The following is a 57,671-nucleotide window of genomic DNA, read 5'->3' as shown; positions in this document are numbered from 1 at the left end:
ATGATGCCGTTTACCTATAGCATAGCGAATGGCATCATCTTTGGCTTTCTAAGCTATATCGTATTAAAAATGATTTCTGGCAAAGCTACAGAAGTGAAGCCCCTGATGTATGCCATTGGTGTGCTTTTCCTTGCCAAATTCATGCTGTTGAGCTGAAGCTTAGGAATCTGGCGGCGAGAGATGTTTCTCCGCCGCTATGGATGGATACTAAGATTTCAAGATGTGGGCAAAGCTACATGCTGGCATCGTTACTCGCTCCACTAATGGAATACCGAGGGTTAAAATTCTCGATCAGCAGGTTGATAAACTCATATAGATTTGCCGGAGAATCGAGAAAGTATTTTGAGTAGGCGTTCTCAGATCCAATGTGAATCGACTCATTGAACTTAGTGTGCACACGGTGCATATCCTCGTCCGTGGTGTCATCTCCTATGGTGAGAAGTGCATCATCATCTCGATTCCAGCTGAACTTATCCAACACAGTCTCTACTGCATAGCCCTTGTGAGCAAGACTTTGTCGAATCTCAACGGCTTTTTTGCCGTGATAGACAGACCAAGAGGTTTTGTTTAGCATTTGCTCCAAGCTTTCTCCAAGGATGCGCGCTTGGTTTGCAGCAAATTCTGGCTCGGACTCTCGGTAGTGCCATACGATGCAGGTCTCTTTCTTTTCGATGTGACTTTTGGGTACGGCGTGCTGGTAGGTTTCAAGCAATTCCATTATCTCTACTTGCAGAGAGTTAGCATCTTCTGCCGAAACTGTGATCACCTGCTCCCAGTCCTTATCATCTGAGTAGCGGATAAATGAACCGTGTTCCGCAGCGATATGAGTTCCGTATTTTAATAGATACTGCTCGCAGAAGCTTGTTGGGCGCCCCGTGACAATAGTCGAGATAATATTGCTTTGGGGAGCGAGAGCGGCCATCAACTCATCGAGAGCTTTATCAGGGACGGCCAGCTCTGGCTTATCCTGAATTGGAGCCAGAGTCCCGTCGTAGTCCAAGAACAAGAAAATGCGCTCTCTGTTCTTTATTTTCTCCACCAGCTTGAATTGTTCGCTTTTCGTTAAATGCTTAGAGTTGACTCGGGTATCCATTTCGTGTTGACTCCACATTGCCATAAAGTTCTGGGCCCAATTAATATTGTCGTGTTCCTTCATTCGTTTTCTAAGTGCTTGCATCCTCTCGCGCCGTTCCTTGGGTGGCATTTCCAGAGCATGATTGAGAGTGTGAGCGACGGTTTCAATATCGTAAGGGTTCACTTGCAACGCCTCGCCCATCTCACTCGCAGCACCTGCAAACTCGCTGAGCACCAAGCAACCGTCCCCATCAGTCCGGGCAGCGACATACTCCTTGGCAACCAAGTTGAGACCATCGCGAAGGGGAGTGACCACCATCACATCAGCTTGCTGATAAAGTTCGATCACCTCTTCTTGAGGAATCGATCGGAAAATATACTCTACCGGAATATAGTCCGAGCGAGAAAACTCCCCATTAATCTTCCCGACCAACCGTTCGACCTGGCTGCGAATCTTATTATAGGAGCCGATGTTCTGCCGGCTCGGGACACAGATCTGAATCAAGCGGGCTTTACCTACAAAATGTGGGTAAAGCTCCAAGAAGCGGGCAAAGGATTTTAAACGCTCAGGCAGTCCTTTGGTGTAGTCCAAGCGATCGATACCCAAGAACGTGATCCGGTCGCTATCGCGAAGCCTTTCCAAAATTCGTGTGCCGAGGCTTTTGGTCTTTGCAAAGGCCTTAAAGTCTACGCCTAAGGGGTGGGCTGCGACCTTGATGGGCCGATCCTGGAACATGATCTCATTGATCTTGGTCTTGGCGCCTGCAACCCGTTTTGCAGACTGGATGAAGTGCCGTGCGTAGTCATAGGTGTGGAAGCCGATGTAGTCAGCACCCAGCAAGCCGTTAATCAGCTCCGAACGGCGTGGAATAGCCCTAAAAATCTCACTTGATGGAAACGGAATATGGTGGAAGTATGAAATTTTTAGATCATTCTGATGTTCCCGCAGGATTTGGGGTAGTAGCATCAACTGATAATCGTGCACCCAGATTCGATCCCCCGGTGAAAGTAAGTCAATGATGGCCTTGGCAAAGGCGTGATTAGCTTCTACATAGGACTTCCAATGGCCATCCGATATACTCATACTAGCAAGAAAGTTGTGAAACAGGGGCCACAAAGTGCCGTTGGCGTAACCATTATAGTATTTGTCATATACCTTTGGTCTGATGTGCACTGGAACTAAGTTGTGCTCCTTCAGATAGCTTTCAAGCTCTGGATCTTGGCCTTGGAGTTGCCCCAAGAAACCGATCCAAAGAGAATCGGATTGTTCGTGGATTTCTCTTAGCCCAGTGACTAGGCCACCGCTGCTAGCCTTGAGTCGCTGGCCTGCAGGAGCTTCGTCGTTATAGTTTACTGGCAGTCGATTGGATACGATAAAAAGTTTTCCTTGTTCACTCATGACTTGCCTCGCTTTCTAAGAATAATGAACCTTGATGGGGAAACAAAGTAAATACGGCATTGATAAAACCAACATGAGAATAGGTTTGAGGGAAGTTCCCCCAAAGAGCCCCAGTCTTGGGGTCGACATCCTCACTATAGAGCCCTAGATGATTTTTATAGGTGAGCAGCTTTTCAAGTAGTTCCATAGCCTCTTCTCGCCGATCCAGGTGAGCGAGCGCTTCAACAAGCCAAAACGAACAAATAAGAAAGGCATTGTGAGTCTCGCCAAAATCATCGGACGCTATGTAGCGATGTAAAAGGCCACTGGGGTGAGATAGATGTTCCTTGATCGAGTCCACAAGCTTATGAGCCCTGGGATCATTCTTACGAAGATAGCCCATATTCACCATCATCAGGAGCGAGGCGTCTAAGTCTCTCGATCCAACCGCTTGGGTAAAGGTCTCAAGCTCGTTGTTCCAAGCCATGGTATCGATATACTCTGAAATCTTGCGGCGTAGACTGGAACACCGGAGTGCCTTATCTGTTTTGCCGGCGTTGGCAAATATCTTCTCGCCGATTTGAAGACCGGCCCAGTTAAGAAGTAGAGTAAAAGTATGAACCTGAGCTTTGCCTCGAAACTCCCATAGCCCAGCATCAGGTGCTGTGAGGTAACGTTCGATCTGGTCGATCAGATTGTCTACGATACCAAGAGGAACCATGTCTTTTTCTTTACAAAAGCGATGATCAAGGTAGATAGGGCTCAGAGCCAGGAGAATCTCTCCATAAACATCGTATTGCAGATGCTCATAGGCCTGATTCCCGATGCGCACTGGTTTGTTGCCCTGGAAGCCTTCTAGATGATCCAGGATGACTTCGACCAGGGATGAGTTGCCATCAATGCCGTAAACGGGTTGAATGAAAAAATCTCGTTGCCGTGAATCTTCGACAAGATTGTGCAGGTACAAAAGGAATTTTTCAAGCTCTTCAAAGTGAGTGAGTCGTTGCAGGGCGGAAAGTGAAAACATAGCATCACGAATCCAGCAGTAACGATAGTCCCAATTTCGTTCGGTGCCAGAGGCTTCGGGAATGCTAGTGGTTGTAGCCGCTATAATTGCGCCAGTGTCTTCGAATTGGTGAAGCTTAAGAACGAGGGCAGAGCGGATAACCTCCTCCTGGAATCGATTGGGTAAGTGACTATGTTTGATCCACCGTTCCCAGTACTCGCAAGTTTTCTCGTAAAAATGAATCGAAACTTCTTTAAGGTCCGCTTCCAATGGCTGACCCTGGGTAAGGGCGAAGTAAAATGATCGGTCAACCACAAAGCTTTTATGGGATGCGATATAGGTGAGGGGAGCATTGCTAGTTAGCCGCAGTGGAGAGTCGTAGCCCTGAAACTCAATGTGGTTTGACTCTAGGATCTGCTTGCTACTTTTTTCGCCGTAGTTGATTTTAGCATCGATCTGAACACGGCAGCGAGGCTTCCCAGATATGGGGCGAACGATGCGAAACAAAGCCTTGGGTTTGAAGTAGCGATTGTATTGTTGGAATCGGGGTGCAAAATCAATCACCTCGAAGCTGCCATGTTCACTTGAGAAAACAGTTCGCAAAACATTGGTGTTGCCAACGTAGCTCTGCACACCTCGGGTGTTATCCTCCATCGAAATTTGAAAGCATCCCCCTCGGTTTTTATCAATCAAGCCACCGAATACAAAGCTTGAGTCAAATCGAGGCCAACATAACCACTCCACATTTCCCAAGGGGCTGATAAGAGCACTGTATTGGCAGTTGCCAATAATACCTAGTTCCATGGTATCTCCATTCCGCATCTATTCAAATTTCCATTCAGCTACTATACATGGCCACCCCGTAGGCTCAAGGCCCCGCAGCGACTGATCCGACAAAGATGCAAAGGTATGGTCCTGAAAACTTTAGAACTGTGATTTATTCCTACGTATAAGTAGCGTATATACTTTAACTCTCCACGATGTCTGTAGTATTATTACTAGGCTTTTTTCTGGCACGTCGTTTTTTAGGCAAGGCCATTGAGCTATGGAGAGTTCCCTAGAAACTGCCACGGACTGAGGCTCTGGCACCTAGGTTAGAAGAGTCTGAAAGTGTGAGCTGGTTTAGCTCATTAGTTATGGCGGTGCCGTATTGATTGTGATTAATTGGCGTGATACCACTTCCTTTGGAAAGATCGTAGCTATGAAATAGGTATTCAAGGGTCTATCCCTTGGTTGCTAAGTTCTTCTCGTGTCGATCAAGTTCCCGACGTAAACAAAACAAATAGTATCATAATATCAATATCTTATCATGCATCAAAAGAGGGTACCCTTTTTGCATTTATAGAACTGACATCTGAAGGTTCTAAACATTTCAACAGGAGCGAGCAGCAAATGCAAAACTATAGGAACGTGGGAACATTAATTCTAATCTTAGGACTTCATCTATCTTGTTCAAGCCACGTATTCAATCATGCTGTACCAACCACTACGGATGTGAATGGTCGGCAGTCGAGTCAATCAAACTCCGAGATTAAAAGTTCAGATTCTTCTTCCCAATATGATGACAGCTCCAGTTCTAATGATTTGGATGAATCAGATTCAGAAACTGAAGAAACACCTAGCGACATGGGTGAAGAGTTAGCCTTTGGGCCTTGTGAAAATCCCGATTATATTTTGTGCATTGACTTCGAAGATGTTGAGCCAGGTAGCGCTCCCCAAGACACAGAACTTGGGCTAAATGTCGAAGTTGTTGACTCAGCTGGTAAGCAAAGTGCAAAATCACTTCACTTTTATACCAACAACAAAGGTCTTACCTATCAAAGCAGCTATCTAAAAGCTGCCAACATCCCGGGAAAGCATTGGGGCCGATTGTATTATAAAATAGAGAACGTAGCCAACCCATCCAACTACACTCATATAACGTTCGTAGCAGCTACCAACCCCAATGGCTATGAGGTGCGCTTGGCAGATACGGTGAGAGATCCCAGTGGCAAGATTCAATACCTCTATAACTTTCCAGATGATCAAGGTGGAAAATCTTCGGCTTATAACTGGACATTTGACGACAAATGGATCTGCGTCGAGTGGCAAGTGGACTCCGATAAACAGATCTATGAATTCTATCGAATGGGTGAAAAAGTTGGAGATATTTCTGGAAGCGTTGCGGGAGACCACGGTGGAATTCCAGAAAATTATGAAGCTCTGCTGATCGGTGGACAAGTGTATCAGCAAGGGCCAGATGTATCTGGCTGGATCGATGACGTTGTTATCAGCACCTCGCGGATTAATTGTAGCGAGCCGGAGGTGAATTGATATTTTCAGGCCTTAGTGAAACGGGTTCCTTTGTATCTTCAAAGGAACGTCTCCCATAAGTTTATTAATGGCAAATGGTCAGTAAGTGGCGAGAATCAATCACCACAGACCACTTTTAGCCAATCCTCTGTGGAAAATCTTGTGTAAAATTTAATTTCGTGCTAACGAAAGCCCCACTTCGAAGAGATATTATTATCGAAGGAAAAGTCTCTTGGCCTTGGGGTCTTTGAGACTCCCTATCAAGATTTATTCATTTATGAGGATAGTCATGAAACGTCTTGTGTTTATGTCATTTCTAGCGGCAAGTATTTTATCTACAACTGTCTCTGTACAAACCCTCGCTAACGCGAGTCCGAGTGAGGCTCCTACTGTACTTGGTTTGCCAGTAGAGTATCTGGTTGTATTTGAAATGAAGCGTTCCTTTGTGCGACCTAAGCATGATGAACGGCCCAATCTTAATTTTGAGCCTCGTCCCTTTGAAGGTGATCTTGCGAACACCCAGATTCTGAATGACCATCTCGCGTATATGGCTCAGCTCAAAGCTGAAGGTACCCTCCTTACCGGTGGGCCACTACTTGAAAATGTTGAAGATTTGGCGAAGTTGGATGGTGCCATGTTCATCTATTCCGCTCCCTCCAAGCAAGACGTGCTCGACATCATCAACCTCGATCCTTTCCTAAGCGAAGGTATGATGCGCATCAAATTTGTGCGTCCGATGATCGACCTCACCAAAGCGCCTGTACCTGCTCCTTAGTCGGAAGGCCAAAAGTTGCTTCTAATCACAATGCTCCAAGACACTGGTCTATGGAGTATGTCCTTCAATTGAAAAAGAACACGTTTCATCGGGAAGGGAACGAACGAGGTTCTTTGCCTTCGTCCGCCCGGTGATTTTAGCTAAGTTAAGTAAGGCTTATGCAATGCTTCAATGGCTCTTAAGATCAAAGCGATCCAATGTCATTACTTTCGACCAAGCATTCACAAAGTCTGCAACGAACTTTCGTTTAGCATTAGGAGTTGAGTAGGTAAATGCGAAGACCCGCAGCTCAGCATTATTACCAAACATAAGATCATAGTTCGTCGCCTTCCATAGCTGCTCTCCCGAGCCGCGCTTAACCCCCTTGTAAATACCCTGCTCAGAGCTTTCGACCCACTTGATATCGTTGTCGAGAAGGTTGATAAAGTAGTCATTGGTGAGAGCACCACGATACTTGGTGAGCTCACCGTATTCGACACCTTTATAGTTGGCACCAAGGACTCTGAGTCCGCCCGTTAGAACTACCATTTCCTTCCGCGTCAAATCCAAAAGGTCGGCACGGTCAACGAATGATTTTTCCGCAGCCATGTAGCTTTCCTGACTGTAGTAGTTGCGGAAACCATCGGCTGTCACTTTAAGCAAGTTAAAAGATTGCACGTCTGTTTGTTCTTGGCTAGCATCGGTACGTCCCGGAGTAAATGGCACGATGATCCGATAGCCAGCCATTTGCGCTGCATCCTCCACAGCAGAGTTGCCAGCAATGACAATCAGATCGGCTAGCGATACCTGTTTGGTTTTTTGACCCGCATTAAACTGACCTTGGATGCGCTTTAGAAGTTTTATATTTCTTTCGAGCAGGCGAGGTTCGTTGACTTCCCAGGTATTTTGAGGGGCTAAACGAATGCGGGCACCATTGATTCCACCACGCATGTCCGTCGATCGGTAGGATGCTGCAGCGGCCCATGCGGTTTTAATACGATCGGATACGGAAAGGTCTACTTTCCGGATCATCTCTTTAAGTTTTTGGACATCAGCATCATCAATCATTTCATAGTCAGCTGAAGGTAGCGGATCTTGCCAAATGAAGTCTTCATTTGAAAAGTCATTGCCTAAATATCGCGATTTTGGGCCCAAGTCGCGATGGATGAGCTTGAACCAAGCCCGCGCAAAGGCATCGCCGAATTCCTGCGGATCTTTTAGAAAGCGTTTTGAAATAGCCTTATACCTAGGGTCATACTTCAAGGCCAAGTCTGTGGTGAGCATGATAATAGAAACCTTCTCTGCGGGGTCATGAGCATTGGGAGCTAGGTCAGACTCTTCGATGTTCTCAGGGTACCATTGGTACTTTCAACCAGGACCCTTAGTAAGCTTCCAGTCATACTTAAATAGGTTGGTCAGGTACTCATGTGTCCATTCGATCGGCTTAGGAGTCCAAGGGCCTTCAATACCACTGGTGTTGGTCTTAGGACCTTTGGCGGCTGGACAATTGGCTTTGGGGTCTGGACACTCTTTGGGCCGCGGAGCACCATGAGTTTTACCAAAGGTATGTCCACCAGCTATGAGGGCTACTGTCTCCTCGTCATTCATCCCCATGCGGCCAAACGTGGTACGAATTCGTTCCGCAGATAAAAGCGGATCTGGTTTGCCATCAGGGCCTTCTGGGTTTACATAGATCAAGCCCATAACTGATGCGGCAAGAGGCAGCATGAGGTTACCGTTTTCATCAAATCGTTCGCTTTTCAAGAATTCATCTTCAGGTCCCCAATAAACCATATCGGGAGCCCAGTCGTCGATTCGGCCACCGGCCACTCCTAAAGTTTCGAATCCCATATCTCGCATGGCGATGTCGCCTGCTAAGACCATGGCATCTGCCCAAGATAGATTGGGGTAGTATTTATCAACAACTGGTTGGATCAAGAGCCTAGCCTTATCGAGGTTAGCATTGTCAGGCCATTGAGCTAGGGGATAGAATCTCATTTGACCGCCATCCGATCCGCCACGGCCATCGATTGCCCGATAGGTTCCAGCACTGTGCCAAGACAGTCGAATAAATAAAGGGCCATAGTGCCCATAGTCTGCAGGCCAAAACTCTTTTGAATCCGTTAGAACAGCCTTCATATCTGCTTTGACCTGTTCAAAATCGAGCTTAGCAAAGGCCTGAGCGTAGTTAAAATTCGAGCCTAAGGGGTTTTCCGAGCTTTCATTTTTTCGCAGAGGGCCCATATCAACTACCGGAAGATTGCTCTCTCCTTCGACAATGAGTCGAGGGATCATCTGGTCGATAGAGCTATCGGCACTTTCAGCTTGGGGCATCATTGAACTGGTTGCAGGAGGGGCATTATGCGTTTTACCCGATTCACTCTTAGCCATTCCTGGGTAAGAAAAACTTGGGGCCGACATGGCGATGGCTGATGTGATTATCAGACGAGTCATCTTCATCATGAATATCCTTTTTCGATTAGATCAATATGTGGGTCTAAAAATTCGTATCGTAAAAACATACTCTGGCAAAATTGGTTGTTACCGACCTCCTTGGTACAAGTTCACGAAGCAAATTGGTTTGATGGATGACATTAACCGCAATCATAGTTCTAAATATGGGTTTTCAGATGCTTCGTGATGATGCGGGGGAAGTTACAAAAAAATCCGATGAAGAGTGATTTAAGGATTCCAGAAAAGGCGAAAAGTGATACAAGACCTGCTGAAAATTTTCGCTCTATATTTAGAAAGGGGGATTCTATGAGTCATGATTTACAGGACGATACTTCAAGCTTTGAGGGGCGTGCTTATTTGAATGAGTATTTTACCGAGGTGAACGATGAGTATCGAGGACTATACCGTTTCTGGATCGACTCTATAAAAAAGATGGCAGGTGCAAAAGAAGCTCTTGAGCTAGGAGTCGGTCCTACATTGTATACTGCTTTGCCTTTAACTGCAGTTTGTGAGTCAATTGACCTTGCTGACTATGTTCTAGACTGCTTTAAGGAAACCAATGCCTGGCTTAATGGAGATACACAGTCATTTAACTGGAATATCTATACGAAGCTGGTTCTGGAGCTGGAAGGGTCAGCGAACAGTGCCATTGACATCAAGAATCGAGAGAACCTGGTGCGGTTAAAGATTCGCGACACGTTTCATTGCAATATTAAGGAAAAAAATCCAATTGCTCCTCGTAGTAAGACTTACGATATTGTTACAGCTCATTACTGCACAGAAGCTGCGAGTGACTCTGTGAGTACTTGGGAGGGTGTTATCCGTAATATTTGGACTCTTGTTCGACCAGGAGGATGGCTCTTATTAAGTGTTAGCGCAGGATTAAAGCGATTCCGTCAATATGCAGACCAAGAGCCGTGTACTTCATCACCGCAGATCGATAAGCGCTCCGTTTTAAAATGTATAGAGACGCTTCCTGGTGCTGGAAAAGCTGATTGGGAGTATTTACCAGCGCCTCATGACAGACCCTACGAAGGTACGGTTTTGCTCGCCGTTCAAAGAAGCTCCCTATGACCTGGATGACCTGGGCGCTACTTTCCACCTTGCTTTATGGCCTTTGGGCTTTCTTAGGAAAATTAAGTTCGTCAAGCCTGAGCGACAAGCAGGTCTTTATACTGCAGTTTCTGGGTTCACTGCCCGTGATTGCCTACGTTGTGGTTTCCGGTGGGAATCGCATCCCTTGGGATTCGAAAGATAGCTATTTAGCCCTACTTTTCGGTAGCTGTGGTATGCTTGCTACCTTTTTCTTCGTCAAGGCGCTACAAAAGGGCTCCGCTTCAACAGTGACTTTAATGACTGCTCTATATCCAGCAGTGACAGTTGTTCTAGCAGCAATTTTTTTAAAGGAAAGCCTCAATGGACGTCAGATTTCAGGTATCGTGCTGGGGATTCTAGGGATCTATCTTTTGGTTTCAAGCTCTTAGGGAAGTGAGGTCTTTTCATACGCGTTAACGTGAGTCAAAAGCAATGAAGCGATTCATGTAAGTTGTACTTCGGTCAAGGAAACTTATCTTGCCTATGTTTGGCGAACGTTCTTAAATTCTTGTTAGAACTCAAAAATACTGTCAGATCACGGTTAGTACTTTGTCATATTGATCCATTGCGGTTTCACAGTGACTAAGTACTAGCAGGCACTTCCCTAAGGAGAACTTACGATGCATGCAGTCGGACGAACCCCACTTGAATGGTTTTATCACTGGGAGCAGGAGCGGCCCAACCATGTTTTTCTACGTCAACCCTGCGACGGAGATATGATTGAGTACACATGGTCTCGGGTGGGTGAAGAGCTTCGGTCGATGGTCAGTTACTTTCGAGAGCAGGGTTTTGAGGAAGGGGATCGAATCGGAATCATAGCTAGAAATAGTGCGCGTTGGGTCATGGCGGATTTGGCGATTATGATGCTAGGTGGCGTGAGTGTCCCCCTTTATCCAAGTCAAAGCTCTGAATCTGTTCGCTATATTTTAGATCATGCCGACGTGAAATTGCTGTTTGTGGGGAACTTGGATCAAGCCGGGAAGACTCTGGCTGATCTACCGCTGTCTCTTAAAACTGTTGATATGAGCTACGGGGTGAATCATGATTTTTCGTCGTTGACTTGGGAGGAGATCATTGGTCAACACGAACCTCTCAGTGATAGCCCACAGCGCAATCCCCAAAACCTCACCACTATTGTCTATACATCGGGAACGACAGGGCGCGCCAAAGGGGTGATGCATTCAGCTGAAGCGATGGCCTTTGTAGCAAGAAACTTCTATGATTGTTTCCAATTGAAACATGATGATCGGTTTTTCTCGTATCTTCCCCTAGCACATGTGGCAGAGCGATCCCTGCTAGAGCTTACGAGCATCTATGGTGGAATATGCGTGACGTTCATGGAGCATATGGATCACTTCCTTAGGGATCTGAAATCATCTGAGGCGACTGCGTTCTTCACCGTACCCCGGCTCTGGAGTAAGTTCCAATCGGCTATCTTAGAAAAAGTTCCACAGAAGAAACTCGATCGCCTTCTTGCATTACCGCTGGTGTCATATCTTGTGAAGAGGAAGCTAAAATCCCAGCTAGGGTTTGCAAGCGTTCGATCCTTTGGATCTGGAGCCGCTCCTATCTCTGTTGATCTGCTCAAGTGGTATCAGAAGGTTGGTATTGATATTAAGGAGGGGTATGGCCACTCAGAAAACCTTGCCTACGCTACCACTCATCAGACAGAGCCGGTAGTCTGTGGTTCGGTGGGGCAGGCGCTGCCAGGCTGTGATATTAAGATCGATCAAGATGGAGAGATCCTAATTAAAAGCCCAGCAACCATGCTCGGCTACTATCTTGACCCAGAATCGACCATGAGGGCTATGGAAAATGGCTTTTTTAAGACAGGTGATCTAGGAAAGCTCGATGATCAAGGGCACCTGACAATTCGTGGTCGCTGTAAAGATATCTTCAAAACTGAGAAAGGTAAGTACATCGCGCCATCACAGATCGAAGGGCATCTTGACCACAATCGTTATATTGAGCAAATATGTGTGACTGGCCATGGCTTACCACAACCAGTAGCGCTCGTGGTCCCATCTCCGGAAAGCTCTCAGCTCAATCGTGCCGATCTTACCAAGTACCTTGAGGATGCTATGGAGCTAGCCAACCGTAATCTGCAAAACTATGAAAAGGTCAAGAACTTCATTGTCGTGAAGGAGGCCTGGACAGTTGAATCGGGTTTGATGACGCCGACTCTCAAAATGAAGCGTCATATGATCGAAGAAAAGTATCGCGCGATCGTTGAGACTAGCCGTGAGCATAGAGATAGTGTCTTGTGGGAAGAACGGGGATAGTCACGACAGTCTTTTCAAGTAAAATGTTCAAGAATCGGTGGCGATGGCTACTGTAGCAAGGTTTAGGGTATTGAAAAAGGTGATGTAGTCTTTGATAGCCATTGGTTTTGGCCAGAAGCCATTCGCCCCTAAACCTTTTGCTCGGTCAATATCGTCTTGAAAGCTTGAGGTGGTCAGCATCACAACATTTGGTAGGTGTATTGAGCTTGCTTCTTGTCTCAGTAGCTGAAGTACTTCGAAGCCATCGAGTTCTGGCATATTGATGTCTAGCAATAAGATGCTTGGCATGCTTTCCTTGCTAGTGCTGGCATGGCCAGCCCAGTCCAAGAATTCCTCGCCAGATTTAAAAAATATGATGTCTCTACTACAATTTGACTTTCTATAGCAGGCACCGAGTATCTGTCTTTGCTGTGGGTCATCATCAACCACGACTACTGGCCCTGTCGAGCTAGCGAACTCTTTGCCAATAATCTCGGGAAAATTCTCAAGGTTGATCATTAGGTCAGTCATGGGAGTCATATAGTCCTATATAGTTAGTCTATGAGACTAGCAATCTTATCGAGTCTTGTAGTATCTTATTTAGCTACTATTGAGTCATTGTTAGCACTGCTAAGTAAACGCTTTTCACTAGCTAAGGGATTTTACAATGAAGTTGCGCAACAAGTTAATGATGCTTGCTATTCTCCCCATTGGGCTAGTAATTTTTAGTATCGCTCTCCTTGGACAAAGACTTTACCAAAGTCACTTAGCGATCGAACGATATGTAGAGATACAAACTAACAAGCAGGAAATTATAACTAGTATCTTGCGCTACTGGGGATATGGCCACGGAATCCACCACTTCAAGAATTACGTTCTTCGCGGTGATGATTGGTATCGTAGTCAGGCATTGTTAGACTTGGCTAAGGTCGAAGACCTTATCGATCAATACATGGCTTACGAGGAACTAAGTCTGGAAGAAAAGCAGGCTATGATCGTACTCCGTTCTACTGTAAGTGCTTATAAAGAAAATATTTCATTAGCACAAAAGGCTCTCGAAGAGAGTCGCTCAATTCGAAAAATAGACCTTTTGGTAAAGATTGATGATGGTCCTGCTATTGAGAGCTTTAAGATGTTTAATGACTATTTTCGCAAGACCAAACAAGATGCCTTACAAAACTATCTTGATGCTAAAAACGATTTTCTTTCGACTTCTATCATCACCATCGTACTGATTCTAGGGGTTACTTTCTATACCAGTCGCTGGTTTTCGCGGTCTATGATCAAGTCTTTCAATGAGCTGGTTCAAATATGTCGGCAGATCAAATCAGGGCGATTCCGCGCTAAAGATTTGGAGGCACCTACAGCTGAAACCACTACAGATGAGATTAAGTATTTGAGGCACAACTTTATTGCAATGGGGCGAGCCCTCGAAGAGTCGTTTTCTAGGCTAAAGAAATCAAATCAAGACTTAAGCAATTTCGCCTATATTGCCTCTCACGATTTGAAAGAACCGATCAAAAAAATAGCTAATTCATCAGACTTACTCTATTTAGAGCTTGAGCGTAATTTGGATTCGGAGTCAAAACAATACTTCGATGTGATTCAAAGTTCCACGAAACACATGCTTTCTCTTTTGGATAACGTTCTCGATTACTCTGAACTCAGATCCCAAAAATTTGAACCAGAGAACGTCGATCTAAACGAAGCCATCAGTCTCTGCCAATCCGATTTAGAACTTGCTATACAATCCACTGGTGCCCACATAGAATTAGAAAATCTACCAAGGGTAAAGGGAAATCCAGTTCTGCTTCGGACGATGTTTAGAAACTTGCTTTCGAATGCCTTGCAGTTTAGACGTAAGGGCTCCATTCCCAAAATCACGATTTCTGCCAAACCGACCAAGCAAGGACGCTGGGTGATTAGTGTCGAAGACAATGGCATTGGCTTCAGCATGAAGTATCGGGATAAGATTCTTAAACCATTCGGAAGGGCGCACTCTCGTGAGCAAGCACCAGGCAATGGTATCGGTTTAGCCTCAAGTCAAAGAATCGCAGAGCTTCATCACAGTCAACTTCAGGTCTATAGTATGGAAGGAGTCGGCTCGACATTTTCTGTAGAGCTTGAGGAGGCCTCATGATGTCATAAGTTCTCTCAAAGCTCTGCCTAGAAACGGATTAAAATGAAGTTCTAGCGAGAGTCAAATTTGACTAAAAATAAAGATTTTCATCCCTAGCTGGATTCGCTAGGATCGCTCCTGCACCACAAGGTTGCCAAGACGACATAAATCTTTAAGGAGCGAGCATTGCACGCCTACAGCATTCCTGGCTTTGATATTAAAAATCACAGATTTAAAGTTCCACTCAATCATGATGATAAAGCAAATACTGACTTGATCGAGGTCTTTGTGCGGGAGTTGACCTCCATAAAAAATCGTGGCAAAGACTTGCCAGCGATTGTCTACTTCCAAGGAGGACCGGGATTCGAAGCGTATCGCCCTAAGTCTGCCAGCTTTGTCGATATTCTGGCTGAGGACTACCGAGTTTTACTACTCGATCAGCGCGGAACCGGGCTCAGCACCCCCTTCGATCTTTTCCTCTATAAGGGTGACCAGGCTCATGAGCTAGCTCAATATCTAAGTAACTTCCGAGCTGATCAAATCATCCGCGATGCTGAGCATATCCGCCGCGAGATGGGAATCTCTAAATGGAGTGTTTTAGGGCAGTCCTACGGCGGATTCTGCATCCTCTCTTATCTTTCGTATTTTCCAGACAGTATTAAAGAGGCCTTTATTACAGGTGGTATTCCTCCGGCTTTGAGGACCCCAAAAGAGGTCTACCAGGCGACGCATAAACGAGCTCTATTTCGAAATCAACAGTACTTCCAGCGATTTCCTCAGGATCAACTCCTTTGCCAAAAGATCGTAAAGGTCCTTGCGGATCGTGAGGTGTACCTCCCTGATGGCAGTCGCTTGTCTCCTGAAAGGTTTCAGCAGTTGGGTTTTGCGCTGATCGGTGCTAGCTGGGAGTCACTGCACTACATTTTAGAGATGGCCTTTCCAGACGAGCGATTTGAGACTCCAAGCCTTAAATTCTTGCACAGAGTTCAAGCGCAAACAAATATCTTTGAAGAAAATCCAATTTACGCGATCCTGCATGAGTCAATCTATTGTCAGGGGCAAGGGAGTCGATGGGCTGCTTGGCAGGTGAGACAGGAATTTCCTGAGTTCGATGCTATCAACCATAAAGATTTTAATTTCACCGGGGAAGTGATCTATCCCTTCATGTTCGATCAGTACCAGAAACTTGCTCCATTCAAAGAAGTTGCCGATATTTTAGCGGCTAAAGACGACTGGCCACCACTTTACGATGTGGAAACGCTCAAACAATGCCAAGTGCCGTCCGCGGCAGCGGTTTATGAATACGATATAGCGGTGGAACGTGAATTCTCTTTGGAGATTGCTAATCTGATCCCCGGAATGAAGGTTTGGTGCACAAATGAATACGAGCACGATGGGCTTCGAGTCGATACAAAACGGATTCTCAAGCGGCTTCGGGATATGTGCCAAGGTCTTATATAAAAGTATTTCAAGTTGAATTCTCGGCTAGGCGACATGTAGCGAGCGAGGAGACAGTACGTGTTGGGTACGGTGACGAGCGAGTGACAAAGTCAACAACGCCGAGGCTTCAAATCGACTAGGCATTAGTTGCAGTAAAAAGCTGTGGAGACTGTGATCGTTCGACAGAACCGGACGGTCACATCTAGTATGCAGGAGCTAGGTGTCATCTATGGCATCAGAAAATCTTGCGAAATAGATACAGCAATAGGCTAAGAGCAACGCTTACGATAATAGATGTTGTAATGGGAATATAGAGCTTGAAGTTACCTGACTGATGGCTGATATCCCCAGGAAGCTGACCAAGCCCCCAGTTCTTGCCAAAGTGCATGACAAGTCCGACAAGAATCAGGATACATCCCGCTGTGATCATGAGTTTAGCCATAGGTTTCCTCTTCAATCTTCAATATAAACCATATTTTCTAAGGTTTGTAGCCTGCCTACCCGGAGAAATCAATAGAAGAGACATGGGTGTTATTAATAGGGAGATACCCATGGTCACGGTGCCTTATCCTGGCTATAATAAGGAAAGTCAATTCTCTAGAGCAACGCTATGGTTAGTTTCAATCGAGTTTGCATTGCAGTTATAATTCTTCACCTGGTTGGCTTCTCGCCTGTTCTTAGTGCCAGTAATAAAAAGAAATTGACTCTTACCGTATTCGACATGTCAAGCAGTCGAATGGGATTTGAGAGGCTAGAGAAGGCCTACAGAAATTTGGGCATTGAACTTAGCAAAGTTGATCTTCCTGCTGATAGATCCATTCGGTCTGTCAATGCCGGTACATACGATGGCGAAGCCGTGAGAGTGAAAGTGAAGGCAAGTGACTACCCGAATCTCATCCAAGTGCCCACACCTATCTTAGAAGGTGGGTTCTATGTCTATAAAAGAAAGGGTTTTCCTTTTGATCCTAAAAAAGAAAAAACTGTAACAGTTGGTGTGCAGCGAGGAGTCTTGGCGGTTAAGTACTTACCTCCTAACTACAAGATTGGCTATCAAGTTTCCCTTTTGGAGCAGCTATTTAAGATGTTGGATATTAAGCGAGTAAACCTGATCTATGCCGACGAGGTATCTGCTGATGTCGAGATAAAAAAGCTTGGGATGGATGAAAAGGTGGAACGGATTGATCCTCCCATTGCTAGGGTCTATGGCTATCACTACTTGAATAAACGACATCATGAGCTGGTGCCATTGATTGACGAACAAATCAAGATCCTCAATCGGACCGAGAATCACCCCTACGCGCCGAAGGCTCCTCGGGGGTAGTCTTTCTATCGGAGTAGGCTCGGGATATTAGCTATGCGAAATCCTGAGGTAAATGAGATTTGGGATAGTCGCGCATCAGAGGGACGCTAAGGTTCTCTTCAGGGTTAGTTGTGCGCTCGTTGCTGAGCGCACGATCGCTAAGTATCTGGCTTACTAAATACAGTGGTCGGCCTCGAACCTCATCATAGACCCGGGAAAGGTATTCTCCTAGGACTCCGATGAGAAACATATGCAAGCCCCCAAGGAAGCACATCAATACTGCAAGTGTAGCCCAGCCGCTGATATAGGTTTCAAGGCTGAGAGTCTTGGCGATGATAATCCAGGTCCCGTACAAAAATGAGATAAAGGCCACAGCCAGACCTACAGAGACGCATAGCTTTAATGGAATGCTAGAGAAACTGACGATGGCGTCAAAGGCAAGGTTGAGCATCTTTAAAAACGGATACTTTGTCTCTCCTGCAAATCGAGCCTCTCGATCGTAGTACACCTCAGCCTGCCGATATCCGAGCCAAGAAAAGAGGCCGCGAATATAGCGATTCTTTTCCCTAAGCTTGCGGAAAGATAAAAGAACCTTACGGTCTACCAAGCGAAAGTCAGCAGAGTTTACGGGGGCTTCAATGGACGCCAGCTTCCGTAGAATATGGTAGAAGGCGATAGCACTATACTTCTTGAAGATTGTATCTACGTCGCGGCTCCGACGGACGGCATAGACAAGCTCGTTGCCCTCCTGCCATTTTTTTACTAGGTCAAAAATAACTTCAGGAGGGTCCTGAAGGTCGGCGTCCATGGTGACAATCGCCTCACCTCGTGCGTAATCTAGACCTGCCGTGAGGGCCATCTGGTGACCAAAGTTTCGCGAGAGGCTGAGGGCATGGAATCGCGGATCACGTTCGTGAATGGCCCTCATCATGGGAAAACTACGATCACGAGACCCATCGTCTACCAATATCACCTCAGCGGGGCCGTCTAATTGATCAATCACCTTACTGACGCGTTCGTAGAGTTTATTAAGACTTTCTTCCTCGTTGTATACGGGGATTACAAGAGAGTATCGAATCGCGGTCGGCATGAGGGCGCCCCTTCTGGTGTATTCTGTCACAAACGGACAGATTATACAGGGGGCTGGCGTCCGTCAACAGCAAGCATGGGTTGAGCTTGAACGATCGATCAGTCCTTCTTAATGATAGTCAGTTGTGCTGGATCGACAACAATCACGGATTTGCTGGTATCCGCCTCACCGACTACACGCAGGGTATACACATCACTGGCTTGAACCCCTTGTAAGAAGTATGTCATAGTGCCTGAGCTGTGATAGTGCTGATGGAGACGCATGTAATGATTTTTAACCTCGGCACCTGTCACAGCGGTTGCTCCCTTATACAGCATGACCTTTGGGTTGACCCGCTTCGAGCCACTGGTGGTTTTCTGTACCGACTGCAAGGCATCATTGTAAATAAGCAAGTAGTCGCCACCTTGAGCGAATGTGATCTGCTGCTCGTTAGTGGCGTTGTCGTGACTAAAGTATGTGGCATCCTTGAAACCGTTGGTTGTATCCCAATCGATTTGAGCGAGGCTAGACGGGTTCCACTCGGTGCTACCGCCCAAGGTCGTGGCATAGGCTTGGAAAGCCCTCGTGCTGAGGTCAAGTTTCTCGATGAAAATGGAGGCCGATTCACCACCAGGTATCGTGACTGAGTTGGTGACACCTGTGTAGGTGGAGTCGCGGAAAGTACGGACTGTAAGCTCTCGATTCGTCGTTGTTGTTTGCACGATGCCTGTCCATTGCACCGAAGTGCGATTGTTTCCGGAGTTTCCTGCGTCCGTGGCCGCCCGCATATAGCTATGAGTGGCCCGGCCCTGAATTTCGGTTGCTTCTCCTAAAACCTCGACCACCACAGTGGGTGAAGCACGCTGCCCCGTGGATGTCATGGGGAGGTTGACGGTAACAAAATAGTAGCCAGCCCCATCCAAGGTAATCCGGCTGCCGAGGTTGGCATGGGTGTATCCTGCTGTATTGAAGCTGCTAAAGTCATTCACGTTCCACTTCAGTTCATGCCCAAAGCGCTGACCATCGCTATCGATGTCGTTGCTATTGTTATTGAGTTCACCGCTGCCGTCGGTGTTTGTGGTGGCATACGCCCCAAAAACAGTTCGCGAGGCAGGATCAATGTGTTCCGCGTAGAGGCTGGCAACGTTACTAAACTCAACAAAGCTTGATTCCGCTGAAGCATTCGAGGTATTACCACCCTTGTAAGCGATGGCGTAAATTTCGTCGTCCACGCTTAGGGCAGGGGTAATGATCGTCATGTGTGCTGAGGACTCCGCATGGCCATCGCTATCACGGATATAAGTAGCTTCAGCCAAGGCTCCGGTCACTTGATACGCGCCAGCGTCTCCTGGAGCTCCATTGATGTAGATTGTGAACCGGCTTGCGACCCGAACCCCATCGTTTTTAGAATCTTTCGACACCGGTACCGTAAGTGCCAGCAGATAGTGCCCAGCCTTCTTAACCGTGATGAAACTGTTGTTGGCAGTGAATGAGAATGTGGTGGCATCAAAGCGGCCATCGTACCACCGTAGAGCGACATCAGCATCGGGGTTCACACGTGATGGATCTGCTACGTCATCCGTATCGCGAGACTTAAACCAACCAACGTTGTTGGCAATGGAATAGTGAGTGTAGCTGACCGAATTTGCCGAACATGATGTGGTGTTGCCAACATCGTCTACTGCTACAACATAAAAGGTGTTGGCGCTATCAGCCGCAGCTGCCACAGATATACTGAAATTTCCTGTGGTGTTTGCGGCCGCACTTAGGGTTCCGACCTGGCCAGTACAATCGTTATTCGTATAGACGTAGACGTCAACCCCTGTTTCTGTGACACCATCGACTGTCGGGCTGGCAACGTTTGCGGGACTCACCGGTGTTGTTCCTGATAGAGTCAATGGTGAGGGTGCTGTGGAATCCTCTGTGAAACTTACTGATGTTGCCGAGCAAGCAGAATAGTTATTGATTGCATTCACAGTCTTTCCATGGATGGTATAGGAACCATTCTCAGGGACTGTGACCTGAATACTGAAGTTGCCGGCGCCATCAACGCTGCCGCTGCCTACTTGGGTCGAGCAGGTATTATCGCTGTAGAGAACCACCGTGAGGTTGGCTGTTCCCGTTCCGGTTACCGTTGGTGTGTTAGAAGATGATCTGGCGCTGGAGATGCCACTGATTGTCGGTTGATCTGGAGTCCCCTGATTGATTGTTCCAGAAAACACAGCTTTAGAACTCGCGCCGTAAGGATCTGTGGCAACGATCTCAAACTCGTAGGTATTGCCGATTTCAGCATGGAGTGGTTTCCAGTTGCCGAAAACACCTGCGGTGGAAGAGAAGGATGGGTTGCCGCCACCTTCGTTCACGAGTGCAGTACATGCTCCCAGGCCCGTTCCCACAGTGCCGTTGATAGACTTATCGTAGCGACAAGTATAGGTTAGTGCATCGTAGTCCTCATCAAAGTCCGAGTTGGTGTTGGCATCTTGAGCGTCTAGGGTTGTGATAGCCTCGCCGCTGTAGAAGGTTGATGCCGTCAGTGCCCCCAGCAGAGGCGATTTATTCGCTAGGGTAGTGGTGTTTGAGTCAGCAGTGTTGGAGTCTTGATTCCCAAAGACATCGGTAGCCTTAACTCGGAACGTATAAGCTGTTGAAGGACTCAATTCGTCCACTTCTACTGATGTGACGCTGCCTCCAGAATTGACAATGGTACGGTTGTAAACGAGGCTGCTACCGCTCACTTGGAACACAATAAACGATGCAGCAGTTGCTGACGCGTCCCAATTGAGCGTGACGCGATTGTGATAAATATCAGAAATTGACTGCAAGCCATCAAAGGTGAGTGGGCTTACACCGGTTCCCGATAATCCAAGAACACTTTGCAGAGCCTCGCCTCCCACAGTGGAGGCGTAAGAAACTGTAAGCGATGCTGGTAAAAGCCCTGGACCTTGGGGCGAAAATGAGATGGTGATGGTGCAGGAGGCACCAGCTTCGAATGCTGTTGGTGATCTGGGACAGTTATCGCTCACTTTGCTGTAGTGAGTGCCTAAGCTACCAAAACTTGAGATATAAATGGGCATGCTTGTGGAGTTTGTCGCTGTGATGGTCGTCGTTTCGGAACCCGTGTAGGCCTGAACGAAGCTAAAGTCGTAAGAAACGGGATCAAAAACAATGGCCGAGTTACCGACTACACTGGACGCGCCCGACGTTGGGTCGAGAACGGTCCAGGTTTGCTCGGTGATATCGATTCCATCGGAAACCTTGGCTGTGATGGTGTCATTTATTGGGGCAGAGCAATCCATTTCGAGGAGTGCTCGACTTCTTTCCTCATCCGTGTCAACCAAGACTGAACTATCTAAAGGAATTTCGTTTCGTTCCCATTCGACGCTTACCGGGTCCGCGTCTAGGTCAGTGAACGCCACGTTGAACAAGAGGGTGTCGGAGCTACAATCGAACGTGTAAGTATTGGTTTCAGGGCTCTGGTTGCTAAGCGAAGGGGGGTTATTGCGAATGATTCGAAATGTATGTTCGTCTGTGGCGGAACCGTTGGATGCCTCTATGGAGAAGCTGTGCTCGCCAGCACTGACTAGGGTACCGGAGAGGTTGTAAAAGGGGCTCGATCCTGCGCCTAAGGTCTCTCCATCCAATCGGTAGCTATAGATAACATCTTCGTCGCCTCCCCCTACAAGATTAACTCCGAAAGTCGTAGTGCCATTGGCAGCGAGTCGGATGACGGAGTCTTGTGGGTAGTAAGATTGGATCGAGACGTCACCGCTGGTGATTCCGAAGTAAGCCTCCTCTTCGAGCGTAGCGAAGCCTTCACCATCCCCACAGCCAGAAAGGGCTGTTAGGGTCAGAAAACCTAAGATGGCAAGACTCGGGTGCTTCATGTTAAATCCTAAGCTTTTATTCCACGCTTTTTCACCATCGACAATTCTACTGATTTCGTGACCAAAGATTTCTTCAGAGGCGAATTCTACCTGCGAGTATCGGTAACTAACTATAATAATTATATATTGCTGAGTAACTATTTTTTCTTTCAAGAGGAAAAACGGCTATTTATTGAAAGCTTGTGGTAGCGAGATGTAAAGATTCAACGAATTCGAACGATGAATCATCCTAGACGTAAAAAATCATTGAGTGCTATTTTGCGAACTTTGCTAGGATACATGATTGCGATCTTGCTCTCGGCCTGTACGGTGACCGGATCGTTGAACGTAACCTCGCAGCCTGTCGCTAGCACGGTGACTGTTAAAGACCCGAGGGGCAATATTAAAGAAACAGGACAGGCACCGCTCAATGTTAGTCTTAGTCAGCAAGTGTTCTCCCAAGACGACTTTCTCATCGTTGAGGTGGATTTGGATGGCTACGAAGAGCAACGGTTTGTCATTCCCAAGACATTTTTTGCCTCTGACCACGCGATCAATGTGACTCTAGCTAAGGAAGCTAAGTTAAACAACGAGCTTTCAGGTAAGACTATTGATCAATGTGAAAAGATCTCGAAAAAAAGTCTTACTGACCTTAGTAAAGGAGTCGCGATCGCGCAGGCAAACCTTTTGAAGGGTGATCTTCAGGTGGCCAGTGTCCAGATCAGCAATCTCATTTCAACCTTTCCATTCGTCAGTGTTTTATATGACTTACAAGGTAATATCTTTTATTTACAAAGGCAGTTTAGTCAAGCGTTGGCCTCTTATGAAAAGTCACTGGCTCTGGACCAGGAGAACGTAGAAACAGCAATTATGGTCAAGAAACTAAGGCAGATAACTGGCCAAGCCACTGAAGAGGTAGGACCATGACTTATATATTAGGGTCCATGCTAGCCTTTGCCTTTCTTCGTTTAAGCCTGTTCTTCTTAGATCAGAACTTTGCGATGTATTTCGACGATGTAGCTCTGACGATGGTACTTGGTGGAACTCTTGCTGTCGGTATTATCTCAGCCCCTTGGCAGTGCTGGGGCTACTTTGTCACCAGCCTTAAGGGAGTCCTCTTTGGGTTACAGCGAGCGGAACGACGCTTTATTGAAGAGGCATTGGTATTTGTTCGCAATCCCCAAGCCTACCGGAAAGACAAGCCGAAGACCATTGCTGATGAGATATATCTCGATGGAAAAGAGTTGCTGGAACTACAATTCACCCCTGAAGATATTCAAACCATTCTAGGAGAACGATTACACCAGCTTGTAAATAAGCGGGATATGGTCTCAGCATTCTTTTTAAACCTCGCCAAGTATCCACCAGCCTTTGGACTTGTGGGAACAGTCCTTGGCTTGGTGAACTTGATGCGTGCTATCACCGAAGGTCTTGATCCCGCTCAAACTGGCGTAAAGATGGCCCTTGCACTGGTAGCGACACTCTACGGCTTGTTGTTTGCAAACTTCATCATATCACCCTTTGCAGAAGCGCTTGAGAAACAGGTTGATAAAGAGAGGTTCCAGGGAGAAATTGCCATGCAAGCCGTGCTCTTGTGCGCAGAAGGTGTGGATCTCCTCAAGTCACAAGAGATGCTTAACTCCTTCCTACCGAAGCGTAAGCGTGTGAATATTCTCGACGATGCGATATCGGAGGAGATGAGCGCATGAAACCGATCGTTCGTGGCAAACAAAAAGAGCGCAAAGTTAGTGAGGGCACATGGTTTATTAGCTATGGTGACATGATCACGCTACTACTGGGCTTCTTCGTACTATTTTTTAGTATTGAACCACCTAAAAAGGGAAATACCTTACTCGCTGAATCTCTGCTAGCGACAATGGAAGAGCTTGATAAGGAGCTTCCAACCCAGGCGACGAAAGATGTTGGGGATACTGTTTTAAGCTCTGCGGAGGCGGAGGAAGAGTCTCTTCTTGCCGCAGCTGTGATGAAGGCGGAGGGGCAGGACTTGGTTTCTTCTGAAGGTGAGCAAGCCATGGAACAACGAGGAGGTGCGCAGGAGATTCCCCAGCACGAGGCTGATCCTATTAAGGATGAACCTTCTCTAGGTGAGCATCTGATGGAGATCCTCAATAAAGTTATTCCTATTAAACACGAGGGGCAGGGGCAGTTTGCTGCCAAGAAGCCGCCTCAACAGAAGCGTGTCAGTAACGAATCTCTGCAATCTCTTCAGGGTCAGTCACTTAAGGAAAAAGGAACTCCTACTGGCTCTGAACCCGTCGCCACTGATGATAGTGGTCATAGAAAAAATATTATCAAGCTCCAGGCTTTGCAAGCAGAAGCCTTCAAGATGGATGATCGGATTTTTATTATGTTCCCGACCATCTCATTTTTTGGTAGTGCCAGTACCAAGCTTACCAAAGAGGGGTTTGAGGCTATCGAGAAATTTGCTGGAGTATATCTCCCCTTTGCAGGCAAGACTCGGTTGAACATCGTAGGTTTTGCGGATCAGCGGCCAGTGATGGCAGCCAAGTATCACTTTCGCGACAATTTGGAACTTTCTGTTCTGCGCGCAGTGAGCGCTCAGCGAGTCCTAGCAAAAGTTGGGATACCTACCCAGCGAGTTAGACTCATGGGACACGGTATAAACGAAAAGCTGCTAAAGGGGGAAGACCCTCAGTCACGAGAGGAGCGATTAGCACTTGCTAGAAAAATCATGTTTATTATCGAACCGGTGCAAAACCTATGATGGCATTTAGGCGAAATATCCTTCTTTTTGCTTTGACTCTGCTTTGGCAAGGTCAAACGACCAAGCATCCTAAAGTTGCAGAAGTCGAAGCTCATTTGAGCCAGAAAACTATCGACTTCGTAAAAAATCGTTTTCCTGGTGTACCGGTGCTTGTCAACCTAACTGTGACACCTCTACGAAGGAGTCAATCGGAACTTAATTCCGTGTTGGGCCAGAACGAACTGCCGTACTATAGCATGACTGGGGTGCAGATTAAGGATGAATGGGATGATCCCAATAAAGGGGTCCACGATCTTCTTCCTCGAATTCAGAGAGTTGCTATTCGGATTACCATGCCTCAATATGTATCTGACGAGGAGTTGTTCGAACTCAGGGAGTCTCTATTTTCGAATCTTAATATTATACCTGGCAGAGATACCATAGAGTTCAACCGAAAGAACTGGCAGAAGCGCTCTATCATTTCCTGGGAACTGGTTGCCTTGATCCTAAGTTCATTGCTGATCTTGTCGATCGGTGGGATGATCGTAGCCCGTATTATTGGTGGTAAAATCGAATCAGGGCTTAGCAAATCGAGTGGCAAGCAAGAAGCGCCGCCACCTCCGGTACCGCAGCCTCAGTTGAATAATCAGCAGGCGCCTGCAGCTAACAAGAGTGGCTCTGGGCAGATGTCGTCGGGGATGCAATTCAATGATACGATGAAGATTGCAGAGAAGTTGGAAGAAACCTTAAGACGCATTGAGAAAGACGATGCATTCCCAACCCTGGATGATATGATCGATTTTGAGGACCTAGCACAGAAAGATCCGAAGTTTCTAGGAACTATAATCCAAGAAATGTCAAAGGACTTACAAGAGAAAATTTTTCAAAGAGGGACCAGTCCCAAGTGGCTTGAAACCTTTTTTGAACAAGCTCCTCTTGATATTGAACACTATAACTTTGCCCTGAAACTAACCTATCGTAAGCGTAGCCCAGAACATATTCTTTGGGACGAGCTTTTGATTGCCCTGTGGCGTTTAGGAGATGGCTTAAAAGAGATTGTGAAGGGGATGGAGCAGCGGGATGCCTTAGGAATTCTCGCGTGGATGCCAACTACAGTTTCGGTACCTACAGCCCGGGAAAGTTTTCCTGGTGGTTGGGGGATCTTATTGAAGCATGACTTTAAGCCACCGCCCATGAAGCCTGAGCAGATTCAGCCCATATTGGATCGATGTTTGGAACTAAAACCATACTTCGATCTAGGGATGCTGGATCAGTATCAGCATGAGCGAGGGCTGCTTAAGTTCTTGCGGGTCTGTACCCTAGATGAAGAAAGAGATATCTATAAAGCTTCCAAGCCAGATGCTAGCATTCATGTTTTGAGGCCTCCATTCTATCCAATCTTCGATGCTGAAGACGAAGATCTTGAGAAACTGGCCAATGCTGTTTCGGCTCAAAACTGGGGTGTAGCTTTATTTAACATCAATCGCAGTCTGCGCTCTGGTATTACAAAACACCTCAGTAAAGCCAAGAACTATATCTTGATCGAAACTTTGAAAACTTGTGATCATGACGGTATTGCGATCGAGGAAGTCTGGCAGATGAGAGAGCGTGTTGCGGTCACGTTTAAACAGCTCATCATTGACAACAAAGTCATTGAAACAGGGTCTGATGGCAAACCCCAGGAAGGCGACGTGGATGGACCGAAGGTGGCTTAAAGTTGCGGTACTAGCCGTCTCCCTATTCAGTGCGCCTCTGCGAGCTGAAATAGGGGCTACTCTGGGCTACTTTAATATTAAAAGCACTACGTCTGCTGGAGATACAAACCTCGCAAATCTGGGGCATTTTCGTCTTGTCTACGAGATTCCCTTTATGAACCGCTTTTCAGTCAAGCCTTCCTATTCCTTATATTTACTTGGGATAGACTCGTCTGATATTGGCTATGGTTTTGATCTTGAGTTTAACTATTATCCATTTACTTTCAATCGTCCCATGAAGCTTGGGCAAAATAGCCTGAATTTTATGAGTGCTGAAAAGCTAAGGCCTTTTGTAGGCTTATCGTTTCACCAGAGGCAGTATCAATCGATCCAATCTAATTATGCAGGCATTGGTATTACGTTTGGAGCCCAGTATCAGTATTCTAGGGAGTTTCGATTCGTATCCGGGCTAACTGTTATTTCCATGAAGGGACCCTTGGATTCAGCCTTAAGTGAGCAGCAACTCTATTTCGGAACTATTATCGAACTTTGAATCTTTCTTATAGTATGAATGTAAGACCCTACCTTAAGTTATTGTGAGCCTTAGAGCCTATCAAGGAAATCATTGAAATTTATACGGTGAAATCAGTAGTTAAGAAGTTTAGATGAACATCACTCCTTGAGTTTCCGATATCTTTACAAGCACACACATAAACGCATGCTATAGGAAAATCATGTTTTTAAAAATCATCCGTGCCGGATTTCTCATCGGATACCTTGGGATTTTCATTCAGGCCTGTGATTCTAAGGGCTTCCAAAGCCGTCCTGAAGAACAGCAGGAGCTTGACACTGAAGGTTCCATAAAGATAAGCGAGCCAATCGATGAAGGCGATACTGTCTCTATTCCTGCAAATATCTCAGGAACCTATCTTTCTGCGACCGTCACCTCAGATGAAACCGGGTCAACGCTGGCCATCGACCTCCTAGAGGGCGGGACAAAGGATCTTGTTGAGCTAGCGCCAGGAGACACGGTGCAATGGCAATGGAACTCACAGGCAGACATTGTCTCCACCGAAGGGCAAGGAAGCGCGCAGTTCTTTGTGAAATTTGTTAGCACCAATGGTCGCTTGCCAGAGATCTTAAATACCATCGTATCTTATCAGCTCGACCAGCCGAGCCAGAACCGTGTGGAATCTGAATCGATAACAGTATCGAGTCTTTTAGAAATGGGGCGCTTTGATAGTGGCTTGTTGCTGATCACCCCATTTAATCTCAGAGTAGAGGTTGAAACCAGGCACAATCTTACTCCGGGAAATAAGTTTGTCCTCGTTCGGGGTGAAGGCACTGAGCCGCCGGAAGAGCCCCGCCTTGGTACTATTTTGAATCGGGTGAGTTTAGACCAAGGGCCTGTAGACTTGGGAGAGAGCCGAAATTTTGTTGATGATCCTCTCCTGCCGGATCAAATATATACCTATCAGCTATGGGAAATGAGCCCTGATGGCTTGAGCTTCCTCCTTGGTGAGTGGAAAACAAGGACCGGCTCTAGTGTGAACGAGACCTTTGATGGCATGACTTTGTCAGAGTTTGCATTCTTTAACTCTCGCTTCGAACGGAGCAGTTTTCGAGCCGCCAACCTTAGCCGCTCAAATCTAGCCAGGTCGGACCTTTCCGACACGGATCTCACGGCTGCGAATTTTAGTTATGTCAACTTGAGATATGCTAACTTAACTGGAGCAGACCTAAACTCCGTAAATCTCAGTGGTGCGGACCTATCATTTGTTACTTGGGTTGATGGTCGGACCTGCGCTGAGGGATCGATCGGCTCCTGTCTCTAAGTGTGTCGCTTCCTAAACACTTTCCCAAGGGGGCCTTACACACAGTAAGGTTCCCGTGTTAGCCTGCTATCTTCCAAAGAATATCTAGAAAATTATGAAACATTCCGCTATGCCTTAGTAATGAGACGTTTTGAACAGTGATTGTGGGAAAGGACCCCTTTTATGGCAGAAAATAGTGATCCTCGTGATGGTGGGCGTAGTGTCTTGTCTTGGCTTTTTGGAGCCCTCGCCCTGGGGATGGTGGCATACTTTGGGGCGCAGGGAGCCTTGCAGATGATGAGCCTGGACGGCTGGGGAGAGCGACCAGCTGCCTGGGACCAAGCTGTCCATGCACTAGACGCAATCCATTTCGCAAAAGCTTTTCAAGAATTGGACATCCACCAGTTTTTCCTACAGATTCATAACAGCGCTCTTTGGCCGCCCGTGGTACCCCTTTTACAGTCCATGTACCTCTTGTTCACAGACCTTAGCATTGCCAGTGCCCGCAGCTCAGTAGCACTATTCTCGATCTTGGCTGTCATCATGATTTTCTTTGCAGGCCTTCGTTTGGATCGTAAGTGGGGGATTGGTATCGGGTTACTATCTGCGGGAGCCTTGATGGTGAGCCCAGCCTTTCTCGATTACTCGATTCAAGTAATGCTTGAAGTTCCAGGTATTGCTTTGACCTTGCTTACATTTATTCTCTATAGCCGCTACCTGGATAGAGAAGATCCAAAATACTGGAATCAGGCTGTTATATCAGCAACTGTCTTGTTCTTTGCAAAGTTCAACTACGCGATCATGATCTTCTTGCCGATGTTAGCGTGTGAGTTCTTTCGCAAAGCTAGCTTTCGTAAGCCAATAGCTGATGCTGTATTCTACTTAGTCGACCACATTCGCTGGAAGCATCCGTTCTCGATTTTTGTTTACTGCTATACTGCTTTCCTTACCTACGTTCACTTTGTAGGGATTCGCTTTGAGCTTGCCGGCCATATTGTTATGATCGAGAAGGTGTTTGGCAATCCTCTGTACTTCCTCATCCTAACAATCATCATTCGGATGCTGATGTTTCAGCGTAACGAACTCAAGCACTACTGGTCAAAACTTTGGAATGCACCTGACCAACTGCGCCCGGTATTTCGCTATTTTATCTTACCGGCCATTCTATGGATGTCCTATCCACCATTCTTTTCAACGTTCTTTATCTTTCTGTTTAGTGAATCAACTCGCAAGCAGTCGTTCTTTTCAAGTGAAACCCTCACTTTTTATCCTAGCTCTTTTATAAACTTTTACAGTGCGACGCCCCTGCTAGGCTATTTGATGGTCGCTGGAGTTCTTCTGACATTGTTTAGCTGGCGCAAGCTGCCTGTGAAAATCAAGTTTTTGCTTGGCATTGTGATCTTTAATTTGATTTTGGTCTTAAGCCATCCCAACTATCAAGAGCGCTACCTACTGACAGTTGCCCCCTTCCTATTTCTTACTGGCGCCTTCGGCCTTTCTTTACTTTTCCATCCATTGCTTAAGTTTTGGTCCACAGGGGCACCTTGGGTGGCTCGTATCGCCGGCTTTGCTAGTTTTGCAATCTTAGTGCTTCAGGTTGGGGTCAATCGCGATTACCTACAGAAGCGTTTCTACTTCTATACTATCGAACCAAGCTTCAAGCAATTTGCTGAGCAGATCTGTCATCACACCTACAAAGCAGAGACAAATGCCATTGTTGGCTTAAGTAGCTTCCTCAATCCTGCGGCTATTGCCATGACCTGCTACGACGTTCACTCTGACACCAAACGTCGTCAACTTCCAACAACCATGACTCGCAATGGTTTCCATGGCTATCAAGATGGAGGGCGCGTGGTTGCCTCAGGAAAAATTGGCCAGTACTTTGTAGCCGACTATACAAACATGAAGTTCGATGTGGGGAGGAAGCAGGAGGCATACCTTCTACCGGGTGCTCGTCAGGCTTTGCCGCAATCTAACTTATACCAGTACATAGAAACAATTGAGCACCAAGATAGTGGTCTTACCCTAGCTGTTTACCGCAGGGCTCCAGAGGGATCTGATAAACCCATCTCGAAAGATGTGGGGCAGGAAGAAAAGAGACTATAAACTCAAGTGGTAGGGTGCAGGTTCAAAACTGACCTGCACCTCTTTTTTAATCCTTCTAGCCAAACTTGCCTAGAATTTCGTAGGTAGCTCCATCCCGTCGTGTGCCACCACGCTGAGAACTAAAGTACATCCGATCACCACTTGGGGTGATTGCCGGGCCGGTAATTTCAGAATAACTCTCATTAACTATTTGCAGAAGTGGATAGACATCTCCATAAGGCCCGAGGACCACGATCTGCATATCGCCGCCATCTTCTGCAACAAGAACATGACCATCGCTGGTTACGGTAACATTGTCTACACCACTTAGGATGGGGTTTGAAGAGCTGCGTCGATCGTAGGTGATTCCGATAGTGCGGCTTTGGATGTTGTAGCGCCAGACGCGATTATCACCTTTCGTGGTGAAATAAACATCACCATCATGATACCAGATGCCTTCTCCGCCATCAAACTCCGTAGCGCTACGTACCTGGTAGCGAGTGGCCGTTTGGCGACTGCTGGGGTTGGGGTTTGAAATCTCGGCCCAGTCGACGTTTCCGCGACCATCGACGATAGCAACTTCAAGAAGCCCTTGATCCAAGTTCATCACACCATTGGAAATGGAGCTGGGGGTGTAGCGATAGAAGCAACCATCACCGGTATCTTCCGTGAGGTACGCTTGGTTGGCTGCAGGGTCGATGGCAACAGCTTCATGCTTAAAGGTTCCAAGACCTCGACGTAAGCTAGCGCCGCGACCAAATACATCGCATTCATAGACTTGGCCGCGACTGGTTTCTTCGCAGGATAACCAGGTTCCCCAAGGAGTGGGACCGCCTGCACAGTTACGATCGGTGCCACTCAAAATAGAGTAGGCATCGATGAGATCACCTTTGCCATTAAACCTTAGGGCTCCCGCCCCCCCATTGGAACTTGTTTCCGAGTTTGATGTATAGATCCAGCCTCCATCAGAAACTCCAAACACAGCGCCTCCGTCCGGAGCATCGTGCCAACGGTAGCCGGTAGACGAACCATCGTCCCGACGAACTGTGGAGCCTGAGTTTGCTACTTGCCGGGATGTGAAGCCTTCAGGTAAGCGAATGCCATTGCTGTCAGGGCGTTGTAATGCGCCGATGGATTTCAGTGATGCAGTTTCAAACCATGGGTTTGCTGATGCCATTGAAGTGAAAGTGGTTCCAAGGCTCAACACGCCCATGGATGATACTGATCCAGACAGAAAACTGCGACGATCCAAAGACGAGCGATTATCGTTCATGAGACAATCCTTTGTAGTGGCGATTTGAATGATTGCCACACTGTAAAGATGATTTGTAAAGAGAATATGATGGGACAGTATAAATCCTTCGAAGATCCTGTCGAGCCTATTTAGAAAAAATGAATCGCGATTTTGGGTAGGTGCGTTGAACACCCGTCAGCAGTCTCTCAAACTTTACTGCCCAGTAACAATAAAACCCCCACCATGCAGTATTGAGTGGTATCTAAATCCACCGTAACAGTGTCCTAGAGGTTACACCTATGGAGAAAAGTCTAGAGCAGACTGGATAAACTCACAATTGTTTCAAAGACATGGCTTGGTAGGTTCATTGCATGTTTCACAGCGAGGAGGTGACATATGCAAAAAATCATTCTGCTTTTTGTCATGATGTTTTTAAGTAGTTCTACTGTTGCGTCAGTCAAGCAAGGAACTATGGTCTTAGCTAAAAACTCGCTACGAGCGGTAGGAAAGGCTCACTACACGATTGACAGTAGAGGTCAACTCACGGTTCGGGGGAAGGCTAAATCTTGGTTGGTTGGAACTTATCGCTTTGATGATAGTTATGAAGTCGATCCCACTTCCTTACTGTCAGAGCGCTATATGATCTTACACGAAAGCATTGCTTTCGATGGCTTGACTCTGAGGGTTGTTGAGGTCAATGCTGATGAGGGTTTTGCTAAAGCAAAGGGTCTATCTAAAAATGGATGGGTCACATTTCAGTTTGACATCAAAGGGACTATCGTAGATTTGATGGCAGTCCACTTTGAAGCATCAATGATGCCCATCCGTTTAAACTTAAAGAAAGTCTCGTAGTCAACGAAGTGGAGTAGGGAGTACATTCAGGGGATTGATAGGGCCGTTGTGAGGATCCCGAATTTCTAGATGCAGATGGGCGCTGCTTGCGTTCCCTGTTTGTCCAACGAACCCTATGGTATCTCCTTTGTTAATATCTTGATCCATTGCAACGTTGATTTCTTTTAGGTGGCCATACAATACCTGATAATGATCCTGTTGAATGATCACTAATTTACCGTAGCCTTTTTGAATACCGGAAAATACGACCACTCCATCACCGATGGCTAATACAGGAGTTCCTGCTGGAGCCTGAAGATCGATACCCTTATGTCTTGTCCAAAGGCTACGAAAGCTGTTGTACTTTGACGAAACCACAAAGTCTTCCAGTGGCCAGATAAATGATGGTGTCATCAGCCAGCGAAAAATCAGCAATCCTAGGATGAGGGCGAGGTAGAGTAAGATACCTCGCCGGGGTGTTATCACGTACTAGCACCCACCAGTCGCGCAGTTTCTTCGTAAAGTTTGGCTGCTGCTCCCTGGTCATTCGCATGCTCATTGGGTGAGGTCAGTGGCCAACCCCCTTTGTTGAGACGAGGGTTGCGATAGGTGCCGGTTTGACTAAAGTAAGCGCCGTTATGCTGCTTGATGTCATCTGCTAGCAGGCAATGGAGTGTTGTTTGAGCGCCTTCCCATGGCTCGATCATTCCCATCAGCCGAAAGATTGGCTTTAGAATTATATTCTGAACCCAAAGAGGCATGGAGTGTTTGGCGAGGTTGGTTCGAACCCAACCAGGGTGCACGCTCACCGCGATCACATCTGTTCCTTGCAAGCGTTTGGCAAGTTCTTTGGCATGGAGCAAGTTTGCTAATTTGGATTGGGCATAAGCCTCCCATCCATTGTAAGAGGCTTTCTCGAAATTTAGATCATCAAAATGTATAAAGCCTGTTTTTCCCATGGCCTTGTCATGAAAGCAGCTGGATACGTTGACGATCCGCGCGGGGCTCGACTTTTTCAGGGTGTCGAGAAGCAGGTGGCTTAGAAGGAAATGACCGCAGTGGTTGATTCCAAATTGCATTTCGAAGCCATCTTTAGTGCGGGAAAGCGGCGTGTTCATAACCCCGGCGTTATTCACAAGGCCGTGAAGTTGATCGTAGTGGCTGAGAAACTCCTTCACAAAGGAGCGAACGGAGCTGAGATCTCCCAAGTCCAAGCTCAGTGCGCGCATGTTCGCCTTCGGTAGGCCTTGTGCAGCAAGTTGGGCGATTTCTTTTTCAGCCTCTTCCGTCCGCCGACAGGCGAATACAACTTGTCCGTTTTGCTTTGCCAGCTGCTGGGCTGTAACAAGGCCAATTCCCGAGTTTGCACCAGTAACAATATAGACTTGCTTGCTGAGGTCTTTTTTAAAAAGGCTTGGGTCACACATCAAAGGTTTTGCCATCGCGTACTCCATTGCTCCAGAGTTTATGCCAAGGAAAGCACTCCCAAATAAGATGGTCGTGCTTTCGCTTATCCCAGACTATGGTGCACAATGATATTCGGCAACTACTTTAGTTTTGCTGCTGCTACTACCAAAGCTTCTTTCGAAACCGATCACCGAAAAAGGCCCGAAAACCTGATTGGTTTCACCATAAATGCGGTGTGGGTCGCAGTGGGAGCCGCTTTGGTACAATTGAGATTCCCTTTCTAAGACCGGACCAAGCTCTTCGTGGGGGCCAGAGTAGGACCTTGCACTCATGGAAGATTGATGGGCACAGCCGACTAGGCTTAAACCGACGACGAGTGAGGAGAAGAATTTCATGATGAACCTCTAGTCAAAATCCTCATACAATCCATTGCTCGGATTCTGGACGCGAAGCTTTAGGTACTTCGCTAGCCACCTAGAAATCTTAGCAAAAATCTAAAACTTCGTGTTCAAAGAATACTCGATTGCCTTTTTCATGTTGTCTAGCGATAAAGGCTTATGAACCCAACAGGTTGCTCCCAGATCCTGGGCCCGGCCGACGATGCTATCGCGATCATCTTGCGAAAGGAGTATGCTTCTGGTGCTGCGACCCTGCTTACGATACTCTTCTAAAACCGATAATCCATCGATATGATTGAGGGTATGGTCGACAATTACCAGATCTATCTGGTGGCCATCAGAACTCAGAAGCTCCATACCGTGCTTCGCGGAATGGGCAACCTCGCAGTCCCACCCTTGGTGGCGGAGAAGATACTCTACTACGGTGCAGATCGTGGGGCTGTCGTCTATAATCAGAGCTTTCATGATACACGTATCCTTTGAGGTTGGTGTTCAATTACAGCTGCCATCGGTGGGAATTTTAGAACAATGAAAGGAAATTTTTAGCACAGAATAGGGACCACGAATTGATGGTTTAGAAGCATTCTGGTTTTGTTAATTTGGGTGACTTGGAGCACGGCTAAGCTCTACCATCCTTCCAAACCTCGGGCATCCGATGATAAGATCTCGATAATACTAATCTCTGTGTTGGTCTTGGGTATACTTGCAAAGTAGGTCCTCATTGACTCAAACGCACTAATGGTCTGGAGATAGCAAGTTCACGGGAGTCAATTTCTTCCGTAGAAGGGTAACGAAAAGGACATCCCTAGAAAGCATTTGCGGACGCACTAAGCTCTATGACTCAGATATTTTCTTTACTCTAACTTTACCTCTCACAATTACAAAAATAATACAAATGACCAAAATCATTTCCAGGTAAGCGATTTGTCCCTGAAGATACCCCTTCGAAGGGATACTTCGCACTAAGGGGGCTTCCGCTTATGCCTCAGCTCTTGTTAATGTCTTTCATCATATAACAACGAACCTGTGGAAAGCTGCATCACCCCTACTTGCCTTGGAGCTACGAATTATGACCTGCTTTGTCGATTCTCAGTATCAACCTCTACTCGACTTTGGAGGGCCCAGCTCTTCTCTATCACCAGGGTTTCATCGTGAAGCCTGCTCTGTTATTTGGGATCACAACACTAATATGATTGGGATTCTTCCCGTGTCAGAGCCAAAGCTTGGTGATGGGTCCTCTCGTTTGGAGAAGGTGGCAAGTTTACCGCCATCCTTTCCAGAGTGGCTTGGGGATCGCTCGTTTCAGCAGGTGCATGGCACAAGGTTTGCCTATGTCGGTGGTGCGATGGCTCGGGGTATCGCTTCTGCTGACTTAGTGATCAAGCTGGCAAAAATCGGGATGATGGGTTTTTTTGGGGCAGCGGGCTTAAGCCTTTCTGTCGTTGAGCAAGAGATCACAAAAATCAAAGATTCACTTGAGCCTCAAGGCCTGCCTTTCGGTGCGAACCTGATTCATACTCCCGAGCATCCGCAGTTGGAAACCCAAGTTGTGGAACTCTATCTGAAACATGGAGTGAAGAAGGTTTCGGCCTCAGCATTTATGAAGATGACACCTAGCATTGTCTACTACGCTCTTAAAGGCTTGCGCAAGAACGGAGATCAAGTTGAACGAGGCAACCGGGTGTTCGCCAAAGTCTCGCGAACTGAAGTGGCCAGACAATTCTTATCCCCAGCCCCTCAAGCCATCATTGATGACTTGAAGAGGCAAGGATTGATAACTGAGGAAGAAGCTGCATTGGGACGAATGGTACCTGTTGCAGAAGATATAATCGTCGAATCTGATTCCGGCGGACACACTGATAATCGGCCCCTAGGTTCTCTGTTTCCTGCGATTCAAAAAGTTCGAGACCATCTTATTGAACAGCATCAGTATCAAGATAGAATTCGGTTAGGTGCTGCTGGAGGCTTAGGAACTCCAAATGCAATCGCAGCAGCTTATAGCCTCGGAGCTGCCTTTGTAGTCATCGGGTCTGTGCATCAAAGCACCGTGGAAGCTGGTATTTCAGATTATGCCAAACAGATGCTGGGCAAGGCTCAAATCGCCGATATCACCATGACGCCTTCAGCAGACATGTTTCAAATGGGAGTCAAAGTACAAGTCTTAAAGCGAGGAACGATGATGGCTCCTCGTGGCGCGCAGCTCTACAAGCTTTATCGGGACTATGACAGTATCGAGGACATTCCCAGTGCAACCCGAAAGCAACTTGAAGCAACCGTGTTTCGGATGGATCTGGATGATGTTTGGCGTCAGACCGAGGGCTACTTTGAAGAGATTGATCCCAGGCAGCTTGCGAAAGCTGAAACTGATCCCAAATATAAAATGGCACTCATCTTTCGTTGGTACTTAGGTAAGTCGAGCCAATGGCCCATCCAAGGCCAGGCCGACCGCCAAGTGGATTATCAAATATGGTGTGGTCCTGCAATGGGAGCTTTCAATGACTGGGTTGCTGGTAGTTTTCTAGAAGCTATAGAAAATCGGAGTGTCGATCAGGTTGCTCTAAATCTTATGGAAGGTGCAGCAGCCGTATTTCGATCTCAGCAACTTCGTAGCTTTGGATATGATATAGCGAATCGTGCGTTTCTCCCTACACCCCAAGTTTTAGGAATTTGATTGATGAGCAAAGAACGACCCCAATCCTGCGATATTGCAGTGATAGGCACTGATGCAATTTATCCAGGTTCAGAAAATGGCGATCGATTTTGGCAACAGATTCTAGAGGGCCAAGATTTGCTGGGTCCCATTCCGCAAAGTCATTGGCTCAAAGAAGATTACTACCATGACGGACCCAGCCAGGAATTAAAAACATGGGCCACAAGAGGGGGATTCGTTGACGATACTCCCTTCGACCCCATTGCTTTCGGCTTGCCACCGAAGCTATTAAGTGCCACAGACTCTGTGCAGTTGCTGTCGCTTATCGTCGCTAGATCGATTTTGAATCGTGTGACGAGTTTAAAGAAAGGCTCCCTAGGGCGGGATCGCACCAGCGTTATCCTCGGGGTTGCTGCTGCGACGGAGCTTGTAGGGCAAATGAGCAGTAAGTTGCAGAAGCCCATTTGGATAAAGTCTTTGAGAGAGGCAGGCCTTGCAGAGCCTCAGGTTCAAACCATCGCCCAGAGCATTGAGAATCACTACCCGGAATGGACCGAGAGCACCTTTCCTGGTCTGCTTGGCAATGTGGTGGCAGGGAGAATTGCCAATCGCCTTGATCTTGGTGGCACCAACTGCGTGGTAGATGCTGCCTGCGCCAGTAGTCTAGCGGCTATCACCATGGCGATCCAAGAACTTGAGTTAAAACATTCCGACATGGTGATCACGGGGGGCGCTGACGCCTTTAATGATATTCTGATGTACATGTGTTTTACTAAAACTCCGGCGCTCTCTAAGTCCGGAGATTGCAGGCCGTTTTCCGATAAAGCGGATGGCACGATGCTCGGCGAGGGCGTGGGTATGGTCGCTCTGAGGCGACTCGCCGATGCTGAGCGTGACGGCGATACGGTTCTTGCGGTAATCAAGGGTTATGGGACATCATCGGACGGAAAGTCCAAGAGCGTCTACGCGCCGGTTTCAGAAGGCCAAAGCAAAGCCTTAGTTCGGGCCTATGAGATGTCTGGCTATACGACTCGTGATGTGGGGCTGATTGAAGCTCATGGCACGGCGACCCATGCGGGGGATGCTGCGGAGTTCGGTGGTTTAAGAATAGCCTTCGCTGATGACGAGTCTAACGACCGATCGTGGTGTGCGCTAGGATCTGTGAAATCGCAGATTGGCCATACCAAGGCAGCCGCTGGTGCAGCGTCTCTCATTAAGGTAGTTCAAGCCCTGCACCACAAGGTGCTTCCCCCCACGATTAAGGTGGACAAACCAAATCCAAAGATGAATATTGAAGAAAGTCCATTCTATCTCAATACAGAAAAACGCCCCTGGGTTAGTCACCCTGATCAAGCCCGTCGAGCCGGTGTAAGCTCATTCGGTTTTGGTGGGAGTAACTTTCATATGACGGTGGAAGAGTATCAAGGCAAGCATAAAGCGCTCCGCATCCATCATTCCTTACAGGAACTCTTTTTACTATCAGGCAGTAGTATCTCCGATATTGAAGATGTGCTTGCTACCTGGCCTACCACCTTGGAACGAAGTTCAATCGCTTACTACGGGAAGCAATCCCAACTGAGTTTTGATAGTAGTCATCAGGTCCGTATTGGGTTTTTGGCTGATACCGATAACTACGGAGCGAAGCTAAGCGCTTTAAAAGATGCTCTCAAGACGAAAGATTTTGGCTCCTTGGACGACGTCTTCATTGGCGAAGGCAAAGTCAAAGGCGATGTGGCATTTGTGTTTCCAGGGCAGGGTAGTCAATATCTCAATATGGGTAACGATCTCGCCTGTGAGTTTGAGGAAGCCCTTCATGTTTGGGACGTAGCGCGTACATTGATTGGCGATGAGGGTGCTTACATCGATGAGCGAGTCTTTCCTAAACCAGTCTTTAGTGACGAGGAGCGAAAGGCTCAAGAGCTGGCCTTGAAAGATACCTCAGTGGCTCAGCCGGCCATTGGTTTAGTGAGTTTAGGAATGTTAGAGATTCTAAAGACTCTCGGAGTTACAGCAGATCATTTCGCAGGTCATTCCTATGGTGAGCTGACGGCTCTTTATGCTGGTGGAGTTCTGAAGAAGAAGGACTTTGTTCGCATCTCCATGGAACGTGGGCGCCTGATGAAGCAAGCCGCAGAGAGGCCTGGTGCAATGTCGGCTGTGAGGCTTGATGGTGAGCGGTGTCAGCAACTACTAGATCGGTGGCAGACAGGAGCTGTGATAGCCAATGTCAACAGTCCAAAGCAGGTAGTTATAGCGGGTTCAAACGAATCTATCGAGGCTACTGAAAAACATCTTAAACAAGAAGGAGTGTTTTTCACAAGGCTGCCAGTTGCTACTGGGTTTCACTCCGAGATTGTTGCTGATGCAGCAGAACCATTTAAAGATTTTTTAAGTCAATTTCGGTTTAAATCGCCTAAGTCTAAAGTCTACTCAAATACCTTAGGCAAGCGTTTTCCTAAGGAAACCCAGAAAATTAAGCAAATTCTGGCCAATCAGCTTGCCAAGCCAGTGCTATTCTACGACCAGCTATTGGAGATGTATGATGCCGGAGCGCGGATTTTCGTCGAGGTAGGTCCCTCGCAAGTTCTAAGTGGTTTGGTTCGGCATTCGCTTCCCGAAGACATCCATATCATTACAACGGATCGCAAGGGACGGCCTGGAACCCAGAGTTTCTGGCAAGCATTGGGCCAACTAGCCACTTTGGGTATTGAGGTGAATTTTGAAGAACTATGGTCAGCATATCAGGTTTCTGAACCTGAAAAGCACTCAGCGGCCACTCTTCCCGTGCGCGGTAGCAATGTGGGGCGTCTTTATCCACCACAGGATTTAAGCGAGATTCCGAGACCGAAACTAGAGGCCGAGGCCCCTGCAGTTGCGCCGCCTCAGACAAGACATGAGCCAAGTATAGAGACGCAGCCTGTTGTTCAGAAAGGCTCTAAATCATCCGAAACCCAATGGGGTGCCGCCCTCAAAGCGCTCAAGACGCAGCCCCAGAACAAGAAACCAGTTGTGGAAAATAAGAACATTGATCAGGCTCATGAAAAGAGCCTCAACGGTGCCAGTGTCTCTCTCGTTCACGAACCATCGATAGTTAGCCCTACAGGAGGTGAAGGTATGCAACAAGGAAGCGATCGAATCATGACCATGTTTGAGGACATGCAGAATAAGATGACGGACGCCCATGAGCGATTCCAGGATTCTATGAAGAACGCACATGTAGAGTACATGTCGCAGCTAACAGGCAGCTTTAAGTTCCTCGTGCAGGCACAGATGGGAGGCGGAGAAGCAACTCTTCTTGCCGAGCGACAGCCGGCTCACGTCTTGCCCATGTCTCGGGAAAAAGTCAGCGGCCAAGAAACATCGCAGCCTGAACCGGTGCCAAGGCAACAGAATACTCAACCCGAAAAACCGATCAAGGCTGTAGAGCCCCAACCTGTGCAAGAGTCTCCCGTTGCTGCTGCTCCAAGTCAAGGAGCCAATGGCACAACTGCGGCACAGCAGGAGTCTTTTGTCAAAGACCTGTTAGCAGTTGTCTCTGAAAAAACCGGCTACCCAGAAGATATGCTCTCCCTTGATATGGAGTTGGAGTCTGGCCTAGGGATCGACTCGATTAAACGAGTTGAAATCCTTTCAGCTCTACAAGATAGCTATCCGCAACTTGCAGATGAAGATCCAGCAGCCATGTCAGCTTTAGAGACGATGCAGGATATCATTGATTTCGCTATGAAGTCTGACACTGCGAGAGAACCGGGTCGTGCTGGGGCTAGTCGTGGGACTTTGAAGACTGCGGCTATTGAAAGCAATGGTCATAGCCCAGCGATTGCGAGTGCAGAAACATCTTCTGATGGCTTTGTTAGCGATCTCCTAGCGATTGTTTCAGATAAAACTGGCTACCCCACTGAAATGCTCGATATGAGTATGGAGCTGGAATCTGGCCTAGGAATCGACTCGATCAAACGAGTGGAGATTCTATCTGCACTGCAAGAGAAATACCCTCAGCTAGAGAGTCAAGATAGCAATGCTCTTGCCCAGCTTAATACTCTCGAAGAGATTGTGCAGTTCTCAGCTCAGGATGGAGCTAAAAAAAAAGTCGAACCAGCAGCAGTGCTCCACTAGTCATAGGGAACCCTACGGTTCAACAGTTTCAGCTTAGGAGCCAAAGGGTTCCTTTGCCTGGCTTTCAAAAAGCAATTCCTACTGAAGTTCTGCCGATCATGATCTTGGATGATGGCCGAGGGGTGGCGGCAGAACTAGCTCGTCTTCTTCAAAACCATCATCTCCATGCAAAGGTCGTCAAAAAGCTTACAGGTCACGAACAGTCGCTGGTTGATCTTAGTGCTCTTTTTGCAAAATCTGATCAAGCCTTCTCCCTATTTCAGCATGCTCGCGTCATCGCCCGTAATTGTCAGGATACCAGTGGTATCTATATGGTGGCTCAAGGCCATGGTTTTATTCCAGAGGAGGGCCTTGGCATCAATCAATACCAAGGAGCTACCGGTGCTATACCTTTAGCCAAGACTATGGCTAAGGAGCTGCCACAGCTCATCTGCAAGGGGGTTAACTTAGATGCGACCGAGGATTCCAAGTCCTTTGCAAAGCAACTTTTCGAGGAGTTGATCTATGGTGGGCATGATATCGATATTGCGTACCGGAATGGTCAGCGTTATCTAGTCGACATCACAAGCTTCGATGTGACTAGCTTCAACAAGAGCTGGCAGCCACTAAATGATCACGACGTGGTTCTTGTTAGTGGAGGAGCGAGAGGAGTTACCGCGTCTTGCATCCAGGCATTGGCAGAAACTAAGCCGTTAAAAATTGCGATTCTGGGGCGATCGCCTCTGAACGTAGACCAAGACCGCTGGCAGCCTTGTAGGACACAAAAGGACTTGATGACAGCCTTGTTCCAGGAAGCGAAGGATGCTGGAGAGTCTCCCCAGGTGCCAGCCATCAAAAATCTGGTGGACAAGGTCCTGCGGGAACGAGAGGTCAAGGCGAACCTCAAGGCTATGGAGGATGCAGGGTCTCAAGTTGCTTACTATCCTGTGGATGTTACTAATCAAGATGATATCAAAGAGATCATCAATCAGATCCAATCTAGTTGGGGACCCATTAAAGGGTTGGTTCATGGTGCAGGAGTTCTTGCGGATAAGCTGATCAAAGACAAGAGCGATGATGACTTTAAGTGGGTTTACAAAACAAAGGTTTTGGGCTTAGAGAATCTCTTGGCAGCGGGCCTCGAAAGTAGCTTAACTCACCTTTGTGTATTTTCCTCGGTTGCTGGCCGTGTGGGCAATTTAGGGCAAGCGGACTACGCTATGGCCAATGAACGACTCAATAAGATTTGTCAGGATCTGCAAGGGCGGCGACCAAATCTTGTGGTCAAGTCCTTGGGTTGGGGACCATGGGATGGAGGTATGGTTACTGACTCGTTGAAAAAGCATTTTGCTGCCCAAGGAATCTCAGTGATCCCTCTTGACGAAGGAGCAAAGATCTTTGTCAACCAACTTCAAAATGGCGATGGGCAGGTGGAGATCGTGGTTGGGAGCGCCATGGAGTTGGCAAGGGCAGAAACAGGCCCTTTAGATTATTCAATCTTAGTTTCAGAGGCCCAGCACCCCTACCTAAAAAGCCACCAGGTCAAGGGGCGGGTAGTGGTGCCCGTGGTTCTTCTTGTGGAGTGGATTTCACGGTTAACAGAATCCTTTGCAAAGCAGGGAGAGCTGCATCAGATTAAGGTTTATAAAGGCATCATCATCGACGATTTCGAGTTGGGAGAATGGATTCAGGTACGCATTGAAAATGACCAGATCCAGGCCTTCCATCAAGGCAAGCTTTGCTTTGGCGCACGCTTGCGGCAGAAAACAGAAAGACCCCACCAGCGAACAGTCTTAAGCTCCTCCTGCCCATGGCACCGTGACCTATCGCCCTATGACGATGCTCTCTTCCATGGTCATGATTTTCAGGTCATCCGGCGGCTCGATCATGCTAGTTCAGAGGGTTGCCAAGGAACTTTGGCTGCGTCAGCGAGTTTAGATGGCCAAGATCGGGCTTGGAATACCAATTGTGCAGTTTTAGATGGCGGTCTACAGTTGGCCGTTACGTGGTTTAAAGATAAAACCTCCATGGACTCGCTACCCACGGACATCGAGGCTGTGCAAGTTTTCGAGTCACCAAAATTTGGCGAAGATGTGACATGCTATCTCACCTTGCGCCACCAGACGAAGCTGAAGAGTCAATGGGATATTGACTATGAAGATGACCAAGGGCGAACTTTGGCACGGATCACAGGTTTGTCCATTCATGCTGTACCTACTGGATACTAAGGAGCTGCTATTCCATGACATATTTTGAACCCATTGCCGTCGTTGGCCAAGGCTGCCTTCTTCCAGGCGCTAGTAACCCTGAGCAACTATGGGATATCGTCGCCGAAGGACGAACGGTTCTATCCGAGCCTCCTGAAAATCACTGGCGTATTCCTATGGACCAGGCTCTGAGTGAAACTCAAGGTCGCTACGAGAAAAACAAAAGCTGGGTGTCCCGTGGTGGCTATATTCACGGCTTTAGTGCTGAAAAGCAGTTAAAGGGTTTGCTGCAAAAAATGCCTTCCCTGCGAATGCTCGATTCATTGGTCCAATGGAGTGCCTATGCGGCTTTGCAAGCTCTTGAAGGGATAAGCTGTCCCGATGATCCTAAAAAAACTGGCTTGATCATGGGTAATTTGTCCTATCCGAGCGCATCCATGGCTAAAGTGGCCAGTGAGGTGTGGTTGGAGCAAATGGGCGTGAGTCAGGGTGAAACGACAGACTTTCGAAACCGCTTCATGTCTGGCGGTTCAGCTGCCTATGTGGCTCAGGCCCTAGGAATTGAAGGCCGAAGCTTTGCCCTGGACGCCGCCTGCGCCTCGGGGCTCTATGCCATCAGGCTTGCCTGTGAGCAGCTACAGGAAAGACGGCTTGATATGGCTCTTGCTGGGGCGGTGAATTGCACTGATCCGCTATTTATCCATGTCGGCTTTTGTGCTCTGAGCGCCATGAGTAAGACAGGCCAAAGCCGGCCCTTTCATCGCGATGCAGATGGCCTGATTCCAGCGGAAGGAGCTGCGTTTGTTGCCCTGAAACGCTTGGACGATGCCATTGCTGATGGCGACTCTATACTTGGAGTGATCCGTGGTCTTGGTCTCGCGAATGATGGCCGACGAGGTGGTTTGCTGTCGCCGTCATCCGATGGCCAGGTGCAAGCGATGAAGCAGGCTTATCTTCAATCAGGCTTAAGTCCAGACCTTGTCTCTTACGTGGAATGTCACGCCACGGGAACTCTGCGTGGTGATAGTGCCGAAGTTAAAAGTATGGCAGCTGTCTTTGATAAGGCCCTGCCGATCAGTTCCCTCAAAGCCAACTTAGGCCACTCAATTACTGCCTCCGGTGTGGCAGGTCTAATAAAAGCCCTGGCTAGTATGAAGCATCAAACCATTCCTACGACGCCTCACGCTTATCCACTAGCCGATCATATCACGGCCTCGCAGTTTTCGGTGCCGGAAGAAAACCAAACTTGGTCGAGCGACAAGCCTCGGGTGGCAGCTGTCAATGCCTTCGGCTTTGGTGGCAATAACGCTCATCTTCTACTCGAAGAGTGGCGTGACGCAGCGCAGTTTGTGCCGCCGAGTCTAGAGCTAGCCCCAGCTGCTGAGGTGTGCGTGACGGGCATCGAGATTAAGACTCACAATGCTAAGGACGCAGTTGCATTCTATCAAGGCTTGCGAAATGCCAGCCTTAGCGATGAGCCGACGGAGTTCGAAGCTCATATCGATATTCGCAAGACTGGTTTCCCGCCTCACGATCTTAAGGCCTCACTTGGTCAGCAGCTGATCATGGTGGAGCTAGCTCAAAGGCTGGCACAAGAAACAGGTCTTCCTAATGAGGGTCTTGGTATTCTGATTGGAATGGGAGCTGATCCTGAAATTTGCCGCTACGGTCTGAGGGCACGCTTAGAAGCGGCGCTTCGAGAGGCGTTAGGTGATGACGAAATTACATTAGACACAGTTGCTCCGCAGCTAGAAGCGAGTCATGTACTTGGTACCATGCCCAACGTGGTTGCCAATCGCATCTCAAGTGCATTGGATGCCAGGGGAATGAGCTTTGCGGTATCACAAGAGGATGGTTCGGGCCTAGCGGCCTTAGAGCTAGCTTTAGGTGCAATAGGGCGAGGTGAGTTAAGTACTGCTCTCGTTGGTGCGGTCGATCTCTGCCTCGAACCCGTGAATCAAGCAGCAAATGCTACAGTACTGAACAAGCCAGAGGGAGCAGATGCGGCGGTTGCTTTGATTCTCAAAAGTCGCGAGCAAGCGGAACAGGATGGAGATCAGATTCTAGGAACTATTGCTGTCAGTTCTAGTCAAGGGAATCAGTCCTCATGCAGCCTTGCACTAGATTCATTAGGGTATAGCCACGTGTCAAGCTTGCTGTTAGACCTTGCTGTGCAGTTGCAAGAAGTCCAGCAGGGCCATATGGAAAACTCAGAAGGAATGATCATTCCAGCTCTTGATGGGGCCAAGGATAGAGTTCTCGCTTATGCTAGCCTTTGGGACCAGAAATACGGATTCGAATTTCATCGACATAGCAATGCTGTGGTGCCACAAAAAACTGATCTCAAGGTTTGGCGATTTGGCGCCTCAACAGCAGAGCAACTCATCGATGACCTGGAAGGAGGGCGCACGTCCGATCGTACTGGCCATCGATTGGTGCTTTGGGGACGCTCGGAAGAACTGGCAACACTTAAGAAACGCGCCAGCATACTTATCAAAACGCCGCGGGATAAAGGGATTTCTCTCAAGGGCATTTACTATAGCCCTAAAGCTGTTCCGGGCAAGGTCGCTAGTCTTTATACGGGGGCTGCCTCATCGTACCCAATGATGGGGCGCAAACTTTTGCTCGATTGTCCGCAACTTCTTCAAGATTTTGAGCAAGTCTTGCCTCAAGCTGAGCGCTATCTGTCCTGGGTGTATCAGGGCGAATCCGAGGAGAGTCGGTTACCCTACAATCAGTTGGTGGGATCGTCCTTTCTTTGTCAGATTCATGGCCTAGCCAGTAGGAAGTATCTGAAGATTGAAGTGGATGGCATTGCTGGCTTGTCTTCTGGAGAAACCAATAGCATGTTTGCCCATGGTATCTGGAATGATATGGCTGGCCTACTCGATGATGTTGCTGCCAGCGGCCTCTACCAAACTCACATGGCGGGGTCGTTTGATGCGGTTCGTAAAGCTTGGGGGCTTGGCCCGGACGATGCTGTGCCCTGGGAAAACTATCGAGTCCTGGCACCTGTAAGCAAGGTGAAGAGTCTTCTTGAAGGCACTGAAAGAGTTTACATTAGTATCATCAATAGTCCGAATGACCTCGTTATATGTGGCCATCGTGAGGAGCTTCAGCGGGTTCTAAAACAGCTTCCGAAGGGGCGCTACAACGATCTCGGCCATGACCTGGCAGTGCACTGCAACGCTGTTAAAGACTTCGAAGGTGATTGGCGAAGGATTCATACTAGACCAACCCAAGCCCCCACCGGGGGGCTTAAAGTCTATAGCAATTACCTGGATGGAGTCTATCAGCCCAGCTCAGAAACGGTGGCTGATGCACTCACGGGTCAAGCCTTTCAGACCATCGATTTTCCCAAGATCATTGAGGCCATGTGGGACGATGGCTTTCGGATTTTCGTAGAACATGGTCCGCGGCAGAGTCTTAGTGAGTCGATCCGTTCTATCTTAGGGGATAAAGTCTATACTGCTGTTGCTTATGATAGCCCCGATAGCCAGGGACTTGAAGGGATGATCAAGGTAGCGGCTGCTCTATGGACCAGCGGTCACGATGTATCTTGGGACTGGCTGAAAGATATGCAAGCTCCGGAGCTAGATCAAGCTACGTATCCCAAAATGAGTTTTCCCCTACGTCTTGCAGACCCCGAACCTTTTACCCCAAAACAACAAGGATGTTTGATGGAACGAACGCCAGATCCAGCAGAAAGTCGCCGTCTTGCCAAAGCTCCAACCCTTAGCCTAGGTAAAAAGCCACTGAGACTAGAACACAATGACGATGATCGTGTGATCAGTACTAAGGCTCACATTGTAGAGAGTCGGAAAACCAAGGCTTTGTCAGCAGTTAAGCCTCGATCGACGCGACCGGGGCCAAAGTTTAGTCGCGATGATCTCAAAATTCTAGCGGGAGGTAAGATTTCGGATCGCTTCGGCCCTGAGTTTGTGGGACAGGATGCATATCCTATTCAAGTAAGAATGCCTGAGCCTCCGCTGCTACTTTGTGATCGGGTATTAGGGATTGATGGTGATGCTAAGAGTATGGGTAAAGGTATTATCTGGACGGAAACTGATGTTTTTGACGACTCTTGGTATCTTGTTAATGGCCGTATGCCTGCTGGTATCTTCATTGAGTCTGGGCAGGCCGATCTTCTTTTGATTTCATGGCTAGGCATCGACTTCCATTGTCAAGGGGAACGAGCATACCGGCTCTTGGGCTGTGAACTAGAATTTCATGGTGAGCTGCCCAAGCCAGGTGAAACCTTGTCTTATCAGATTCACGTGGATGGTCATGCTAAGCATGGTGATGTGAGGCTATTCTTTTTCCACTATGATTGCTACATCAATGGCGAATTACGCATCTCGGTGCGTAGTGGTCAAGCAGGTTTCTTCTCGAAAAACGAGCTAGCAGCGTCTGACGGTGTTCTTTGGAAACCTGAAACAGGTGCTTATACGGATCAACCCCGTCTAGAATATCCCGATACGGTCAGCAAGAAAACAGCTCTTTCGCAAGCGGATATTTTAAGCTTTAGAGAGGGGCAAATTGATCGTTGCTTTGGAAACGAGTTTGCATACGCAGCTACGCACACTCGCACACCGAAAATTTCTGACGGCCCGTTGCAGTTTATCGATCAGGTGCAGGAGCTAGATTTTTCTGGTGGCCCCAAAGGCCGCGGTTACGTTTTGGCAAAAACTGCCATCGACCCCGATCACTGGTATTTCGATGGGCATTTTAAGAACGATCCGTGCATGCCTGGAACTCTTATGGCAGAGGGCTGCCTAGAAGCTATGGCTATCTATATGGCAGCAACAGGAGTAACCCTTAGACGGGACGGATGGCGGTTTGAACCTGCTACAGAGACGAAATATCTCTTCAAGTGCCGAGGACAGGTAACGCCAGACTCTAAGGAGTTAAGCTACGAACTGTTTATCGACGAATTCTATTGGGATGGTCAAGTTCCAACCCTATTTGCGCACGTCTTATGTACTGTCGATGGCCGCAAGGCTTTCTTGTGTGAACGGCTTGGACTGCGATTGGTGCCAGACTATCCTCTGACCACCATCCGAGACTTTGATGATAAAGGAGTCGGCGACGGGCGACCTGTAGCGATGGTAGGGGACTTTAAATTTGACTACCAGTCCCTGATCAACTGTGCTTGGGGCCATCCCCAAAAAGCCTTTGGTCCAGACTTTCCCTTTGAAGTGGGTTTACGAACGGCGAGGCTACCATCTCCTCCCTATCATTTTATGACCCGTATTTTAGAAGTAAATGGTGATTATCTGGGGCAACGAGCAGGGGCGAAGGTGAAGGCAGCCTATGACTTTCACGATCGACCGTGGTACTTCGATGACAACCCACATGGAGTGATGCCTTATGCGGTGCTGATGGAGATTGCTCTCCAACCCTGTGGTTGGCTAGCTACCTACTCTGGACTGCCAGGGGTTAAGGGGCGTGAGCTGCTATTCCGTAATTTGGATGGCAAGGCCAAGGCCCTAAGGCCTATCAAGCCAGAAGATAGTAGTCTTGTGACCACGTCCGAACTCACCGCTGTGAGCAAGATGAGCAATATCATTATTGTGAAGTTTCAGGTTCAGTGTCATGTGGGAGGCGAACTAGTTTACGATTTGGACACGGCCTTTGGCTTCTTTCCTGAAGACGCCATGGTCAATCAGAAGGGTTTGCCTATTGCCACTGATGGCAAGCAGTTGGCTCTTCCCAACAATACTGAAATAAACATGAAAGAGGATATTACAGGAATCGCAGATGGTAAGCTTCTTATGATCGATCGAGTGACCCGCTTAGATCCTCATGGAGGTGCTGAAGGTCGAGGCTACATCAGAGCAGAGAAGGATGTCGCACCGTCAGATTGGTTCTTCAAATCCCATTTTTTTCAAGATCCTGTTCAGCCGGGCTCACTTGGAGTGGAGGCTATGATCCAGCTCATGCAGGTATACATGGCTCAAACGTTTGCCAAAGGCGAAGAGGTATTCTTTGAGCCCGTGTCCTCTGGTGAAGAGATAGAGTGGCACTATCGCGGCCAAGTCGCGCCTCATATCAAGCAGATGACTGTAGACTTCGAACTGACTGAGGTGAATGAATCTGCAGCGCAGACAGTGATGACCGGCATTGGCAGGCTTTGGGTTGAGGGCAAGAAAATCTACGAAGCGCCGAGGCTTGCTATGACCATGAAGCCCCAAGGAAAAGCTCTTGCAGTGAATCATACCCCGCTTAACGGCCAGGACGGTCGAATTAAGTTCGATCTGATCTATGATCAGTTGAAGGGCCAAGATGATGCGCGCCTGCAAACCGTCTACGATGTGTTTACGGCTTTGGCCTATCAGTTTGTAGGGCAGGTTCACTTGGAAGATCCGGCTGCGCTCGCAGCCTTGCATGGTAAGCCAGTTCTTTATCTAGCCAACCATCAAGTAGGCATCGAATCCCTGCTGTTTATGACTATGGTCAAGACTCTACAGGGCAATCCTGTGCGAGCTATTGCTAAGTCGGAACACCAAAAGTCGATATACGGTGGCTTGCAGGATCTCAGAGCCGAGGTCTTTGGTGGTCTTTCTCCCATAGGAATGTACTTCTTCCAACGAGATCATCACCTATCGATCTTCTCGTGCCTGGAGGAGTATAAGAAAGATCAGCAGGATTATAGTATGTCTTTGCTTTGTCATGTGGATGGCACTCGCAGTGTAGTTGCTAATGACCCTGTAAAGGCGGTCAGTTCGATTTTTATCGATCTTGCTAAGTCGACAGGACTGCCAATTGTTCCTGTTCGCTTTGCTGGCGCTTTGCCAGAAACCAATGATGAACAGAAGCGCTTTGAGTTTCCTGTTCACTGGGGCGCCCAAGACTATTATATAGGGAAGCCTATCCCAGCTGCTGAATTGAGCCAACTCGGCTTGAAAGATGCGGTCGAACGTGTGAAGTCTGGAATCAATCGGCTTGGCCCCAAGCAAGAACAAGCGAAGTCCGCTGATCCAAAATTTAAGACCATGATGCATGGCTTCCAGAGCCAGGGAGCAACGGTTCAACAATCACTTCTGCTGGCGTGTCTTGCATGCTTTGCCGAGGCTCAGCCACAGGTTCATGAGCTTCGTCAGAAAATCATTGATGGCTCACTTGACCCGATGACACGTAGACTTTTTGAACTCTTTCAGTAATTTGTACCCTTCGGAAAGATGCCCTAAGATCTCATCTTAGAGTATCTTTCCTTCGCCGCACTCCTGCTTTCCTTTGCTATTCCTTGCTTTCAAAGCCCGTCGTTTGCGTTCCCAGATCACCAAAACTTAAGCAAAACAGGGAATAAGCGAATCCATTTTTTGCTTACAGAACACCTTGATCTTGAAACTCCAGTTTTGGCATTTGGCCTGCATGATGCCTGGCAGGTATACAAAACCATTGAGGAGAAAGGAAAAGACATGAAGGCAATCTATTTTGCAAAACCGGCAGTTGCAATGATGGCTTTGATCGCCAGTCATCAATCTATGGCAACAGAAGCTGAAGTTCCTGAGTATGTGCAAGTTAAGTCGATCAACGCTGCAGGTACCGGTTGTCCGCTTGGTACTATTCAAAAGAATATTTCTGACGATAAGAAAGCCTTCACGATGACTTTTAGCGAGTATTTCGCTGAAATCTATGATGGTAGCTTTCCTGGCGATTCTCGTCGTAACTGTAACCTTACAATCGATCTCGATTTTCCAGAGGGTTGGACTTATAGTCTCGTGAGCTTCGACTATCGCGGCTATGTATTCTTAGATGACCAAGTAGAAGCAACTGCAAAAGCTGCTTATTACTTCCAATCAGAGAGTGAAGGCGTTGAGTTCCAATCTCAAATCACAGGCTTCGCTGATGAAGACTATCACTTTCGTGATGAACTAGGTATCGATTCTGTTGTTTGGTCTCCAGGTTGTAGTGGTGCACGACGCCCACTGAATCTGCAGACTCAAATTCGTGTGAACAATGAAGAAAACGCGGGCGGGGAAGGATTCATTACAGTCGACTCCATTGATGGTGAATTCACCCAAAAGTACGGCCTCGTTTGGCGTCGGTGTGTAGATGGCCCTTCTGAGCCATCTATTCCTGATTGGGCTTTCAGACCTGACTATGACGGTCAGTTTCCTTTGGCTCCAGCAGACCTTACCATTAAAGACATGACTTACAATGGCTCAGGTTGCCCAATCGGGACCATCGCTAACACCATCTCTGATGATAAAAAGGCGTTCACACTCCTTTTCGATTCTTTCATCGCCGAAGCTGGCCCTGGAATCTCACTTCGCGACAGCCGTAAAAACTGTCAAGTAACTATGGATCTTGACTATCCTGATGGATGGACGTTTGCACTGGCAACATTCGACTATCGTGGTTATATGTTCCTGGATGACGATGTGGAAGCTCGTCAGTCAGCCAACTACTACTTCCAAGGGGAAGCTGCTAACATCACACGCGCTGATACTGTAAAAGGTTTCGCTGATGAAGACTACCACTTCCGTGATGTGATTCCAGTGGATGCTCTGATGTGGGCCCCTTGTGATAAGAAACGTGCTTTGAATGTTAACACGTCAATCAACGTGAATAACCGCAAAGCTCGCAGCAATTCTGGATTGATCACTGTCGACTCTAAGGATGGGCAGTTCGCTGCTTACCACGCATTGGTTTGGAGAAAGTGTAACTAGTTTTCTTGGTGTGAAGCTAGTCATCCCATGAGGCACCATGTATGAGGCCCCCTCTCCCGAGGGTGGCCTTTTCTTTTTCTAGGAGTTGCTAAGAAGCCCCATGGCAGCGCTTGAACTTCTTGCCACTCAAGCAGGGGCAAGGCTCATTCTTTGCGATCTTTTTGATATGATTGCCATCGTTGACAAACTCCCCTTCCACATAGACCCATTGATCACCCATAAGCTCAAATTCACTGATCTCATGCAGGGTCTCAAGTTTACCATCGTGAATCAATCGCGCGATAAACTCAACTTGGCCAGAGTCTTCCTTGGTTTCTGATGAGACGATCTCAAGACCAATCCAATCGCTAGGTTCGTCATCCAACTCATCAGGGCGTGTATCAGGGTGCCAAGTGAGCTGTAAATAATCGTTCTTTGCTAAGGTGAAGGCGGTGTACCGCGAGCGCATCAAGGCTTCGGGAGTTGGGGCCTTGGATTGACCCTCGATGAATGGGCCGCAGCATTGGGAGTAGTTTAATTCGCTGCCACATGGGCATGTTGTTTCGGTCATGGCTTTCCTCGCTTTCCGATTCAGGGCTCCCCTATAGCATTCCTATCCTTTGTGGAAAACAGTTCTTTTGTATCCGAAAGTGGGGGAACAGATGTGCTATCTTAGGCACTTAGAGCAGGTTTTTTGGTGTCTCACACACTGACCCAACGGAGAAAAGGTGTTTGGACATTGGACAGAGCTAAAAAATCATATTTATGTGAGCATCGCTACTATGAGTCGCTGTTTTCTCTTGTAAAATACGAAAACTAGAGACCGTTAAAGTCACATCCTGAGGTTTAAAAAATGTGCACTTAGGTCTTAAGTCCCTGAATCGAAAGGGGTGCTGATGATTGGCACCTAGCATGCAATGGCTCCCTCCACGACTGAAAATTTGAAAACTTAAGGGAACATGAGATGAACGAATTACGATCTACTTTGTTGGTTCTTGCCAGCATATTAGCTGCTTTAGGATGTGCTTCTGAATCAGTAGAACTGCCAAAATCATCAGGAAATGCGACGTCAGAAGTTGATTTTACTGAGACTACGGTGACAAACGATGTGCCTAGCCCTGTGCACGAGCCTGAAACTTCCATTGATAATGACAGTGAATGGGAGGTGGTGATGACTGGAGTCGAGGAAGAGAGTGTTGTTGAAGTGCCAAGCGAGTTTGATATGGAGATATCAGTTCAAAGTGAAACAGGTAATACATATACAACCTTTGATAACGCTGCTGCGCAGAGGCTTAAAAATAACGGTGGCAACGATCCATTCTTGATTAATAAAAACTGCAACGATTTTGTGGGACTCAACTGGTTTACTGGGCCTCAGAGCGTTTACATTGATAACGATAAGGTATCGATCTGGACCTGTGCGACGAATGCTGGCAATTTAATGTACAAAGCAAACTGCAACGGTAGCACGATTGGAGCTTGTGGTAAGATTAATGCTCAATTGGCACCAAATGCTCGCGATGCCTGTGGTTGTCCTGCTGGGCAGGGTTGGTCGCGAGCCCAGTTTCGTTGTGTTGCAGGAAGCATTACAGATGGCGAAGAGATCGCTGCTTGTCAAAAAGGACAACGACTTTCCTTAAACAACAATGCTAACACTGGCCGTGATGCCTGTGGTTGTCCTGCTGGGCAGGGTTGGTCGCGAGCCCAGTATCGGTGTGTCGCGGGAAGCATCACCGATGGTGAAGAGATTGCTGCTTGTCAAAAAGGACAACGACTTTCCTTAAACAACAATGCTAGCACTGGCCGTGATGCGTGTGGTTGCCCTGCGGGACAAGGGTGGTCACGAGCGCAATTCAGATGCGCAGCAGGTAGCTTGACCGATGGCGAAGAGATCGCTGCTTGTCAAAGAGGGCAAAGACTCGGGCTTTAACGAATAGCTTTTTATTGGTAACGCCCGGGATTGATCCTGGGCTGATTAGTTTCCAAGCTAAACTTAGCCCCGCTACACGGCTACGATCCTGCCACTCTTAAAAGATGCAAGATGACCCGCCTTCTAATAGATAATCCAAACGAATGGTTTGAGTAGACGCCTTATTTTTCTCGTACGACCATTTTGCGATGGCTCTGATGGCGCTTCTATCGAATACCCCAGGAGGAAAGGATTGTGTGACTTTAATGTTTTCGGTAGTACCCTCCTTGGTCACATCAAACCTAAGGACGGTGAATCCTGTTAGGCCTCTCATTCTAGCTTGCCTTGGCATTTGAGGAGCGATTCTCCTGATAGGCTTTGCGTGCTGCTTATTTTCGACAGCCCAATCATCATCATCACGGGGGTTGTTTTCTATCGGGTAGTCAGGGTTTGCAAAAAAGTGTTGTGTTTTCGCTCCTTTTCGAAAGAAGAATCCGACCCTTGCTTTACGCTCCGTCACTGCTGGCTCAAACTTCCACATTTTAGAGGCGGTGATGGTTTTGATCCGAAGAGTCTCAGGTTCTCGTGAGCTTGAGCTTTGGATTAGTTTTGCATCGGTGACGTTTCCGTTCCCATCAACGTCCATATCGACGAGGTGGTAAATGCAAGTGGGTCTGCCATTATCACCTTGTACCGCTGCCCAATCTATATTAGCAACATAAGCTTCTGAAATTTTGAAAAACTTTGCGGGTGAAAATAGTTTAGGTTTCGGAGTGGTACAGCTTGAAATAAGGAAGGGTAAAAGTGCCAGTTGAATAATTGTTTTTGAAGCAGATACATTCATAAAAAACCCAGGAAAGTTTAACGCGTCGATGAGTGTTATATACCACGAATAGAATAGATGGAAGAGCTTAGTCATCCAACATGGCTTTTGGAAATTTCCTTTGGATATCGTTTACCGATATAGACACGCCTGGCAAATACGTCACCGCGTATTTTATATGAGATAGAATCTAAATTAATTTCTTCGAACCGCATCTGGCATTCCTTCGATAGCTGATCGTAGACCTTGTTCTGTACACTAATGATGTGACAAGGGTGGTAGTCTAGGATATCTTTTCTTATCTTTTCATATCGTGTCGCTGTTACAACTCCTCTCCCATAAACGTCGTACTCTTTAACTCCTGTAATGGGGAATCGTCCTTCAATCTTATCCATGACCACACTTACGGAGCAAAAAACGTCTTCAGAAAGACCTCGACATCTAGCAAACTCTTCAAAAATCTGTATGAATCTCTCGGCTAGATCGATAGCTTGTTCAGCTACTGAGCGGTTTGGAAGGGCACGAAAGGGGAATCCTACGGAACACAGAAAACCGTCGCCCATCTCCTTGATGCGATACGCATTCGCAATTAGCGTACCTTTGCTATAGGAATAACCATCATCAAGAATACCAGTACAGGCCTTGATGGATTCTTGAAGAAACTGTTCTTTATGAGCGATTGTGAGATTCGAACTATCGATCACGTCAAAGCAGAGAACGCACGCATCAGCTGTTCCTATAGGCATTGTATCTTCTAGGCTTTTGCCTTGCCTTATCTGCTCGATCTGATGAGGGTAAAACACTTTGGAAAGTTGGGCGAAGGCATGAAGCTTCTCCTTAACTACCCGGCGCTCAGATTGCCGAACCTTGTCTCCAAGTGCAAATGAAAAGAAAACGATCTCTAGAGCAAACCCAAACAAGGATGAGTATGAAGCCCAGGTAGCGTATAATCCGATGTGAGGGCTTAGAATTGATAAGATTGCTGATGCGAAGAAAATCGACCAGCCTAGGGAAAGGAAATAGGCATTGCGAACACCCTGTAGAGCCTTCAATAGACTAGCCGTTAAACACACTAAGATGGTAAGTGGGGCTGCGACGAATATTCCATACATGTCGTTGCTTTGATATGAGTAGAACGAGGCTAAAATATTGAGGATCACTGCGCATTGAATCGCTCTTGTCATCCATGGGTCCTTGCTTGCCTTGATTTCAAGCAAGCCTCGACAAAAGAGAAGCAGAAAAATCAATGCCATGTTGATCAAGCCAGAAATTTTCCAAGCTGACCATGTGAGGGGGCCCACTAAATGAGCAAAACTCAGGATACCTAAAAAACAATAGAGTACGTAATAGAGAAAGTAGGTCTTTCTAAAGAACAGAAACATCCCCAGATTATATAGAATCATGATTGCTACAATTCCGATCATGCCAGACATATAGTTGGCTTGTGATTCCGTTTCAGAAACAACAGTACGAAAGTCCTGAAGTTTAGTGGTTCCGACAACTCCACTAAGGTGCCCATCCATAAGGCGGTAGAAGACTATGGTTGTATCGCCGGGAGGAAAGTTTTGCCAAAAAATATCGTAGCCTGGATACTTTTCTAGTGGGCTCAGCTGGTCGCCATCTACTCGAAAGGCAGCGGTCTCGCTCATAAAACCACGCCACTTCAGAAACCCTTTTTGAAACTTTGAAGTGTGGTTGCGGATGATATAGGCTGAGTAGATGTAGCGTCGAGGAGGATTTGAATACTCTTGAATCAGCTTAAATGCATCTTGTTTTAGAAAATTGATAAGCTCTGAATCGCTGTATTTGACTTTGGAAGCACCGAGCATATATTCGTTTTTCTGAACGAGATTGAACTGCTCACTGTGGATATGAAATGTTGGTTCTTGCATTTGGCCATAGGAGTGTGAGGTGAACCCAAGTATGGTCCAAAAAGTAAGTATTCGTAGGATCGTACATTTTTCTGGGGTGCTAGCTGACATTCTAACTCCGAAGTCGCCCTCTTGATCCTATCATGACTTTACTAGGAAATATTTTCCCATGCCTTGAGACTATCAGTTGGTGTTTGCCGTAGGCGTAATGTTTGCTCGTATGGATGAACCAACTGAATCATTTTTCATTCACTGCTCTGGTCTCCAGTAGTATATCTGTAACAGAGTTGATTCCAGATAGGTCAGCATTGTGAGAATAGATGAACAAGTGGCAAGTGCTATTGCTTGTTGCGTGCGTCGCCTTCGCTATTGCCAAGGAAATCCTTTCTATGGAAAGGATATTTATATGAAATTGCTCAATATGTAAGTACAGATTTTAACCTTGAGCGGGTAGATAGATGTGTTCCACACTGCGAGGCATCAGTCTTGCAAGATAAACAGTGACACGGCGTTGGGTACCTTGAGTACCCAAGTCGAAAGCAAAGGAGAGAGTTGAATTAGAAAAGGAGTCGCTCATGCTATCACCAATCCATAAGTCCTATAAAACGCGGGGATCGCATAAAGTTCTTACATGTTTTGCATGGCGAGTTATCTGTTTCGGATTGATGTTTGGTGTGGCAGCCTCTTGGGCACTTTTCAAAGTCTTTGTGGTCGATGGCTACTAACATCTAGCCTAGTTTTTTTCCAAAGTATGAAAATCAATTCTTTAGTTTTCATCACGGTGGCAGATTCTAGCGTAAGCTGGAACCGATTGAATGATGGCAGAAGACCTATTCGCTTTATCTCCCAGAGGAGAACTGACTAAGTTTGGTGGCCGCTGCCACTATCTCTCCCATCCAGAATGATGTGATTACTACTATCACCAAAGTTTTTATTCTAGCATTTAGTCCTTGATAACATTAACTTAGGTCTTTTCCTAAGAGTTGCGGAGACGGTATGTCAAAACAAGATGATAGCGATTCACAGCCAACCCCTTTTGATCCAGCCTACACCCAGCTGTTTTCCTATCCAAAGATGGTGAGAGACCTGCTGGTAAACTTCGTCAAGCAGCCCTGGGTAAATGATATCGATTGGGATAGTCTGCATACCTTAAGCCCGAAGTTTGTCAC

The 57,671-nt window shown here is 47.3% G+C and carries 40 protein-coding genes (1 of these 40 running past the window's edge); 24 read left to right on the top strand and 16 right to left on the bottom strand.

Features of this window, described 5'->3' with window-relative positions; all coding sequences use genetic code 11:
• Nucleotides 1-156: the 3' portion of an NCS2 family permease gene (locus tag B9N89_RS23680; RefSeq protein WP_200820779.1), read on the top strand. It extends 1,170 nt beyond the left edge of the window; 156 of the gene's 1,326 nt are visible here — the last part of the coding sequence; its start codon lies off the left edge, out of view; its stop codon occupies nt 154-156.
• 76 nt (nt 157-232) lie between these two features.
• Here B9N89_RS23680 and B9N89_RS23675 read toward each other — a convergent pair whose 3' ends face one another.
• Both B9N89_RS23675 and B9N89_RS23670 read right to left on the bottom strand, forming a co-directional pair.
• Nucleotides 233-2,473, bottom strand: a complete 2,241-nt coding sequence (locus B9N89_RS23675) for a bifunctional alpha,alpha-trehalose-phosphate synthase (UDP-forming)/trehalose-phosphatase (RefSeq protein WP_132323361.1) — start codon at nt 2,471-2,473, stop codon at nt 233-235.
• Nucleotides 2,466-4,262, bottom strand: a complete 1,797-nt coding sequence (locus B9N89_RS23670) for a glycoside hydrolase family 15 protein (RefSeq protein WP_159455596.1) — start codon at nt 4,260-4,262, stop codon at nt 2,466-2,468. The genes B9N89_RS23675 and B9N89_RS23670 overlap by 8 nt, the downstream gene beginning before the upstream one ends.
• A gap of 588 nt (nt 4,263-4,850) precedes the next feature.
• Here B9N89_RS23670 and B9N89_RS23665 point away from each other — a divergent pair.
• Both B9N89_RS23665 and B9N89_RS23660 read left to right on the top strand, forming a co-directional pair.
• Complete coding sequence (locus B9N89_RS23665; protein WP_132323357.1) at nt 4,851-5,771, top strand: hypothetical protein; 921 nt, start codon at nt 4,851-4,853, stop codon at nt 5,769-5,771.
• 268 nt (nt 5,772-6,039) lie between these two features.
• Nucleotides 6,040-6,525: a YciI family protein gene (locus tag B9N89_RS23660; protein WP_159455595.1), complete on the top strand. Its 486-nt coding sequence runs from the start codon at nt 6,040-6,042 to the stop codon at nt 6,523-6,525.
• Nucleotides 6,526-6,693: 168 nt separating this feature from the next.
• Here B9N89_RS23660 and B9N89_RS23655 read toward each other — a convergent pair whose 3' ends face one another.
• Nucleotides 6,694-7,788: a peroxidase family protein gene (locus B9N89_RS23655; RefSeq protein WP_132323353.1), complete on the bottom strand. Its 1,095-nt coding sequence runs from the start codon at nt 7,786-7,788 to the stop codon at nt 6,694-6,696.
• Nucleotides 7,789-7,872: 84 nt separating this feature from the next.
• Nucleotides 7,873-8,967 carry a peroxidase family protein gene (locus B9N89_RS23650; RefSeq protein WP_132323351.1) on the bottom strand — a complete coding sequence of 365 codons (1,095 nt, stop codon included), beginning with the start codon at nt 8,965-8,967 and terminating at the stop codon, nt 7,873-7,875.
• A gap of 297 nt (nt 8,968-9,264) precedes the next feature.
• On the opposite strand from B9N89_RS23650, the gene gntF reads away from it, so the two are divergent.
• The 3 genes from gntF to B9N89_RS23635 all read left to right on the top strand — a co-directional run bounded on the left by gntF (nt 9,265) and on the right by B9N89_RS23635 (nt 12,335).
• Nucleotides 9,265-10,032, top strand: coding sequence for a guanitoxin biosynthesis pre-guanitoxin forming N-methyltransferase GntF (gene gntF / locus B9N89_RS23645; RefSeq protein WP_159455594.1), 768 nt, complete (start codon nt 9,265-9,267; stop codon nt 10,030-10,032).
• Nucleotides 10,029-10,442, top strand: coding sequence for an EamA family transporter (locus tag B9N89_RS23640; RefSeq protein ID WP_132323347.1), 414 nt, complete (start codon nt 10,029-10,031; stop codon nt 10,440-10,442). Before gntF ends, B9N89_RS23640 begins: the two co-directional genes overlap by 4 nt.
• Before the next feature lie 231 nt (nt 10,443-10,673).
• Nucleotides 10,674-12,335: an AMP-binding protein gene (locus B9N89_RS23635; RefSeq protein WP_132323345.1), complete on the top strand. Its 1,662-nt coding sequence runs from the start codon at nt 10,674-10,676 to the stop codon at nt 12,333-12,335.
• A gap of 27 nt (nt 12,336-12,362) precedes the next feature.
• Here the strand turns inward: B9N89_RS23635 and B9N89_RS23630 are convergent, their stop codons facing one another.
• Nucleotides 12,363-12,845, bottom strand: a complete 483-nt coding sequence (locus B9N89_RS23630; RefSeq protein WP_159455593.1) for a response regulator — start codon at nt 12,843-12,845, stop codon at nt 12,363-12,365.
• Nucleotides 12,846-12,981: 136 nt separating this feature from the next.
• On the opposite strand from B9N89_RS23630, the gene B9N89_RS23625 reads away from it, so the two are divergent.
• Both B9N89_RS23625 and B9N89_RS23620 read left to right on the top strand, forming a co-directional pair.
• Nucleotides 12,982-14,454: a sensor histidine kinase gene (locus tag B9N89_RS23625; RefSeq protein WP_132323341.1), complete on the top strand. Its 1,473-nt coding sequence runs from the start codon at nt 12,982-12,984 to the stop codon at nt 14,452-14,454.
• 165 nt (nt 14,455-14,619) lie between these two features.
• Nucleotides 14,620-15,894 (top strand): alpha/beta fold hydrolase, encoded by a 1,275-nt coding sequence (locus B9N89_RS23620; RefSeq protein ID WP_132323339.1) that lies wholly within the window; start codon nt 14,620-14,622, stop codon nt 15,892-15,894.
• 214 nt (nt 15,895-16,108) lie between these two features.
• On the opposite strand, the gene B9N89_RS23615 is transcribed toward B9N89_RS23620, so the two are convergent.
• Nucleotides 16,109-16,315, bottom strand: coding sequence for a DUF2905 domain-containing protein (locus tag B9N89_RS23615; RefSeq protein WP_132323337.1), 207 nt, complete (start codon nt 16,313-16,315; stop codon nt 16,109-16,111).
• A gap of 168 nt (nt 16,316-16,483) precedes the next feature.
• Between B9N89_RS23615 and B9N89_RS23610 the strand changes: the two genes are divergently transcribed.
• Entirely contained in the window at nt 16,484-17,194 is a 711-nt protein-coding gene (locus B9N89_RS23610; protein WP_132323335.1) for a type 2 periplasmic-binding domain-containing protein, read from the top strand.
• 31 nt (nt 17,195-17,225) lie between these two features.
• On the opposite strand, the gene B9N89_RS23605 is transcribed toward B9N89_RS23610, so the two are convergent.
• Together B9N89_RS23605 and B9N89_RS23600 are read right to left on the bottom strand one after the other, a co-directional pair.
• A complete protein-coding gene (locus B9N89_RS23605) occupies nt 17,226-18,263 on the bottom strand; it encodes a glycosyltransferase family 2 protein (protein WP_132323333.1) in 1,038 nt (345 codons plus the stop codon).
• 98 nt (nt 18,264-18,361) lie between these two features.
• Nucleotides 18,362-22,126, bottom strand: a complete 3,765-nt coding sequence (locus tag B9N89_RS23600; protein WP_143478257.1) for a fibronectin type III domain-containing protein — start codon at nt 22,124-22,126, stop codon at nt 18,362-18,364.
• Between the two features lie 219 nt (nt 22,127-22,345).
• On the opposite strand from B9N89_RS23600, the gene B9N89_RS23595 reads away from it, so the two are divergent.
• The 7 genes from B9N89_RS23595 (at nt 22,346) to B9N89_RS23565 (ending at nt 30,444) form a co-directional block, all read left to right on the top strand.
• Nucleotides 22,346-23,032, top strand: coding sequence for a tetratricopeptide repeat protein (locus tag B9N89_RS23595; RefSeq protein WP_132323329.1), 687 nt, complete (start codon nt 22,346-22,348; stop codon nt 23,030-23,032).
• Nucleotides 23,029-23,814, top strand: a complete 786-nt coding sequence (locus tag B9N89_RS23590) for a motility protein A (protein WP_132323327.1) — start codon at nt 23,029-23,031, stop codon at nt 23,812-23,814. Before B9N89_RS23595 ends, B9N89_RS23590 begins: the two co-directional genes overlap by 4 nt.
• Nucleotides 23,811-24,851, top strand: coding sequence for a flagellar motor protein MotB (locus B9N89_RS23585; protein WP_132323325.1), 1,041 nt, complete (start codon nt 23,811-23,813; stop codon nt 24,849-24,851). The genes B9N89_RS23590 and B9N89_RS23585 overlap by 4 nt, the downstream gene beginning before the upstream one ends.
• The gene (locus B9N89_RS23580) at nt 24,848-26,545 is read left to right on the top strand and encodes a hypothetical protein (RefSeq protein ID WP_143478256.1); all 1,698 of its coding nucleotides are present in this window, start codon (nt 24,848-24,850) and stop codon (nt 26,543-26,545) included. Before B9N89_RS23585 ends, B9N89_RS23580 begins: the two co-directional genes overlap by 4 nt.
• The gene (locus B9N89_RS23575; protein WP_132323321.1) at nt 26,526-27,077 is read left to right on the top strand and encodes a hypothetical protein; all 552 of its coding nucleotides are present in this window, start codon (nt 26,526-26,528) and stop codon (nt 27,075-27,077) included. The genes B9N89_RS23580 and B9N89_RS23575 overlap by 20 nt, the downstream gene beginning before the upstream one ends.
• A gap of 181 nt (nt 27,078-27,258) precedes the next feature.
• Nucleotides 27,259-28,359 (top strand): pentapeptide repeat-containing protein, encoded by a 1,101-nt coding sequence (locus B9N89_RS23570; protein WP_132323319.1) that lies wholly within the window; start codon nt 27,259-27,261, stop codon nt 28,357-28,359.
• A gap of 162 nt (nt 28,360-28,521) precedes the next feature.
• A complete protein-coding gene (locus tag B9N89_RS23565) occupies nt 28,522-30,444 on the top strand; it encodes a glycosyltransferase family 39 protein (protein ID WP_132323317.1) in 1,923 nt (640 codons plus the stop codon).
• A gap of 55 nt (nt 30,445-30,499) precedes the next feature.
• On the opposite strand, the gene B9N89_RS23560 is transcribed toward B9N89_RS23565, so the two are convergent.
• Nucleotides 30,500-31,696, bottom strand: coding sequence for an alkaline phosphatase PhoX (locus B9N89_RS23560; protein WP_132323315.1), 1,197 nt, complete (start codon nt 31,694-31,696; stop codon nt 30,500-30,502).
• Nucleotides 31,697-32,053: 357 nt separating this feature from the next.
• Here B9N89_RS23560 and B9N89_RS23555 point away from each other — a divergent pair, with 357 nt between their 5' ends.
• Nucleotides 32,054-32,509 (top strand): hypothetical protein, encoded by a 456-nt coding sequence (locus B9N89_RS23555; RefSeq protein ID WP_132323313.1) that lies wholly within the window; start codon nt 32,054-32,056, stop codon nt 32,507-32,509.
• On the opposite strand, the gene B9N89_RS23550 is transcribed toward B9N89_RS23555, so the two are convergent.
• From B9N89_RS23550 to B9N89_RS23535, 4 genes are all read right to left on the bottom strand, one after another.
• Nucleotides 32,510-32,974, bottom strand: a complete 465-nt coding sequence (locus B9N89_RS23550) for a M23 family metallopeptidase (protein WP_132323311.1) — start codon at nt 32,972-32,974, stop codon at nt 32,510-32,512. It lies immediately after the preceding gene.
• Nucleotides 32,971-33,930, bottom strand: coding sequence for an SDR family oxidoreductase (locus tag B9N89_RS23545; RefSeq protein WP_159455592.1), 960 nt, complete (start codon nt 33,928-33,930; stop codon nt 32,971-32,973). Before B9N89_RS23545 ends, B9N89_RS23550 begins: the two co-directional genes overlap by 4 nt.
• A gap of 78 nt (nt 33,931-34,008) precedes the next feature.
• Nucleotides 34,009-34,290: a hypothetical protein gene (locus B9N89_RS23540; RefSeq protein WP_132323307.1), complete on the bottom strand. Its 282-nt coding sequence runs from the start codon at nt 34,288-34,290 to the stop codon at nt 34,009-34,011.
• A 99-nt stretch (nt 34,291-34,389) separates the two neighbouring features.
• Nucleotides 34,390-34,758, bottom strand: a complete 369-nt coding sequence (locus tag B9N89_RS23535; RefSeq protein ID WP_132323305.1) for a response regulator — start codon at nt 34,756-34,758, stop codon at nt 34,390-34,392.
• A gap of 604 nt (nt 34,759-35,362) precedes the next feature.
• Here B9N89_RS23535 and B9N89_RS23530 point away from each other — a divergent pair.
• The 5 genes from B9N89_RS23530 to B9N89_RS23510 all read left to right on the top strand — a co-directional run bounded on the left by B9N89_RS23530 (nt 35,363) and on the right by B9N89_RS23510 (nt 51,920).
• Nucleotides 35,363-36,964 carry a PfaD family polyunsaturated fatty acid/polyketide biosynthesis protein gene (locus B9N89_RS23530; RefSeq protein ID WP_132323303.1) on the top strand — a complete coding sequence of 534 codons (1,602 nt, stop codon included), beginning with the start codon at nt 35,363-35,365 and terminating at the stop codon, nt 36,962-36,964.
• 3 nt (nt 36,965-36,967) lie between these two features.
• Complete coding sequence (locus B9N89_RS23525; RefSeq protein ID WP_132323301.1) at nt 36,968-41,059, top strand: type I polyketide synthase; 4,092 nt, start codon at nt 36,968-36,970, stop codon at nt 41,057-41,059.
• 53 nt (nt 41,060-41,112) lie between these two features.
• Nucleotides 41,113-43,266 carry an SDR family NAD(P)-dependent oxidoreductase gene (locus B9N89_RS23520; protein ID WP_132323299.1) on the top strand — a complete coding sequence of 718 codons (2,154 nt, stop codon included), beginning with the start codon at nt 41,113-41,115 and terminating at the stop codon, nt 43,264-43,266.
• A gap of 14 nt (nt 43,267-43,280) precedes the next feature.
• A complete protein-coding gene (locus B9N89_RS23515; protein ID WP_132323297.1) occupies nt 43,281-50,408 on the top strand; it encodes a beta-ketoacyl synthase N-terminal-like domain-containing protein in 7,128 nt (2,375 codons plus the stop codon).
• Between the two features lie 159 nt (nt 50,409-50,567).
• Complete coding sequence (locus tag B9N89_RS23510) at nt 50,568-51,920, top strand: DUF4360 domain-containing protein (protein WP_132323295.1); 1,353 nt, start codon at nt 50,568-50,570, stop codon at nt 51,918-51,920.
• A gap of 88 nt (nt 51,921-52,008) precedes the next feature.
• On the opposite strand, the gene B9N89_RS23505 is transcribed toward B9N89_RS23510, so the two are convergent.
• The gene (locus B9N89_RS23505) at nt 52,009-52,470 is read right to left on the bottom strand and encodes a YchJ family protein (RefSeq protein ID WP_132323293.1); all 462 of its coding nucleotides are present in this window, start codon (nt 52,468-52,470) and stop codon (nt 52,009-52,011) included.
• Nucleotides 52,471-52,863: 393 nt separating this feature from the next.
• On the opposite strand from B9N89_RS23505, the gene B9N89_RS23500 reads away from it, so the two are divergent.
• Entirely contained in the window at nt 52,864-53,829 is a 966-nt protein-coding gene (locus B9N89_RS23500) for a hypothetical protein (protein ID WP_132323291.1), read from the top strand.
• A gap of 97 nt (nt 53,830-53,926) precedes the next feature.
• Here B9N89_RS23500 and B9N89_RS23495 read toward each other — a convergent pair whose 3' ends face one another.
• A complete protein-coding gene (locus B9N89_RS23495) occupies nt 53,927-54,652 on the bottom strand; it encodes an energy transducer TonB (RefSeq protein ID WP_234996154.1) in 726 nt (241 codons plus the stop codon).
• 71 nt (nt 54,653-54,723) lie between these two features.
• Nucleotides 54,724-56,613, bottom strand: a complete 1,890-nt coding sequence (locus B9N89_RS23490; RefSeq protein ID WP_132323287.1) for a 7TM diverse intracellular signaling domain-containing protein — start codon at nt 56,611-56,613, stop codon at nt 54,724-54,726.
• Between the two features lie 464 nt (nt 56,614-57,077).
• Between B9N89_RS23490 and B9N89_RS31535 the strand changes: the two genes are divergently transcribed.
• The gene (locus B9N89_RS31535; RefSeq protein WP_159455591.1) at nt 57,078-57,227 is read left to right on the top strand and encodes a hypothetical protein; all 150 of its coding nucleotides are present in this window, start codon (nt 57,078-57,080) and stop codon (nt 57,225-57,227) included.
• Nucleotides 57,228-57,671: the final 444 nt, after the last annotated feature.

Origin of the sequence: Pseudobacteriovorax antillogorgiicola (assembly GCF_900177345.1) — a bacterium.
In the GTDB taxonomy this organism is placed as follows: domain Bacteria; phylum Bdellovibrionota_B; class Oligoflexia; order Oligoflexales; family Oligoflexaceae; genus Pseudobacteriovorax; species Pseudobacteriovorax antillogorgiicola.
This window is presented reverse-complemented; position numbering and strand designations above follow the sequence as displayed.

What these genes read in the sequence shown, in the direction of transcription:
- B9N89_RS23675 (WP_132323361.1), bottom strand. Translation starts at nt 2,473, where the DNA reads ATGAGTGAACAAGGAAAACTTTTTATCGTATCCAATCGACTGCCAGTA.
- B9N89_RS23670 (WP_159455596.1), bottom strand. Translation starts at nt 4,262, where the DNA reads ATGGAACTAGGTATTATTGGCAACTGCCAATACAGTGCTCTTATCAGC.
- B9N89_RS23665 (WP_132323357.1), top strand. Translation starts at nt 4,851, where the DNA reads ATGCAAAACTATAGGAACGTGGGAACATTAATTCTAATCTTAGGACTT.
- B9N89_RS23660 (WP_159455595.1), top strand. Translation starts at nt 6,040, where the DNA reads ATGAAACGTCTTGTGTTTATGTCATTTCTAGCGGCAAGTATTTTATCT.
- B9N89_RS23655 (WP_132323353.1), bottom strand. Translation starts at nt 7,788, where the DNA reads ATGCTCACCACAGACTTGGCCTTGAAGTATGACCCTAGGTATAAGGCT.
- B9N89_RS23650 (WP_132323351.1), bottom strand. Translation starts at nt 8,967, where the DNA reads ATGATGAAGATGACTCGTCTGATAATCACATCAGCCATCGCCATGTCG.
- gntF (WP_159455594.1), top strand. Translation starts at nt 9,265, where the DNA reads ATGAGTCATGATTTACAGGACGATACTTCAAGCTTTGAGGGGCGTGCT.
- B9N89_RS23640 (WP_132323347.1), top strand. Translation starts at nt 10,029, where the DNA reads ATGACCTGGATGACCTGGGCGCTACTTTCCACCTTGCTTTATGGCCTT.
- B9N89_RS23635 (WP_132323345.1), top strand. Translation starts at nt 10,674, where the DNA reads ATGCATGCAGTCGGACGAACCCCACTTGAATGGTTTTATCACTGGGAG.
- B9N89_RS23630 (WP_159455593.1), bottom strand. Translation starts at nt 12,845, where the DNA reads ATGACTGACCTAATGATCAACCTTGAGAATTTTCCCGAGATTATTGGC.
- B9N89_RS23625 (WP_132323341.1), top strand. Translation starts at nt 12,982, where the DNA reads ATGAAGTTGCGCAACAAGTTAATGATGCTTGCTATTCTCCCCATTGGG.
- B9N89_RS23615 (WP_132323337.1), bottom strand. Translation starts at nt 16,315, where the DNA reads ATGGCTAAACTCATGATCACAGCGGGATGTATCCTGATTCTTGTCGGA.
- B9N89_RS23610 (WP_132323335.1), top strand. Translation starts at nt 16,484, where the DNA reads ATGGTTAGTTTCAATCGAGTTTGCATTGCAGTTATAATTCTTCACCTG.
- B9N89_RS23605 (WP_132323333.1), bottom strand. Translation starts at nt 18,263, where the DNA reads ATGCCGACCGCGATTCGATACTCTCTTGTAATCCCCGTATACAACGAG.
- B9N89_RS23600 (WP_143478257.1), bottom strand. Translation starts at nt 22,126, where the DNA reads ATGAAGCACCCGAGTCTTGCCATCTTAGGTTTTCTGACCCTAACAGCC.
- B9N89_RS23595 (WP_132323329.1), top strand. Translation starts at nt 22,346, where the DNA reads ATGAATCATCCTAGACGTAAAAAATCATTGAGTGCTATTTTGCGAACT.
- B9N89_RS23590 (WP_132323327.1), top strand. Translation starts at nt 23,029, where the DNA reads ATGACTTATATATTAGGGTCCATGCTAGCCTTTGCCTTTCTTCGTTTA.
- B9N89_RS23585 (WP_132323325.1), top strand. Translation starts at nt 23,811, where the DNA reads ATGAAACCGATCGTTCGTGGCAAACAAAAAGAGCGCAAAGTTAGTGAG.
- B9N89_RS23580 (WP_143478256.1), top strand. Translation starts at nt 24,848, where the DNA reads ATGATGGCATTTAGGCGAAATATCCTTCTTTTTGCTTTGACTCTGCTT.
- B9N89_RS23575 (WP_132323321.1), top strand. Translation starts at nt 26,526, where the DNA reads ATGGACCGAAGGTGGCTTAAAGTTGCGGTACTAGCCGTCTCCCTATTC.
- B9N89_RS23570 (WP_132323319.1), top strand. Translation starts at nt 27,259, where the DNA reads ATGTTTTTAAAAATCATCCGTGCCGGATTTCTCATCGGATACCTTGGG.
- B9N89_RS23565 (WP_132323317.1), top strand. Translation starts at nt 28,522, where the DNA reads ATGGCAGAAAATAGTGATCCTCGTGATGGTGGGCGTAGTGTCTTGTCT.
- B9N89_RS23560 (WP_132323315.1), bottom strand. Translation starts at nt 31,696, where the DNA reads ATGAACGATAATCGCTCGTCTTTGGATCGTCGCAGTTTTCTGTCTGGA.
- B9N89_RS23555 (WP_132323313.1), top strand. Translation starts at nt 32,054, where the DNA reads ATGCAAAAAATCATTCTGCTTTTTGTCATGATGTTTTTAAGTAGTTCT.
- B9N89_RS23545 (WP_159455592.1), bottom strand. Translation starts at nt 33,930, where the DNA reads ATGGCAAAACCTTTGATGTGTGACCCAAGCCTTTTTAAAAAAGACCTC.
- B9N89_RS23540 (WP_132323307.1), bottom strand. Translation starts at nt 34,290, where the DNA reads ATGAAATTCTTCTCCTCACTCGTCGTCGGTTTAAGCCTAGTCGGCTGT.
- B9N89_RS23535 (WP_132323305.1), bottom strand. Translation starts at nt 34,758, where the DNA reads ATGAAAGCTCTGATTATAGACGACAGCCCCACGATCTGCACCGTAGTA.
- B9N89_RS23530 (WP_132323303.1), top strand. Translation starts at nt 35,363, where the DNA reads ATGACCTGCTTTGTCGATTCTCAGTATCAACCTCTACTCGACTTTGGA.
- B9N89_RS23525 (WP_132323301.1), top strand. Translation starts at nt 36,968, where the DNA reads ATGAGCAAAGAACGACCCCAATCCTGCGATATTGCAGTGATAGGCACT.
- B9N89_RS23515 (WP_132323297.1), top strand. Translation starts at nt 43,281, where the DNA reads ATGACATATTTTGAACCCATTGCCGTCGTTGGCCAAGGCTGCCTTCTT.
- B9N89_RS23505 (WP_132323293.1), bottom strand. Translation starts at nt 52,470, where the DNA reads ATGACCGAAACAACATGCCCATGTGGCAGCGAATTAAACTACTCCCAA.
- B9N89_RS23500 (WP_132323291.1), top strand. Translation starts at nt 52,864, where the DNA reads ATGAACGAATTACGATCTACTTTGTTGGTTCTTGCCAGCATATTAGCT.
- B9N89_RS23495 (WP_234996154.1), bottom strand. Translation starts at nt 54,652, where the DNA reads ATGAATGTATCTGCTTCAAAAACAATTATTCAACTGGCACTTTTACCC.
- B9N89_RS23490 (WP_132323287.1), bottom strand. Translation starts at nt 56,613, where the DNA reads ATGTCAGCTAGCACCCCAGAAAAATGTACGATCCTACGAATACTTACT.
- B9N89_RS31535 (WP_159455591.1), top strand. Translation starts at nt 57,078, where the DNA reads ATGCTATCACCAATCCATAAGTCCTATAAAACGCGGGGATCGCATAAA.